Raw genomic sequence first — 55,385 nt, 5'->3', positions numbered from 1 at the left:
TATTAGTTAGTGGTTAGTAGTTGATGGTAGAAATCCTATGGATTTCATCATTAAACTACTTACTACTAACTGTTAACTACTAACTAATTTTATTTATAAAATAATTATAAGTATTAATCAGGAAATTCAAAAGATGTATCACATCTAACATGCAGGAATTATTGTTATGTGCAAATACTTCAAGTGCATTATTTAATATTTGATTGTTTTTATATAAGAATATGTATTATTGGTAATTAACAAATAATCAGTAGAAACTTATATTATATTTTTATAAGGTAAAATGAATTTTAAATTATTTGATCAAACGTTAGTGGAATTATAAGCATGAGTTGTAATAGTTTTTGCTTTAGGATTTAGATATTTTCTAAGACAATTTTGAGTATTTTTTAGATAAAGTGTATAATATAGTAAATTATAGTAATAGGGTGATATTAAATGGGACTAGCTATAGTTTTACCAGTTTATAATGAAGAACAATGTATTTATGATAATTTTTACAAGTTAAAAGAAATATTAGCTAAGGATAAAATTAAGTGCAAATATGTTTTTGTAGACGATGGATCTGTTGATAAATCTTGGAAAATAATCAATGAAATTGCATCACAAGAAGAAACGGTCTATGGCATTAAATTTTCTAGAAATTTTGGTAAGGAATTGGCAATAGTAGCTGGGTTAGAGATAATCCAATCAGATAGATATTTGATAATGGATGCTGATTTACAGCATCCTCCAACTGAAATCAAAAATATGTTAAAAATGATGGATGAAACGGGTGTCAATATTATAGATGGCATAAAAGTAAGTAGAGGAAGAGAGTCTATATTATATAGATTTTTAGCTAACAGTTTTTATAGATTGCTCAGACAATTAACTGGATTAAATTTAAAAAATTCATCAGATTTCAAATTGATTGATAAAAGTGTAGCCCAAAATATAAAAAAATTTAAAGAAAAGAGTATTTTTTTTAGAGGGGTAGTAGATTGGGTTGGTTTTACTAGGAAAGAATATTATTTTCGTGTTAACGATCGTATAGATGGTAAAAGTAGTTTTTCCATATCAAAGTTGATAAAATTTGCATTGAGTTCAATTTTATCGCATACGAGCAAACCACTTTATTTAACAATATTTTTTGGTGTAATATTTTTTGGGTTTTCAATTATTTTAGGTGTTCAAACTCTATTTAATTATTTCTCAGGCATTTCTATAGATGGGTTTACAACAGTAATTCTATTAATTTTAATAACGGGATCAGTGATAATGTTTACTCTTGGTATTGTTGGAATATATATTGCAAGAATCTATGATGAAGTAAAGCAAAGACCACAGTATATTATTTCAGAGAGAATTGAGAGGCTATAAAATGAAAATACTGATAAATATGTTAAAAGAAAATTATACAATGCAGATGTTAAGGTACTGTATTGTGGGAGGAGCTACTACAGTAGTTAGTTTTGGCACTTACTTTTTTTTGCTGTATGTTTCGAATATTAATCCTAATATAGCTAATGTAATATCAATAATAGTAGCTATTTTGTTTGCATATGTTACTAATAAGATATTTGTTTTTAAAAGTCATTGTAAAAATATAAAAGAACTTATTACAGAAATATTGAGTTTTTTCTTTGCTAGAGCCATTACAATGTTAATGGAAGTAGGCGGTGTATTTTTTTTAATAGACTTGGTGCATATTGATCCAATTTTATCAAAAATATTTATAAGTATTGTAATTTTGATATTCAACTATCTTTTGTCTAGATTTTTTGTATACAAAGAAAGAAGGGCTGAATAAATATGCTAAAAAGTTTACAAAATAAGAGAAAGTTTTTACATAATATATTAATATTATTTATTTTTGTAGGTGTATTACTTGTTAGTATGTATGTAAGATTGTATGGAGATGATTTTTTCTATTTGCGTTTTACAAGAAGGGGTATTAATTATTTCATAGAGAGGAATATAGAACATTATTTTTTGGCTAATGGAAGAGTAATCGTACATTTACTTGCAACAATATTTTTAGCTTTTCCAATTTATATATGGCAAATATTTAATTCCTTAATGGTAACTGGAGTGGCTTTTATAGCTTCAAAACTGATTTGCATAGGTGAAAAAGGAGAATATCAAAACAAAAAATTAATTACTATAGTAATATTTGGAATTATGATTATTTTTTTTGATCCTAATATGTCTAGGCAGAGTATTTATTGGATAACAGGTTCTTTTAATTATATTTATCCTTTATTGCTATTATTCTTTTATTGGTATAGTATTTTAAAGGTAGTGCATAAAAAAAATATATCAAAGTATTTACCATTGATAGCATTTTTTTCTACAGCTTCGGTAGAACAGGGCGGTATGATGGCATTTGGATTGACATTAATGATTATACTAGAGAAAAAGTATATACAGAAGACAAAGGTTGAAAGAGTTTTGTGGTATAGTCTTTTTTCTTCTATATTAGGATTAGTTTCAATCATTGCATCTCCATCTTTATTTTATAGAGCTGGAATGGAAAATTCTCCAGGTAATGGGTTATTTGATTTGATAATCTATAATATCAAAATGCAAAGTTTTACAGTGTTTTTTTCTAATGTAACTAAACCCTATATTATAGCAAGTATACTTGGTGCTATTACAATCTTAATAGAATATTACAAAATTTGTTTAGCAAGAAAGAAAAAAAATGTACTATTTATTATAGTGTTAGGAATAATGTCCATATTTTTATGGTTATATGTAATAAATAATAATGATATAGTATTTAATTATAATGGGACAAGTAATAGATTAGTAATGTTGTGTTTTTTTATTGATATCATTTATTTAATAGTTTTATTTTATTCAGCATATATTGTATATATGTATAAATTAATTAAAAACAGACTGATTCTATTGATAAGTCTTATATTAGGATTCGGTTCTCAGTTTATGATGGTAGTTTCTCCTGTTTATGGTCCTCGTAATTTAATATTTCTAAATTTTATGCTTGTTTTATTTATTAGTGCTGTATTTTCAAATTATAAAAATATTTTTAGTATTAATGCTATTGCAATTTGTTTAAGTATTATATACAAATCCAAATTTTTATTAATTGTTTTATTAATTGTTTTATTAATTTTTTTATTGTATTTATTAAAAATAAATACAATAAAAAAGATTAACAGATTAACATGGATAAAATGGATTAGTGTTGTAATAATAATATTCATAGGACTAAAGTCGGTATATTATCCAACATTTAATGGGTATTTTACTAATAGTAAAGTTTATGATAGAAATATTTCAATATGTGACAAATACAAACAAAAAGATTATACAGAACTGAAGCAAATTAAATTGCCACTTGAATTATACGGTTGGGTAATGCCTTATCATAACCTTTATTATAATCCTTATTATAAGTTGTATCTAGGCCTTGATGATGATGTAGAAATTAAATGGGAAATAGAATAGGGGTCAGGCTCACTTTTAAACTTTATAATTTATACACTATGAAAGTTATTATATAAATATAAAATAGCAAAGTTTAGATAATATATACTTCAGTAAAAGAGTAGGAAAATAAAGCTCAGTTATAATTGATTTTTGAAAAATAATCTGGTACAATACTAACAAATCTATAAATTAAAGCATGGAAGGGAAGTAGTAGTTTTCATAATTGTTTTCAGAGAGCTGTTGTTATGGTGAAAGACAGCAACTAATGAAGATGAACTCGTCCCAGAGCTATTAGGGTGAAAAGAGTAACTCTAGTCGGATAATATCCGTTATAACTAATTGAGGGGATAGCTTTATTTTGGCTATCAAATAGAGTGGTATCGCGGACCTTCGTCTCTATATTTAAGAGATGAAGGTCTTTTTAATTTTATCTAAATACTATACAAACAGAAAGGAATGTGAAAAGATGTTAAATTACAATCATAAAGAGATTGAAAGAAAGTGGCAAGATTATTGGGATAAAGATGGTACTTTTTATGCGTCAGATGACAAAAGCAGACCAAAATATTATGCACTTATAGAATTTCCATATCCATCGGGAAAGGGACTCCATGTAGGACACCCTAGACCATATACTGCACTTGATGTGGTGGCGAGGAAAAGAAGAATGCAAGGATACAATGTATTATTTCCCATGGGATGGGATGCCTTTGGTTTACCTACAGAAAACTATGCTATAAAAAATAAAATTCATCCTAGAATAGTGACAGAAAACAATATAGCCAAATTCAAATCTCAATTAAAGGCATTGGGGCTTTCATTTGATTGGTCTAGAGAGGTAAATACTACTGATCCAGAATATTATAAGTGGACCCAATGGATTTTTCTAAAATTATTTGAGAAGGGATTGGCATATAAGAAAGAGACATCTATAAATTGGTGTACTGATTGTAAGGTAGGTCTTGCAAATGAAGAGGTAGTCAATGGCAAATGTGAACGATGTGGCTCTGAAGTTGTGAGAAAGATAAAAAACCAATGGATGTTAAAGATTACAGAGTATGCAGAAAGACTAATAAAGGACTTAGATTTAGTAGACTATATAGATAGGGTTAAGATACAGCAAAAAAATTGGATAGGCAAATCTCAAGGGATGGAAGTAGACTTTAAAGTAGCTGGTGAAAATACAGTTACAGTATATACTACTCGCCCTGATACATTATTTGGTGCAACTTATATGGTATTTGCCCCAGAGCATCCGTTGATCGACAAGTTTAGGGATAAAATCACTAATTTTGATGCTATAGAGAAATATAGGGAAGAGGCCAAGAAAAAGTCTGAATTTGAACGTTCTGAGTTAGTGAAGGAGAAGACAGGTGTTGTGATAGAAGGTATAAGTGCAATAAATCCTGTTACTAATAAAGAAATCCCCATATTTATATCTGATTATGTACTTATGTCCTATGGAACTGGTGCAATCATGGCGGTGCCAGGACATGATACTAGAGACTGGGAATTTGCCAAGAAATTTGACTTGCCTATAGTGGAAGTAGTTGAAGGTGGAAATATTGAAGAGGGTGCTTATACAGATATAGAGCATGGAGTTTTAATAAACTCAGATTTTTTAAATGGATTAAATGTTGAAGAGGCTAAGAAGAAAATAAGTGACTGGCTTGCAGAAAAAGGATTGGGAAAGAGAAAGATAAATTATAAGTTAAGAGATTGGGTATTTTCTAGACAGAGATACTGGGGAGAGCCAATACCTTTGGTATATTGTGAAAAATGTGGATGGGTACCTGTACCTGAGGAAGAATTACCGTTATTATTGCCTGAAGTAGATAGTTATGAACCTGCAGATAATGGAGAATCACCACTAGCAAAAATGACTGATTGGGTAAATACTACTTGTTCTAAATGTGGAGGTCATGCCCAAAGAGAAACAGACACCATGCCTCAATGGGCAGGTTCATCATGGTATTTCTTAAGGTATACAGATCCTAATAATAGTGAAGCATTGGCCAGTGAAGAAAATCTAAACTATTGGTTACCCATAGATTGGTATAATGGTGGAATGGAACATACCACATTACATTTATTGTATTCAAGATTTTGGCATAAATTCTTATATGATTATGGGGTAGTGCCTACACCAGAACCTTATCAAAAGAGGACATCTCATGGGATGATTCTTGGGGAAAACAATGAAAAGATGTCAAAATCCAGGGGCAATGTAGTAAATCCCGATGAAATAGTAGAAGAATTTGGTGCAGATACAATGCGTCTATATGAGATGTTTATTGGAGATTTTGAAAAAAGTGTACCTTGGTCTCAAAATGGAGTAAAGGGATGTAGAAGATTTTTAGACAGGGTATGGAGACTTGTAGACATTGTAGAAGATGGTAGTGAATTCTCTAAAGAGCTTGAAGTTAACATGCATAAGACTATAAAGAAGGTTAGTGAAGACTATGAAAATATGAAATTCAATACAGCAATAGCAGCCCTTATGACTCTTTTAAATGACTTTAATAGCAATGGAAAGATAAATAATAAGGAAATGGAAGTCTTTTTAGTACTTTTAAATCCTGTAGCACCTCATATAACTGAAGAACTTTGGTCTAAAATAGGAGCTGACGGAAGAATTACTGATCAATCTTGGCCAGAATGGGATGAGGATAAGACAGTAGAGGATACTATAGAGATGGCTGTTCAAATAAATGGTAAAGTTAGAGGTACTATAAATATAGCTACTGAATCTACTAAAGAAGAAGCAAGGGCTAAGGCCATGGAAGATGAAAATATTGTAAAGTATGTGGAAGGAAAAAATATAGTTAAAGAAATATTTGTTCCCGGTAGGATATACAATATAGTTGTAAAGTAATGTAGTTGGTAGATAGGTAGGAGTTTATAGTTTTTTTAGATAGGTGATTGACATATATTTGTAGTTGTATTAGAATGTAGATGTAATATAGGAAAAGGGGGAGCTGAAGTAATTTGGCTGAGAGGAGGCTACATGTCTCGACCCACGAAACCTGAACTGGGTAATGCCAGCGGAGGGAAATATCTAATTCTGCATACGGTTGTATATAAACCCTTTATCCTAATTTCAGGATAGAGGGTTTTATTTTTTAAAATATAAAGGGAGATGAAAAAATGTCAAATATTAATGTAAGTCTTCAAATCATACCCAGCGTTAAAGAGTCCAAGATTTATGATGTGGTGGACAAGGTTATAGCATATATATCATCTACTGGGATAAAATATGAGGTTGGTCCAATGGAAACTACCATGGAGGGAGAATTAGATGAGTTACTAGATGTGGTAAAAAGGGCCCAAGATATATGTATAAATGAAGGGGCAAATAGGGTATTATCGGTTGTCAAAATTGATTACAAATCTGAAGGTGTGACTATGAATGAGAAGGTTGGTAAATACAGAAAGTAGAGCTATACCTGTTGTATTTTTTGCATTTCTATTACTAATATGGCAGTTAATAGTGGACAAGGGGATTATAGCTAGATATATATTGCCTACCCCTAAGGATATATTTATTACATTGATAGAAATATTGCCAGAAATAAAAATCCATATATTTACAACAGTATATGAAGCCTTATTGGGTTTTTTTATATCCATAGTATTTGCCATGGTTTTAGCTATAATTATGGACAATGTAAGGATTGTTAAAAGGGCACTATACCCCCTTTTAGTGATATCACAGACCATACCTATAATAGCCTTGGCTCCATTGTTTATATTGTGGTTTGGATTTGGTAAATTGCCTAAGATAATTGTAGTAGTATTAGTATGCTTTTTTCCCATAATAGTTAGTATGCTTCAAGGTTTGGAATCTGTGGATGAGGATATGATAAATTTATTAAAATCCATGGGGGCAAGTAAAATTCAAATATTTAAAATGGTAAAATTCCCAGGGGCTATAGTGAGCTTCTTTTCAGGACTTAGGATAGCTGCTACATATAGTATAATGGGCGCTGTTATAGGAGAGTGGCTAGGAGGCAAGACTGGTATAGGGGTATATATGATAAGGGTAAAAAATTCCTTTGCATTAGATAAATTTTTTGCTGCCATAGTTATAATAGTAATATTGAGTATTACTGTTTTCAAGGTTATATCATTGATAGAATATATAGCTATGCCTTGGAAACAAGAAATTAATAATAAAGGTTAGGGGAGATTGAAAATGAAAAGAGTATTGATATTATTATTGGTAGTTACATTGACAGTATTACCTACTATTGGTTGTGGTGCTACTGATCAACAGCAGGAAGATGAAGCACCAACTGGTAATAGTGAAGAGCTTACAAAGGTACAAGTGCTTTTAGATTGGTATCCTAATACTAATCATACGGGTATATACGTGGCCAAAGACAAGGGATTTTATGAAGAAGAAGGATTAGAAGTTGAAATCATACAACCTACAGGGGGAGGCAGTGCTGAGCCTATAGCTGCTGGCAAGGGTGATTTTGGAATAAGCTATCAAGAACAGGTTACATACGCGAGGACAGCAGAGAATCCATTACCTATAAAGGCTATAGCCGCTATAATTCAGCATAATACATCAGGGTTTGCATCTCCTGTTGAAAAGGGTATTGAGACCGGTAAAGATTTTGAAGGAAAAAAATATGGTGGCTGGGGTTCTCCTATGGAGGAAGCCATGATAAAGGCAGTTATGGAAAAAGAAGATGGAGATTTTTCTAAGGTAGAGACTGTCAATATAGGAGAATTAGACTTCTTTACATCAGTTAAAGACCATGTAGATTTTACTTGGATATATTATGGATGGGATGGCGTAGCTTCAGAACTTAAGGATTACCCTATTAATTTCATAAAACTTCAAGAAGTGGAACCAGATTTAGATTTTTATACACCTGTAATTATTGCTAAAGAGGACTATATACAAGAAAACCCTGAATTGACAAAGAAATTTTTGAATGCAACTAGAAAGGGATATGAATATGCAATAGAAAGCCCAGAGGATGCAGTACAATCTTTATTAAAGGCATCACCAGAAATAGATAAGGAACTTGCTGTAGCAAGTCAAAAATATTTGGCTAAGGAATACAAGGCCGATGTGGATAGATGGGGAGAAATGAGTCTAGATAGATGGGAAAATTATTCAAACTGGATGCTTGAAAGAGGTTTAATAGAAAATGAATTGGATGCAAAAGAAGCCTTTACAAATGAATATTTGCCTGAATAATAATAAAAAACTTGATATTTGTGGAATAAAAAAGGACTTTGAAGAAACTGCTGTTTTATCAGATATATCATTGAATTTAAAAGATAGGGAATTTGTGTCCATATTGGGGCCCAGTGGTAGTGGAAAGAGTACTTTGTTCAATATAATATCAGGCCTTATCTCTCCTGATACAGGTAAAGTAATGATTGAAGGAGAGGATTATACAGGAAAAACTGGTCGAGTTAGCTATATGTATCAGAAAGACCTCCTATTACCGTGGAAGAAAATAATAGATAATGTGGCAATTCCCCTTGTTATAAAGGGCATGTCTAAAGAAAAAGCCAGGGAAAAGGCAGAAAAATATTTTGAACTATTTGGAATTGATGGATTTCAACATAAATACCCATTTCAATTATCAGGAGGCATGAGGCAGAGGGCTGCACTTATGAGGACATATATGTTTTCTAGGGATATAATCCTATTAGATGAACCCTTTGGTGGGCTCGATGCCATAACTAGGTCAAAAATGCATTATTGGTTGATGGATATATTAAATACCTTAGATGTATCAATATTATTTATAACCCATGATATAGAAGAGGCCATATTACTGTCTGATAGAATATATATATTGTCTGACAGACCAGCAAAAATCAAAGAGGAGCTAGATATAAAATTGCCAAGACCAAGAAATAGAGATATAACTACTTCAGTTGAGTTTAATAATATAAAGAAACATATTATAGAAAAATTAGATTAGTCAGTAGATTGAAGGGAAGTGATTAAGTGGCCATATTTGATAAAGAAGCTAAAAACTATGACCAGTGGTATTCCACAAAGTTTGGAGATTTTGTGGATAAAGTAGAGACAGAATGTGCATTTAATCTTTTTAATGGGGATAAAGTGAAAAAGATATTAGATGTAGGATGTGGTACTGGTAATTTTAGTATAAAATTGGCTAAGATGGGATATGAAGTTGTAGGAATAGACATATCAGAAGAAATGCTAAAAGAGGCAAGGATGAAGGCGGAAAATGAAGGGTTCGATATAAAATTTTATAAGATGGATATATACGATCTAGATTTTAGCAATGAATCTTTTGATGCAGTATTTTCAATGGCAGCATTTGAATTTATACAAAAACCAGAAAAGGCTATAGACGAGCTTTTTAGAGTTACTAAAAAGGGTGGAGAAATACTTGTTGGAACAATAAATAAAGACAGTAAATGGGGAGAGCTCTATATAACTAAAGAATTTAGAGAAAATACAGTATTTAAATATGCCTATTTTAAAGACTTACAAGACCTTAAATCGTTAAAAACAAATTATCTTGTGGATACTGGCGAATGTTTATTTATACCTCCAGATGCTGATGAAAATGATATAAATTTAGATAATGAACGGGAGCTGTCTAAGACAGAAAGAGGTGGATATATATGTGCCCTATGGCAAAAATAGCATCTTGCCAAATAGCCTTTACTCCTATAAAGAGTGATAATTATATAGGGGATGTGGATAAAGTGCTCAATATAGTAGAGCAATCTGGACTAGAGTACAATGTAGATATATTGTCCACAACTATTAGGGGAGAAAGGGATAGGATTTTCACTCTTATATCAGATATATACTATACTATGGATGATATATGTAGCTTTACAATAGATATAAAGATATCAAATATATGTGGATGTAATTAAAGATGGTCATGTCTTAACCAATTATATGAAATATTTTGTATTTAGTTGATAAATAAAATAAAAGGAAATATAATAATAATTGAGGAGGTTTGATTTATGGGAAATCAAATTTTACAATTATTAATAGAAATGAAGGAAGAAATGACAGGAATAAAGACGGAAATAACAGATATGAAATCAGGAATAAAAGGAATAGATTCTAAAGTTGAAAGAGTGGAAAACAAAGTTGATAAAAATACTGTTTTAATTGAGAATGTATCTAAAAATGTTAAATATATTAAAGGTAGCATAGATGTACTTGAAGAAATAACAGGGGAACATGAAATTGCTATAAGAAAATTAAAGAAACAAGCTATATAGCGAAAAGAATAGAGATATGAAATCTCACGTACAAAAAAGTTCCCATAATTTGTTATAATGTATTTGAGGTGAATATTATGGCAGATAATATAGGTTTGGTTTTAGAAGGTGGAGGTATGAGGGGTCTTTATACTTCAGGAGTATTAGATTGTTTTTTAGAAAAAGGACTTATTTTCCCTTATGTGATAGGTGTTTCGGCAGGGGCTTGCAATGGCCTTAATTACATATCTAGGCAAAAAAGACGGAGTAAAGAAGTCAATATAAGATTTGCCAATGATTCTAGATATATAAATTTTACTAATATCTTTAAGAGGGAGGATGTATTTGGGTTAGATTTTCTTTTTGAAGATATTACTAATGAACTTAATCCCTTTGATTTTGAAACTTTTAATAATGCAAAAGAGAAATTTGTAGTATGTTGTACAGACTGTGAAAGGGGACGGGCTGTATATTATGACAATAAAAACTGTAAAAATATATTAGAGGCTACAAAGGCCTCTAGTAGCTTACCTTTTTTGAATTCTATTGTTGAATTTGATGGTAGATATTTATTAGATGGAGGTATTGCAGATTCTATTCCAATAAAGAAATCTATAGATGATGGAAATGAAAAGAATGTTATTATAATGACCCGTAATCGTGGATATAGAAAAAAACCCTTTAAATTTAGAAGGCTAGCTAAAGGTATATACAAGGATTACGAAAGTTTAGTAAATGCAATGCTTAATAGATACAAAAATTATAATGACACATTGGACTATATCGAAGAATTAGAACAGTCAGGTAAAGTTTTTGTAATACAGCCAGAATCACCTGTGAATGTTAAAAGGGCAGAGAGAGATGTAAGAAAACTTGAAGAATTATATGATCAGGGCTATAAGGATGGAGATAGGTATTTTAATGAAATAAAAGATTGGATGGAAAAATAGGACGGATACTAGTTTTGTGAGAGATAGGTATTAGTTAGTAGTTAGTAGGTATTAGTTAGTAGTTAGTAGGTAAAAGTTAGTAGTTGATGGTAGAAATCCTTATGGATTTCATAATTGGACTACGAACTACCTACTACGGACTACTAACTTTTTTTATACTTTTTAATATTTAATCTGTCTTTAGCATAGAATTAAATTATAAATAATTTAAAGAAAAATAATTTTATAAAAGGAATTTAAGCACTATTGTAGAATATTAATAATAATCAGAATAATAGTAAAAAGTTTTAATTTTAAGACTTTTTGAATTTAAGCATTAACATTTCTGTAAAAAATAAATGCTATCAAGGGGGAGTATATATGAAAAGCTATGATGTAGACAAAATAAGGAATATTGCTCTATTAGGGCATGGTGGAAGTGGTAAAACTACAATAACAGAGGCTATGTTATTTACAGCAAAGCTTTTGAAAAGAGCTGGTACAGTAGAAGATGGAAACACAGTGTCTGATTATAATAAAGAAGAAAAGGATAGACAGTTTTCCATAAATACTTCTTTAATTCCAATAGAATGGCACGATCATAAATACAATATTTTTGATACTCCTGGTTATTTTGATTTTATAGGTGAAGTAAATAGTGCACTGAGGGTAGCTAATGGTGCTGTAATATTAGTAGATGCATCTTCAGGTATAGAAGTGGGTACAGAAAAGGCTTGGAACTATACTAGAAAAAGAAATCTACCTACTTTTATCCTTGTAAATAAAATGGATAAAGAAAACGTTAACTTTGATAAATTAGTGACTGAACTTAGAGAAAAATTTGGAAAGATGGTTATTCCATTTCATATTCCCATTGGAAAAGAGGGGGATTTTAAGGGATTTGTTAATATAGTGGATATGAAAGCTAGAATATATGATGGAAAGACTTGTAAGGATGCAGAGGTATGGCCTGAAAAGGAAGTCAAGATGGGCCAATTTAGAGAAATGCTTATAGAATCTGTAGCTGAAAGTGATGAAGAGCTTTTAGAAAAATATTTTGAAGGCGAGGAATTTACAGAAGAAGAAATCCATACTGGCTTGAGGAAAGGTGTAATAGAAGGAAAGTTGATTCCTGTATTATGTGGTGCTGCTACTAAAAATGTAGGACTCCATACACTATTAGACATGCTTTGGGATTATTTGCCATCTCCCAAGGATGTAGAGACTATTATAGGAATCGATCCCGATACAGAGGAACCAATAGAAAGAAATCTAGATGAAAAAGATCCATTTTCAGCCATAGTATTTAAGACTATAGCCGACCCATATGTTGGGAAGATATCTCTGTTTAAGGTCCAATCTGGTGTAATTAAAAAGGATGACGAGGTATTAAATGTAAATAGGGATGCTAAAGAGAAGATAGGTAATTTATTTTCATTAAGGGGAAAAGAACAGATAGAAGTATCGGAAATTAAAGCTGGAGATATAGGGGCCGTTTCTAAACTTACGACTACCTTTACTGGAGATACATTATGTGATAAAGACAATCCAATAAAATATGAAGGTATAGAGTTTCCTGAACCAACACTATATATGGCTGTGGAGCCTAAGAGTAAGGCCGATGAGGAAAAAATTAGTTCGGCATTGCATAAACTTATCGATGAAGATCAGACCTTTAAAGCAGAAAGAAATAATGAAACTAAACAATTGTTGATAGGAGGTCAAGGAAAGACCCAGCTAGATGTTATAACAAGTAAACTTAAAAACGGATTTGGAGTTGAGGTTGAACTTTCAGATCCAATAATTGCATATAGAGAGACTATTAAAGATACGTCCAGTGTACAAGGTAAACATAAGAAACAATCTGGAGGTGCAGGACAGTATGGAGATGTTCATATAAGATTTGAACCTTCTACAGAGGAATTTGAGTTTGACGAAGAGATATTTGGTGGAGCTGTGCCTAAACAGTATATCCCTGCTGTAGAAAAGGGACTAAGAGAATCTATTTCTAAAGGAGTATTGGCGGGATATCCTGTGGTAAATATAAAGGCCACATTGTTTGATGGTTCATTCCACCCTGTGGATTCCAATGAGATGGCATTTAAAATAGCTGCATCATTGGCATTTAAAAAGGGGATTGAGGCTGCCAGACCTGTATTATTGGAACCTATAATGAAGGTAGAGATAAATATACCCGATGAATACATGGGAGATATTATGGGGGATATGAATAAACGAAGGGGAAGAATATTGGGCATGGAACAGCAAAAAGATGGTAGTCAATTAGTTATAGCAGAGGCTCCTCAAGCTGAAATGTTTAAATACGCAATAGATTTAAAATCTATGACCCAAGCAAGGGGAAATTTTACGATGAATTTTGCTAGGTATGAAGAAGTTCCTCCACAATTGAGTGAAAAGATTATAGCAGAGACGAAAACGAGGGAAGATAGTTAGTAGGTATTAGTTCGTAACTAGTAGTTAGTATTTTAATGATTAAATCCATAGGATTTCCACCATCAACTACTAACTGATTACTACTAACTGTATTTATACCTTTTTCATAATCATTTTGAGTCGTCAAAAGACGACTCTTTTTTTTGGAATAAAAGTAAATCCTTAAGCTAAAACTAATAAAAATGCTGTAAAGGAGTGGAATGATGGATAAATATGATAGAGATAAAAAAAATATATATACCCATAAAAAAGATGATAAGGTTGATTCTAAACTTAAGGATAAGACAGCTTATGGAGAATGGATGGCATCTACTTTTGGTTGGGTTAGTAGTGAAAAACAAGAAAAAAAAGCAGAACATATAGAAGATGTAACGGAATAGGGCAATAGAATATTCATGCAATGAAGGTTTTGAGAAAACTACAGGTTAAGAGACTAAAAAATCTTAAGACTTGTGAATTTACTATGTTTAAACGGTACAAATTTTTACGGATTTTTTAGTTTCTTTTACTTAGTTTTCTTAGCAAGTTCCCATTAGCATTCTCTTATCTATATTTACCAATATCTCAAAAGTTTAAATTGAATACCTATAGTAGTCACTAAGTATAATACATATAAAACATGAGAAAAAAAGAGATATTAACAGATATTTTGGTTTAATGACTCAAAATCAATAATAATAAAATATGAATCTGTTTGAAAAAATAGGATGGGTAGATATAAAATGTATTTAAAGGACAAAGAAAGTCAAAGTCAAATCGAGGTGATGTAATGAAAAAAATAAGTGATATTATAGAAGAATTTATAAAAGATATGCTTATAGAAGCAGAAAACGGCATGGTAGAGATAAAAAGAAATGAACTGGCCCAATATTTTAGATGTTCTCCTTCTCAAATAAACTATGTATTAGATACTAGATTTGGCAATGACAAAGGCTATTTTATAGAGAGTAAAAGGGGCGGTGGAGGGTATATAAAGATAATAAAGGTCAATATTAATAAGGATAAATATATTGAGGATATGATATTGAGCAATATTGGAGATTCCATTACAAAGTCTAGGGCATATAGTATTATTGATAATCTATACGAGGAAGGATTAATTAATACTAGAGAGATGCATCTTATGAAGGTAGCTATAGGTGATAGGGCTCTTAATATAGTGTCTCCCTATAAAAATAGAGTGAGGTCAAATATACTAAAGGATATGATCTTAGTATTGATTAGAGGATAGGAGGGTTTAGATAATGATTTGTGATGATTGTGGAAACAAAAAGGCTACTGTACATGTAACTAAAATAATAAATGGTAAAAAGACAGAAGTGCATCTTTGTGATGAGTGCGCTAAGAAAAATAAAGAAATAAATTTTAATTCTCCTTTTTCCATACATCAGTTTTTAGCAGGGCTATTGGAAGGTACTCAAGAAGAACCCTTTGAATTAAACTATTTGAATGAGATTAAATGTGCTAATTGTGGAATGACATTTGATAGATTTAAACAAATAGGAAAGTTTGGTTGTCCCAAGTGTTATCACTCCTTTAGGGATAAGTCCATACCATTAATTAAAGGTATTCACGGACATGATAGACATATAGGCAAAGTACCTAAAAGGGCAGGAGATAATATAAGAATAAAAAAGGATATAGAGAGATTGAAATTAAAATTAGATGATGCAATTGAAAGGGAAGCATTTGAACAGGCAGCAGAAATAAGAGATAAAATAAAGATGTTAGAAAGTCAATTAGAGAATTAGAAGGTGGGTGAAAAAATGGTTAGGTGGTTAGATGGAGAATCTGGAACTAATAAAGATGTAGTTATAAGTAGTAGAATAAGACTGGCTAGGAATATAGAGGGAATCAATTTTACCCATATGATGAACGATGAAGAATCTAAAAATGTAATAGATATGGTAAAAGATGCTGTGAGTAGACAAAATGTTTTATCTAAGGAATTTGAGTTTTTTAAACTCTCAGACGTAGATGAACTAAATAGAAAGGTATTAGTGGAGGAGCATCTTATAAGTCCAGCCCTGTTAAACAATACAAATAATAGTGCTTTTTTATTATCAAAGGATCAAAAGGCTACTATCATGATAAATGAAGAAGACCATATAAGGATGCAGATACTTCTACCAGGTCTCAGCTTAGAAAAGGGTTGGGATATGTGTGATAAATTGGATGATGCATTAGAGGAAAGTGTTGAATATGGGTTTGACGAGAGATTAGGTTATTTGACATCATGCCCTACTAATATAGGTACAGGTCTTAGAGCTTCAGTTATGGTGCATTTGCCATGTTTAGTCTTAACTAAGCAAGCTAACCCTATTGTTCAAACTCTAAGCCAAATAGGATTGACAGTAAGGGGATTATATGGAGAGGGAACTAATGCCATGGGAAATGTATTTCAGATATCTAATCAGACTACATTGGGTAATACTGAAGAAGGGATTATTAAAAAACTTAAAAGAATATTACTCCAAATAATAGAAAAGGAACAGGAAGCCAGAAAAATAATTTTGGAAAATAGAGAAATAGAAATAGAAGATAAAATCTGGAGGTCCTTAGGAATATTAAAGAATGCTAGGATAATGTCATCAAAAGAGGCTATGAAACTTTTATCTGATGTAAAATTAGGTATTGAAATGGGTATTATAAAAGATATGGATCATAAAAATATAAATGAATTAATGATAATAACACAACCTGCAAGTATTCAAAAAGAATTTAATAGTCTAAGCTCTAAAGAAAGAGATATCCATAGGGCTCAATTGATAAGGGATACCATAGATAATTAGGAGGTGGATTAAATGGCAATGTTTGGAAGGTTTACAGAGAGGGCACAGAAGGTAATCGTATTTTCACAAGAGGAAGCTAAGGGCCTTAAACACAATTATGTGGGAACAGAACATCTATTACTTGGTTTAATAAAAGAAGGAGAAGGCATAGCAGCTAAGGCATTAATTAATATGGGTCTAGATCTGGACAATATAAGAAATCAAGTTATCCAAAGGATAGGATATGGGAATTTTTCTCAAGAGTTGGTTGGTTTTACTCCCAGAACCAAAAGGGTCTTTGAATTGAGCTTTTTAGAAGCTAGAAGTTTAGGTCATAATTATGTGGGAACAGAACACTTACTTCTGGCATTAATAAAAGAAGGAGAGGGAGTAGCTGCAATTATACTTAAGTCATTGGGTGTAGACTTAGAGAAGGCAAAGGAAGAAGTTTTAAAGATGTTGAGTAGTAATTACAATAATTCAGCAAAACCCCAACACAATAAAGGTAGTGGAAAAACTCCAACACTAGATAAACATGGCAGAGACCTAAATAAAATGGCTTCAGAGGGGAAATTAGACCCTGTAATTGGCAGAGGAAAAGAGATCCAAAGAGTGATCCAAGTATTGAGTAGAAGGACAAAAAATAATCCGTGCTTAATAGGAGATCCTGGAGTAGGTAAAACAGCCATAGCTGAAGGTTTGGCTCAAGAAATTGTCAATGGGTCTGTACCTGAAATATTAAAGGATAAGAGGGTAGTTACATTGGATCTCGCCTCTATGGTAGCTGGAGCGAAATATAGAGGAGAATTTGAAGATAGATTGAAAAAGATGATGGAAGAATTAAGACAGTCAGGAGACGTAATACTGTTTATAGATGAAATGCATACTATAATTGGAGCAGGAGCAGCAGAGGGCGCAATAGATGCATCTAATATATTAAAGCCTGCTTTGGCTAGAGGAGAGTTGCAAGCCATAGGTGCTACCACCATAGACGAATATAGGAAGTATATAGAGAAGGATTCAGCGTTGGAGAGGAGATTCCAGCCTGTAATGGTAGAAGAGCCTACGGCAGAGGATACAGTTAAGATATTAGAGGGATTAAGGGATAAATATGAGGCTCATCACAGGGTAAAGATAAATGATGAAGCAATCAATGCTGCTGTTGAATTATCTACTAGATATATTACCGATAGATTTTTACCTGATAAGGCTATAGACCTTATAGATGAAGCGGCGTCTAAGACAAGACTTAAATCTATAACAGCTCCTCCAGAGCTAAACAAAATTGAAGAGAAATTGGAAGAATTGTCTCAAGAAAAGGAAGAGGCTATAAGCACTCAAAACTTTGAGAAGGCAGCAGAACTAAGGGACAAAGAAAAGCGACTAAAAGAAGAGTTAGAAAATAAGAAACAAAATTGGAAGGCAGATAAGAGAACTATATCTCTGGAAGTAGGATATGAAGATATAGCTCAGGTAGTGGCAGATTGGACTGGTATACCTGTGAAAAAGCTTACCATAGAAGAATCAGAGAGATTATTGAAATTAGAAGAATTATTGCATAAAAGAGTTATAGGCCAAGAACAGGCGGTGAAGGCTGTTTCTAGTGCTGTTAGAAGAGCAAGAGTGGGCCTTAAAGACCCAAATAAGCCTGTAGGTACATTTATATTTTTAGGTCCAACAGGGGTAGGTAAGACTGAACTTTCTAAGGCATTGGCAGAGGCATTATTTGGAGATGAAGATGCCATGATAAGGATAGATATGTCTGAATATATGGAAAAACATTCTGTATCTAAGTTAGTAGGATCTCCTCCAGGATATGTGGGATATGATGAAGGAGGACAACTGACAGAAAAGGTCAGAAGAAGGCCATATTCAGTTGTATTGTTTGATGAGATAGAAAAGGCCCATCCCGATGTATTTAATATATTGTTGCAGCTACTAGATGATGGTAGATTGACAGATTCAAAGGGCAAATTAGTAGATTTTAAAAATACTGTTGTAATAATGACATCTAATGTGGGAGCTAGCACTATAAAGAAACAAAAGACTTTAGGTTTTGCTGCACCAGAAGATGAAGAAAAGGCAGAATATGAAAAAATGAAAGACAATGTAATGGATGAGCTTAGAAGAAGCTTTAGACCAGAATTTTTAAATAGAATTGACGAGATAATAGTATTCCATTCATTAGGTGAAGAACACATAAAAGAGATAGTCAATCTTATGGTAGAAGGACTAGAGAAGAAGCTTAAAGACTTAAATATAAATGTAAAGATTACAGATGATGCTAGGAAATATATTGGAAAAGAAGGGTTTGACCCTGTTTATGGAGCTAGACCATTAGAAAGGGCCATTAGAAAATTAGTAGAAGACAAATTATCAGAGGAGATGTTGAAGGGCAATATATCTAAAAATGATAATGTGTTGATAGATTTAGATGAAGGAGAGTTAGTGTTCCAGAAAAAATAAATTTGTAGAAATATAGGGAAAAAGTAGCGGTTTTGTATATTTCCGCTACTTTTTATTGTGACTAAAAGGAAAATCAGAAAAGATGTAGAAATACTTATGAATAGGAAAATTGAATAATAAATAATAATATGTCAATGCTCATAATGTGGGAATCTAGGAGTGGATAATATGTCAAAATTAAAAACGAAATATATATGTCAAGAATGTGGATATGAATCTCCTAAATGGATGGGAAAATGTCCCTCTTGTGAACAGTGGAATACTTTCACTGAGGAGATATATGATAAGAATATTAAAAAGACCAATATGGGTATTAATAGATCTTTTTATACTAAACCTGAAAGAATAAGGGATATAAAAATAGATAAAGAGGATAGGATATCTACTAATATAAATGAGCTAAACAGAGTTTTGGGTGGAGGAGTAGTGAAGGGTTCTTTGATATTAGTAGGAGGAGACCCTGGAATAGGAAAGTCTACATTACTTATACAGGTGGCCAACAATATGGCATCTACAAAACTGAGGGTTCTTTATGTATCGGGTGAGGAATCTGCAAAGCAAATAAAAATAAGGTCTGATAGATTAGATATAGATTCAGAAAATCTTTACATATTACCAGAAACTAATATTGAAGTGGTTAAAAAATCAATAGAGGATTTAAAACCCAATATACTTATAGTAGATTCAATACAGACAGTATATAGTCCCCAATTGACCTCTGCTCCTGGAACAGTAAGTCAAGTTAGAGAGATTACTTCAATGCTTATGGGCATCTCAAAATCTTTAGGTATAGCCACTTTTATAGTTGGACATGTTACTAAACAAGGGGCTATAGCAGGACCTAGAGTACTTGAGCATATGGTAGACACTGTACTATATTTTGAAGGAGAAAGACATAATACATATAGGATATTGAGAGGAGTTAAAAATCGATTTGGTTCCACTAATGAGATAGGGATATTTGAAATGAGAGATATAGGTCTGGTGGAGGTAAAAAATCCATCTGAGATGTTGTTATCAGGAAGGCCTATGAATACGCCAGGTACTATTGTAGTCCCTTGTATGGAAGGGACAAGGCCTATGCTGGTAGAGATTCAGGCATTGGTTAGTTCCACGGTATTTGGTATGCCCAGAAGAGTAGCTACAGGAATAGACTATAATAGGGTAGTATTAATGATGGCAGTGTTAGAAAAACGAGTGGGTTTGCAGACTCAAAACATGGATTGCTATGTTAATATTACTGGAGGAATACAGATAAAGGAGCCAGCCATAGATGCAGGTATAATATGTGCAATAGCTTCTAGCTTTAAAGATAAAGAGATAGACCATAATACGATAGTAATGGGAGAAGTGGGATTGACTGGGGAAATAAGGAGTATAAGCTTTATAGAAAGTAGATTGAAAGAAGCGATGAAATTAGGATTTACTAAGGCTATAATTCCTAAATCAAATATGAAGGGATTAAATATAGACAATAAAAAGATGGATGTGTTTCCAGTGGGCAATATAATAGATGCACTAGATATAGTATTAGGAGGATAAACTTATGTTAGAGGATAAAAATAAGGGACTAGAAGAGATATATGATTCCATAAAGATTTTAGCTCCAGGAACAAAGCTCAGAGAGGGATTGGAAAATATAGTAAGGGCTAAAACAGGAGCAATTATAGTCATAGGAGATAATAAAGATGTATTAGATATAGTAAATGGTGGATTTCATATAAATAATGAATTTTCTCCCGCATATTTATATGAATTGGCTAAGATGGATGGCGCTATAATATTGAGTCATGATTGTAAAAAAATCTTATATGCAAATACCCAGCTAGTTCCAGACCCTTTCATTCTTTCTAAAGAGACCGGTATAAGACATAGGACTGCAGAACGAGTAGGAAAACAAACAAAGGCTTTAGTTATAGCAATATCTCAAAGGAGAAACATAATAACTCTATATAAGGGTGATTTTAAATACGTATTAAGAGATGTCAGTGAAATATTGACTAAGGCTAATCAGGCAATACAGACCCTTGAAAAATACAAAATAGTTTTAGATCAATCTATGACAAATTTAAGTGCATTGGAATTTGAGGGGTTAGTGACAGTATATGATGTGGTAAAGGTACTCCAGAGGACAGAAATGGTCGTAAGGATAGTAGATGAAATAGAAAAGTATATTTTAGAATTGGGGAACGAAGGAAGACTTATTAGTATGCAAATGGATGAACTTACCAGTGAGGTTCAAGAAGATGGAGAAAACATTATTAAGGATTATTATTTAAAGGGTAAAGGTAATACATTTGACGATATATTGGAGGGGATGGCACAATTATCGTCCGAGGAACTACTAAACCTATCTAATATAGCGGAAGTCCTTGGGTTTGATAATGGATTAGAGTCTTTAGACTACTCAGTTTTTCCAAAGGGATATAGAATTTTAAGCAAGATACCTAGGTTGCCCAATGCGGTACTGGAAAATGTAATAAATAAATTTGGTTCCTTTGGTGATATCTTAAAGGCAACTACTGCACAACTGAATGATGTAGATGGTATAGGGGAAATAAGAGCAAGAAGTATAAAGGAAGGATTGAGAAGGATTCAAGAACAGTCATTGTTAGATAGGCATATTTAAAAATATTAATAAAAACTATTTGACAGTTATCGAACCATATGGTAAAATATTTAATTTGACATTTTCTACAATATAATGTATACTTATGGTGAGAGTCTTTGTTTCTTTGTTGGGAGGGTGTGTAATGTTCAATATAGGAGATAAAATTGTTTATCCAATGCACGGAGCAGGTATAATAGAAGGTATAGAGGAAAAGGAGATATTGGGTAAAAAGAGAAAGTATTATGTAATGAAGATGCCTATGGGTGAAATGAAAGTAATGGTTCCCATAGACAATATTGAAGACATAGGTATAAGAGAGGTTATCAGTGTAGAAGAAGTTGATCATGTATTGGGAGTACTAAGTGATGATGAAACTAAAATGCCTCAAAACTGGAATAGAAGATATAGAGCTAATATGGATAAACTTAAGAGCGGAGATATATATGAAATAGCCTCTGTAGTTAGGAATCTTATAATTAGAGATAGAGAAAAGGGATTATCTACTGGAGAGAGAAAGATGCTCAATAATGCTAAACAGATATTAATTAGTGAAATAGTATTGGCCAAAAATATTGGAGAAGTAGAAGCAGAAAACTTAATTGAAGAGGTCGTTCAATAGCGTCTTTTGACGCTTTTTTTATATATTTATACTTGACAATGAAATAGATATAATATAGACTTATTTTATAAAAATGGATAAATGTGGATACAATATTATAATATGTATTTATAATATTGTAATATTATTTTAACTAATAACTATAAAAAATATGGTAAATTAAGTTATAAAGATATAAAAACATGGGAATAAATATAGTATAGGAGGTGGTGAAGTGGTCAATAAAATAATTAAAATAGTATTGACTTTAGTAGGTGTTTTATTGGGTCTTGGTATAGCAGTATTTGTTACTTCTTTGGAAATTTTGGATTTTATTAGTCCTAAAATGGAATTATTTATCTTTTCTTTCTTTAGTATATTAGGTGGAATTATATTTTTAATTTTTTCTTCTAAAATTATGGTAGCTGGAAAGAAGATTGCGGTAACAGCAGAAGGAAAGCTTCAAAGAGTTCCCGCTTGGGATATAGCCTTTGGTTCAGTAGGCCTTATAGTGGGATTATTGATAGCGTATCTGTTGAGTCAACCCTTTTATAAATTGAGTATTCCTTACCTTGGTGTTGCAGTATCCATATTATTATATCTTTTATTTGGGTATTTAGGTGCTATTATACCTACTAAAAAGAGAGAAGATTTTTCTAATCTGGTATGTCTGTTTAGAAGAGATAGTGGAAATAAGGAGAAGGTTGAAGAGATAGAAACTAAATCAAAAGTTAAACCTAAGGTATTAGATACCAGTGTTATAATAGATGGTAGAATAGCAGATATTTGTAATACTGGTTTTGTGGAAGGACCGTTAATAATACCAGAATTTGTATTGGAAGAATTACAACATATCGCTGATTCTTCAGATGCATTGAAGAGAAATAGAGGAAGAAGAGGGTTAGATATACTAAATAAAATTCAAAAAGAAATAGACATAGAAGTTATTATAGATTCTAAGGATTTTGAAGATGTGGAAGAAGTAGATAGTAAATTATTGAAATTGGCTCAATTTCTTGGAGGAAAAGTAGTAACCAATGATTTTAACTTAAATAAGGTTGCAGAATTTCATGGAGTGGACGTCCTCAATATAAATGAGTTAGCCAATGCAGTAAAGCCTGTGGTTTTACCAGGAGAAGAGATGGTTGTTCAAGTTATTAAAGATGGAAAAGAATCGGGCCAAGGGGTTGCATACCTTGATGATGGTACTATGATTGTAGTAGATGGAGGAAGAAAGCATATAGGAGAGACTGTAGGAGTAATGGTTACTAGTGTGCTTCAAACAGCAGCTGGAAGAATGATATTTGCTAAACCCAAAAGCATGATAGATAAGGCAGTATAGATGAAGATAGTTATTAGTTCGTAGCTAGTAGTTAGTAGTTGATGGTTAAAATCCTTATGGATTTCATCATTGGGCTACTAACTACTAACAAATAACTACTAACTTTTTTATACCGTTATCACAAAAATAAACACCTAGGTTATTAATAATCTGGGTGTTTATTTTTATGGTACTAAAAATGTTTTTTTATCTTGATATTTTTCTTTTCAATTTCTATAAGAGTTTCAATTCTTTTATTTACTAATTCGTTAATTTCATTTAGTGTTTTATTTTTATATTTATTAGTGAAATACTTTCTTAGATAACTACGATATTTTCCTTGTAATAGTGCACTTCTGTATTGGTCAAATGTTTTTTCATTATTCCAGAATTCTTTTTCGGTGAATCCAAAACTCTCTAGATATATATCAAATCGTTCTTTTGCATTTGCATTGTTTTCTATAAAAGATTTAAGTTCTTGCATATAATTTTTAATATCACTATCTGATACTATTATTCCATTGTCTTGGGCTATTTTATTCAGTAGAGTTCCTCTAATTATAAAATCAGCTATTTTGTTTTTATCTTTAGTTTTTAAACCTGCTCCTACCGTTTCAAATTGTTCTAATGCTATTTTTTCATCTCCTATTTCTAATATTACTTTTTCTGATATGTCTTTACTTCTAGCGTTTTTATTAATATTTCTTACTTCTGAACCTATTTTGTGTATCTCTTTTTTAAATAAATCAAGCTCACTAATATTTGAAGCACTGACTGTTATTCCTATTGTCAATAAAACTAAAAAAACAAAAAATAATTTTGATTTTATTAATTTCATATTGAATTCTCCTTTCTATCTTGTTTAACAATATATTAATACTTTATTTTTAAAAATCAACTTCTGTTTCAACATTTACAGTACTAGGAATACATTCTCCTGATGTCCACATGAAACCACCAGAAAATTGATTAGGGTAATCCATAGTAATACTATCTTTACAAGCGTTATATATAAACTTATCTTTTGGGTTCCAAGTGAAATCTAATGAAGGTGTATCATCAAAATCAGAAAAATAAAAAACTTCTAAATTTTCTCCGTCTTTAATGGCTATTGAAGATAAAAAATTAATGTCATAATTTACAGGAAAACTTTTATGATCATAAAAAAGAATAGTGTATATTTGTTCGTTAGTAGTAATTTTAAAGTTTCCATCGTATGATTTCTTAGGAGTATAGTTTATATATAAACTACAAGAGAAATTTAACCTCAATGGCACAAGGCCAATTTCATTCACCCATGTTATTATATTATCATATTCTATAGAATCATCTTTCCATTCAGGGTCACTTGGTTCAGACATAGGCTGATTTATTCCTCCTAATATAATATAGTATAAATAAATTGAAATTTCAATCATTTATAGATGTATCATTGTAAATCAAACCATAATTTTATATTTTAGAATATTTTTAGTATCAATAGGTATATTTAGTGGTATTATTTCAAATTAATAAATTTTTATCTGGGCTTCTTATATAATACATATTATTTTTCCTCCAATACAAGCTTGTCCTAAAAAAGCAAAACAAATTTTTGAAAATATATATTATAAATCTAATTCATAATATATTAAATACACTAACATATATTACCTAAATTTACAAATCAAAAAACTAACAACTAAAATTTAACAATATTATATCATAAAAATAGTAGAACTATTTTTATGATATAATAATATGCATATATTATAGATTGGAGGAAGATTATGTCGTATAATGGGAAATATATATCTGTAATTATTCCTGCTGCAGGAATGGGTAAAAGGATGGATATGGGTATTAATAAGCAGTTTATAGAGATAGAAAAAAAGCCTATTTTGGCACATACAGTTCAAGTGTTTAACAATTGTAATTATATAGACGAAATTATACTTGTGGTAAGAAAGGATGAAATACCTTATACAATAGAAAAGGTAGTAAATAGATATGGATTTGAAAAGGTAAACCAAGTAATAGCTGGAGGCGTTGAGAGGCAACATTCAGTATATAATGGTTTAGCTGCTATAGATAAATGTACAGATATTGTATTGATACATGACGGTGCAAGGCCCTGTATAACTCAGGATGGAATAAAAATGGGTATAGAAGGAGTAATGGAATTTAGGGCATGTGTGCTGGGAGTTCCTGTTAAGGACACTATAAAGCAGGTAAATGATAGTTCAGAAGTGATTAACACACCCGATAGAAATACATTATGGGCTATACAGACTCCTCAATGTTTTGAATATAATATGATAAAAAGTGCATATGATAAGGTTTTAAAAGAAAATATACCTGTTACAGATGATAGTATGGCAGTGGAGATATTGGGACAGCCAGTAAGGGTGATTATGGGTAGTTATGAAAATATAAAGGTGACTACTAAAGAGGATTTGGATGTAGTTTCTAAGACATTAAGGAGGTAGAAATTTGAGAGTAGGAATTGGATATGATGTACATAAACTTGTGGAAAACAGGCCTTTAATTATAGGGGGAGTTAGTATAGAGTACGGGCTTGGTCTATTGGGTCATTCTGATGCCGATGTATTGGTTCATGCTATCATGGACAGTATTTTAGGTGCAATGGGAGAGGGAGATATAGGTAAGCATTTCCCTGATACAGATTGTAGATATAAAGATATATCCAGTATGAAATTGTTAACAGAAGTATATGATTTGATGAATAGTAAAGGATATAAGATAAGTAATATAGATAGTGTAATAGTGGCACAGATGCCTAAAATGGCTCCCTATATAGAAGATATGAGACTAAATATATCAAAGGCATTGAAATGTGATAAGGCATGTATAAATATAAAGGCCACCACAACAGAGAGATTGGGATTTGAAGGTAGAGGACAGGGAATATCATCCCAAGCTGTATGTTTGTTGGAATACAGTTAGTAGTCCGTAGCTCGTAGTTGATGGAAGAAATCCTTAAGGATTTCTTCATTGTGCTATGAACTACAGACTACCAACTACGGACTGTTTTATATCTTTGTGAATAGGTTGAAGAATGCTATTGATAATTTAGTGAAAAATAGATTTGACAATGATTAGGATTTTTAGTATTATAAATTTAATTGAATAGAATTTATGCGTAGAAGGGAAATAGTATATATTTATGGACTATAAGAGAGAAAATCCACGGCTGAAAGATTTTCGTCCCTATGGATATAGAACCCGTCCTGGAGCTTACTGTGATTGAAGAGGACCATTTTGGTCAATAAGGGTGGTACCGCGGAGATAGACCTTCGTCCCTATTGGGGATGGAGGTTTTTTATATGTGAAATTTTAAAAGGAGATGGTAAAAATGAAGATGTCTAAATTATATATGCCTACCCTTAGGGAAGTGCCTTCGGAGGCAGAAATACCTAGTCATCAATTACTTTTAAGGGCAGGAATGATAAGAAAGTTAGTATCTGGTGTATATTCTTATTTGCCTTTGGGACATAGAGTTTTGAAAAAAATTGAAAATATAGTAAGAGAAGAAATGGACAGAGCAGGAGCTCAAGAATTACTTATGTCTGCTATTCAACCTGCTGAATTGTGGCAAGAAACAGGAAGATGGTCTGATTTTGGTCCAGAAATGTTTAGGTTGAAAGATAGAAATGAAAGACAATTTTGTTTAGGACCAACACATGAAGAAATATTTACAGATGTAATAAGGAATGAGCTTAAGTCCTATAAACAATTACCATTAAATATTTATCAGATACAGACTAAGTATAGAGATGAAAAAAGACCTAGATTTGGACTTATGAGATCTAGAGAGTTTTTAATGAAAGATGCATATAGTTTTGATAAAGATGAAGCAGGAATGGAAAATTCATATCGTGAAATGTGGGAGGCATATGAAAGGGTATTTACTAGATGTAAACTTAAATTTAAAATAGTTGAAGGAGATTCTGGTGCTATGGGAGGGAATAATTCCCATGAATTTATGGCTATGTCTGATGTAGGAGAGAGTCTTGTGGCATATTGTGATGCCTGTGATTATGCAGCGACCGATGAAAAGGCAGCTGCTGTATATGATATAAATCTATCTGGTGAAGATATACTACCTATGGAAAGGATAGATACACCAAACGTAGGTACAATAGAAGACCTTATTAATTTCTTTAATTGTGGTGGAGAGAAATTTATAAAGACATTACTTTATAAAGTAGAAGACGATGTAATAGCAGTACTAATACCTGGAGACAGGGAATTAAACGAGACTAAATTAGTTAATTTATTGGGAGTGCCTGAACATCTTGTGGAATTGGCCGATGAAGAAACTATAAAAGAAGTAACAGGAGCAAATGTAGGTTTTGCAGGTCCCATAGGATTAAAAGATGATGTTAAGATATATGTGGATTCAAGGGTTACTAAAATGAAGAATGCCATAGTTGGTGGAAATGAAACAGATATCCATATTAAAAATGTAAATTATGGAAGGGACTTTACTGGAGAAGTAGTTGAGGATCTATTATTAGTGAAACTAGGAGATAGATGTCCTAAATGTGGTGCAGAATTGAAAATGGATAGAGGTATAGAAGTAGGGAATATATTCCAATTAGGCACTAAATACAGTGAAGGATTAAATGCTACATTTTTAGATGAAAATGGAAAAGATCAGAAATTTGTTATGGGATGTTATGGAATAGGTGTTTCTAGGACATTGGCAGCTATAATTGAACAATATCATGATGATAATGGTATTATTTGGCCATTGGTTGTAGCTCCATATCATGTTGTAATTACAGTAGTGAATGTTAAAAAAGAAGACCAAGTTCAATTGGCAGAAAAATTATATAATGAACTTTCAGATATGGGTATAGAGGTACTTTTAGATGATAGAAAAGAAAGGGCAGGGGTTAAATTTAATGATGCAGAGCTTATAGGTATACCTATGAGGGTTACTGTGGGAAGAGATGCCTCTGAAGGAAAAGTTGAATTTGTGCTAAGAGATAGTGGAGAAAAGAGTACTATTGATGAAAAAGATGTTTCGGAGTGTGTAAAGAGAGAATTTGAAAGGGCAAAATTAAAAATATAAATAAAATGAGACCTTTAGACTAATTATTGTTCTAAGGGTCTTTTTATATTTTATAGAGTATAACATACAATATAATCAAGATTCATGGTTTATTTTTGTATTTTTGAGTATTTTTATAAAATATTTAATCAAATGTAATAAAAGGTAAATTATTGTGAAAATATGCTATGTTTTGATATAATTAAATTGTTCTATTAGATGCTTTGGGGATGCATCAAAAAAAATAAAATCAGGGGATAAAGGGAATGGAGGTAGTTAAATGTGAAGGAAGCAAAGTTAACGCAGTTTAAAAGCAGTATAAAGTATAGGCTTATAATATGGATTACATCATCTATATTATTATTGCTAGGGATATTGGGGTATTTATCTTATAATGAAACACATAAAGCTATGAAGAATAAATTATCACTGACATCCCAGCAGACATTAGAGGCTATAAATGAAGAGGTATCTATGTTTTTGACGGTTACTGAAAGTAAAGTAGAATCATTGTCAGAAGCAAATATAACCTTGAAAGGTGTAGATGAATTTAACAATAAACTATTGGAAAATGGAAATACAGATATGCTCATTAATCTAATGGGGGGGTTTGCCCATGAAAGACCAGAGATATTAGATTTATACGTTGGTACTAAATTGGGAGAAATTATATCGGGAGCAGGATTAGGCGTTTCTGAAGACTATGATCCTAGAGTTAGAGATTGGTATAAAGATGCATTAAATAGTCAAGATGCGATTTGGAGCGATCCTTATGTAGATGAAAGCACCAATCAAGTTACTGTTACAGTATCTAAGGTATTAAGAAATTCCAATGAAGATATATTGGGGGTTATAGCAGCTGACATAGTACTGGATGAATTTGGGGCTAGTATTGGAAATACTAAAATCGGAAAAAAGGGACAAGTATATGTAACTTCTGAACAAGGGGTAATGATAGCCAATGTAGATACTGAAATTATAGGGAAAAGAGATTATTTTGGTGAACAATTATGGAGCTCAATCGAATCGGAAAAGGAAGATGAAAATCAGTACAATATCGGGAAAGAAAAGAAGTATTTATACCATATAACCAATGAAAAAACTGGATGGAAGATATTTGCTGAGTTGGATGAAAGCGAATTATTATCTGATACCAATGGTATAAAGAGATATATTATATTTTGGAGTATCATTGGTGTAGCTATTGGAATAGTATTGGCTTTTATAATAGCTAGAAATATACATAAACCATTATTAGGATTAAAATCTGCTTTTCAACAGGCCGCCAAAGGAGATCTTAATTCCTATGTAGATATAAAGACTAAAGATGAATTTGGAGAAACTGGATATAATTTTAATATAATGATAGATAATTTAAAGAATATGATTAGTCATATAATTGATGCATCAAACACTATAAATGAATCTTCTGATGGGTTAAATACTATAACCGAGCAGACCTCTACTGCTGCTGGAGAAGTAGCTAGTACCATAGAGGACTTGGCTAAAGGTGGAGAACAACAGGCTAGAGATACAGAAAATGGTGCCATGAGAATGAGTAATTTAGCCGATATCTTAAATAAATTGAACAATGCTGTTAAGTATATGGGAGATATTTCAGATGATACAAATAAGATTAGCGATGATGGTTCCCATGTAATAAATGAACTGGAGTATAAATCTAAAGATAATGAAAAATCTATAGAAAAGATAAATAGTGTAGTGAATAAACTAAGTGATAGTTCTAAAGACATAGATAAGATAACTGTTGCCATAGGAGATATAGCGGAACAGACGAATCTATTGGCATTGAATGCAGCTATTGAGGCAGCTAGAGCTGGAGAAGCAGGAAGGGGATTTGCTGTTGTAGCTGAAGAAATAAGAAATTTAGCAGAGGAGACTACTAATTCTGTTGGAGAAATCAATAAAATAATTATGAATATGCAGCAGGGAACTGAAGAGGCAGTTAATGCTATGGAAGATGTAAAGTCATCTACAGAGGAACAAAAAGAAGCAGTGTCTAATACAGGCATTATATTTGAAAACATAAATGAATCATTAAATAATTTGATTACACGAATAAAGGACTGTCAATCAATGATTGATGATATGGATGTGGAAAAGGGAGAGGTACTTACAATAATGGAAAGTATATCTGCAGCGGCAGAGGAGACTTCAGCCTCTACACAGGAGGTTTCAGCATCCACAGAACAGCAATTGGCAGCTATGGAAGAAGTAAGTTCTTATGTGGAAAATATGCATGAATTAGCACAATATCTAAAGGAAGAAGTAAACAAATTTAAAATATAAAATTTTATAAAAGACAACCCCCCAAAGCATATGTAAGTTCACCTTGTAGATTAGGGCTATTAGAAATTATAAAAAACAAAATGGAATTGTAGACTATTATAGTTTACAATTCCATTTTTAACTTTAAGCAATATAAATTTTATGAAAATAGCAACCTATCACTCAAGCTATCTGAGGGATTTATATTATTGAATAATTTTAGTAATTTATCTATAGTTAAGTTATCCTTTTCTCTGTCCCTTATGTCTAATACTACAGCACCCCTATGGAGCATAATTAGTCTGTTTCCTATATCTATAGCGTGATTCAAATTATGTGTTACCATAAGAGTAGATATTTTCTTATCTTTAACTATATCTTTAGTAATCTTTATTATTGTTTCAGAGGTTTTAGGATCTAGTGCTGCTGTATGCTCATCTAAAAGCAATAACTTAGGCGTAGACAGTGTTGCCATAATTAATGCTAGAGATTGTCTTTGTCCCCCAGATAACATACCAACATTTGTATCTAATTTGTCTTCTAGTCCCAAAGACAATTGGGACAAAAGTTCCTTAAAGAGGGGTATGTTTTTATTGGATACACCATGAGAAAGACCGAAACTTCTTCCTTTATTATATGCCATGGACAGATTTTCTAGTATAGTCATAGAAGGAGAAGTACCTAAAGAAGGATCTTGAAATACCCTCCCTATGAATCTTGTTCTTTTAAATTCTGTCATTTTAGAGATATCTTTATCATTCAAAACTATAGTTCCATCATCTATACTTATCATTCCAGAGATTATATTTAATAAGGTTGATTTTCCTGCACCATTACTACCTATTATTGTAACGAAGTCATTTTCTTCTATATCTAAAGATAGACTTTTAAATAAGGTTACTTGATTTACAGTATTATTATTGAATGTCTTATGCAGATTTCGTATTCGTAACAGGGGAATCACCTCCAGTAAATATAAACTTTTTTAGATTAAACTTTAAAGGGTTGTTTTTGAATGCCAATGCCAATACTATTATTATTACAGTTATGAGCTTTAAATCTGTTGCAGGGAATCCCAGTTTCAATGCGAATCCAGTTCCTATCTGATATAATAATGCACCTATTACTGCCATTATTGTAGGAGAGTTTAAAGGGGTTTTCTTAAGTATTGCCTCACCCAATATAATAGATGCCAATCCCATAACTATCATACCAGCTCCCATACCTACGTCAGAAAAGCCCTGATATTGTGCCAGTATTGCTCCTGACAGAGATACAAAACCATTGGCTATCATTAATCCCAATATCTTTATAGTTCCTATATTTATCCCCAAAGATGTTACTAATTGTGGGTTATCTCCCGTAGCCTTTAATATAAAACCAAATTTAGTCTTTAATAAAAAGTCTAATACTAATTTAGTTATAATCATAAATGCAAGTATAATTATTAAGGGATTAATATTATTGCTAAACAAAGTCTCTTTATCAAAAAGGTGTACATTTGCTTTTCCCATTACCCTGAGATTAATGGAATAAAGACCTATCATTACTAATATACCGGAAAGGAGATTAGTAATTTTAAATTTAACGTGCAAAATCCCTGTGAAAAAGCCTGCTAACATACCCATTAATAGGGCTAATATACTGGTAATTATGGGATCTACTCCTCTAGTAAGCATACTAGCTGCAACAGCAGCTCCCAAAGGGAAACTGCCATCTACAGATAAGTCAGGAAAGTCTAATATTTTATATGTTATAAAGACACCAAGAACCATTATAGAAAAAATTAGTCCTTGTTCCATAGTATTAATCCAAAATGTAAACATATCTACTCCTCCCCAATCAATATTGCATTGTCTTTGATGTCTGTTGGAATATTTAAATCCAACATTTTTGCTGTTTTTAGATTTATAGCTAGTTCGGTATTTTTAAGTGTTGAAATGGGCATATCTTCAGGGGACTCTCCTTCTAATACCTTCACTGCTATTAGGCCAGTTTCAAATCCTAATTTGTAGTAATCTATTCCTTCAGTTGCCAATGCCCCTGCTTCAACATGGGCCTTTTCTGCCCCTATAACAGGGATGTTTTTCTCAGTACATCTATCTACAATTAATGGCATAGATGATGCTACAGTATTGTCAGTAGGAGTATATAATACATCTATATCGTTAGTAATAGAATCTAAGGATTGACTAATCTCATTTACATTGGTTACTCCCGATGTGATTATATTTAATCCTAAATCTGCTGCTATTTTTTTAACTTTTTCTACTTGGATTTCTGAATTAGTTTCACTTGTATTGTATATAATCCCAATATTTTTGGCATTTGGAAACAGTTCTTGGATAAGCTTAAATTGCTTATCTGCTGGAGTAGCATCGCTGGTACCAAATACATTAGTATTGGATTTATCCCAAGATTTTACTAAACCTGCTTCTACAGGATCTGTAACGGCAGTAATAGCTATTGGAATATCCTTGGTTACATTATAAGCTGCTTGAGCTGTAGGGGTAGCTATAGCTAAAATTAAATCTTTTTTAGAAGATACAAAATCATTGGCTATAGTTTGAGCCGTGGGCATATCCCCTTGGGCATTTTGATAATCCACTTCGAGATTTTCTCCATCTTTAAATCCTTTGGAATCTAAAGCGGCAATAAAACCCTCTCTAGCAGCATCCAGAGCAGGATGTTCAACAATTTGAGAAATACCTATGGAAACTTTCTGATCATCATTTGAATTAGATGAAGAGTTTTGATTTTCAGCTGTTTTATCATCAGAACAGCCTATTAAAAGAATTGAAAAAATTGACAAGATAGAAATTAGAATAGCAAATCTTTTTTTCACTACCATACTACCATCCTCCTAAAAAATATTTTTATATTTATAATAGTTTAAAAAAACAAAAAACTCTCCCATAGGAGAGTGTTATACAAAAATTATAAAGAACTCCCTACCATGCTACCATTCTACGTATTACCTACTATACTACACTACATAATCTACGAATTCTTACAACGCTTCAAATTTATATTTGAGTGTGATTATATATTATATAAATATATATGTCAAGAATAAATATTGTTAAAATTCTGGGAATATTACTTTATTATGGGTATAGACCTATGTCCCAATCCTATGGCAACTTCATCTAAGTGAAGAAGTCCTATACTTAGAAATATACATACACTTATATGTTCTCCACTTCGAGCAATACCTATCTTGCCTCCAACACTAAAGCCATGGGCCTTGTCTCCCACTTGCATGATAGCTTCTCTAGTAGCACCTACCACTGCCCCTTCATGTATATGGGATTCTTCAATAAGCCCACATCTTTTGGAAGAGACTATTGCCCTCTCTATAATTTTAGGTATTGATGCAATGAGATCTCCACCTATATCTACTGCTGTTGCAATCATTCCCTTGGATTTATATTCTTTTATGAGTCTTTCCTCTTCAGCTCTAGAGGATATAGCCATGTTTACAGATGCTTTACCCACATCGGTACTTTTAAAATTCATAAAAAGGCCTCCTAATTTATTTTAAATTTTAAACTTATCTTGTAAATAGTTTATTATATATGGCAAAAAAAATAAAGAGTATATAAATATCAAGTTTGAATAAAAGGAGAGAATTATAAAATTAATGAATAAATAAATAAATAACTTGCATTGGAAAATATTAAAAATATTTTTGAGTTCAATCGATATAATGCATAAAAACGTTTAAAAATAAAGGATTTCATATTAAAATTAAGGATGGATAAATTGTTAATAAAAAGTAATTCAAAAATTAAATTATGAAAGTTATTGACAAACACATTTCAAAAAATGTATAATTGTATACAAAGATGCAAAGAAGAAATTTTGTTAAGGGAGGAATTGGTGTGGAAAGGAAAATTAGATTGGTAGATACTACGCTTAGAGATGGAGAACAAACTGCTGGAGTTGTTTTTGCTAATGAAGAAAAAATTTATATAGCTAAACTTTTAGATGAAGTTGGGGTTGAACAGATAGAGGCAGGTATACCTGTCATGGGTGGAGATGAAAAGGAAGTTATAAGGAAAATAGTTAAAAGCAATTTAAAGGCAAGTATTATGGGTTGGAATAGAGCCGTTATTAGAGATATACAAGCGTCCATAGATTGTGGTGTAGATGCAGTTGCCATATCTATATCCACATCAGATATCCATATAAAACATAAATTGAAATCTACTAGGGCAGAGGTCTTGGAGGATATGACCAATGCTGTTTATTATGCTAAGAAAAATGGAATGTACGTCTCAGTGAATGCCGAAGATAGTTCTAGAACTGAACGACCATTCTTGTTGAAATTTGCAAAATTGGCAAAGGAAGCTGGAGCTGACAGGGTGAGATTTTGCGATACAGTGGGTATAATGAATCCTATAGATACCTATGACATTGTTAAATATATAAAGGATAATGTAGGTATAGATGTGGAAATGCATACCCATAACGATTTAGGTATGGCGACAGCAAATGCTATAGCGGGAGTTATGGCAGGGGCTAATTATGTTGGCGTTACAGTGAATGGATTGGGAGAAAGGGCAGGAAATGCTGCATTGGAAGAGGCTGCAATGGCATTGAAGAGTTCCTTGAATATAGATAATGGATATAATATAAATAAGCTCAAACCCCTATGTGAATATGTTTCTATAGCCTCTGGTAGAGACATTTCACCATGGAAGACTATAGTGGGCAAGAATATATTCTCACATGAATCAGGCATACATGCTGATGGAGCCCTTAAAAATCCATTGACATATGAAATATTTAATCCTGATGAATTGGGATTGGAAAGAAAGATTGTTATAGGAAAACACTCAGGAACTGCTGCAATTAAGAATAAATTATCTCAAAATGATATAAATATAGATAATTTTACTGCATCAAGGGTATTGGAAAAGGTTAGACATACTTCTGTATCTTTGAAGAGGGCTTTAACTGATAAAGAATTATTAAATATATATGAAGAATATCTTTTAGAAAATGGATTAGACATGAAACAGGCTTAAAGGGAGAGGATACTATGGGAAAAAATTTGACATATAAGATACTTGAAAGACATATAGTTTCAGGACAACTAAAAAAGGGAGAAGAAATAGGGATAAAAATAGACCAAACATTGACCCAAGATTCCACAGGAACCATGGTATATTTACAATTAGAGGCAATGGATATAAAGGATATAAAGACTGATTTATCTGTTGCATATATAGATCATAATACATTGCAGACAGGATTCGAAAATGCTGATGACCATGAATTTATAAAGAGTGCTGCTGCTAAATATGGAATTGTTTTTTCTAAGCCTGGTAATGGTATATGTCACCAATTACATTTAGAGAACTTTGGGAAACCAGGGGGTACATTGATAGGCTCGGATAGCCATACCCCCACAAATGGAGGCCTTGGTATGTTGTCTATTGGAGCTGGTGGGTTAGATGTGGCAGTTGCAATGGCTACAGGGAAATATTGGCTTAAGATGCCAGAGGTTTTAAATGTAAATCTTAACGGAAATCTTAAACCATGGGTTTCTGCAAAAGATATTATATTGTATATACTAGATAAATTAACAGTAAAAGGTGGGGTAGGAAAGGTTATAGAATATTCAGGTGATGGGATTAAGTACTTATCAGTAACAGATAGGGCCACTATAACCAATATGGGCGCTGAATTAGGTGCTACTACATCCATATTTCCTAGTGACAATGAAACATATGAATATCTAAGGTCTCAAAATAGAGAAGGAGATTGGATTGAATTAAAGGCAGATGAAGATGCAGTTTATGATGATGTGATAGATATAGATTTAGGAGATATAGTACCATTAGTAGCTAAACCCCATAGTCCTGATAATGTAGATACAATAGAGAATATAAAGGGGCTAAAGGTAGATCAGGTAGCTATAGGTAGCTGCACTAACTCATCATATACAGACTTAATGAAGGTTGCCAATATACTGAAAGGCAAAAAAGTTCATCCAGATGTAAGTCTCAGTATATCGCCTGGATCAAGTAAAATACTAAATATGCTAGCAGAAAATGGAGCTTTAGCCCATATGATTTCAGCTGGTGCAAGGGTATTGGAATGTGCATGTGGTCCATGTATAGGTATGGGGCAAGCACCTAAGAATGATGCCATATCTTTGAGAACTTTTAATAGGAATTTCTATGGAAGAAGCGGAACTAAGAGTGCCCATGTATATTTGGTAAGTCCAGAAGTGGCAGCTATATCAGCCATAAAGGGTTATGCTGAAGACCCAAGGGTATTGGGAGAGGCAATAGACATAGATGTACCCGAGGTATTTAAAGAAAATAATAATTTATTCATATATCCTTCAGAAAAAAGAGATGGCTTAAAGGTCAAAATGGGTCCAAATATTAAACCATTTCCTATAAATAAGAAATTGAAGGATTGTATAGAGGGTAAAGTGGTGTTGAAGGTAGATGATGACATAACTACAGATCATATAATGCCATCTAATGCCAGTTTGCTACCATATAGATCAAATATTCCCCATCTTTCTAAATATGCATTTAGCACTATAGATGATGAATTTTGGAAGAGATGTGAAGAAAATAATGGTGGGTTTATAGTTGGAGGAGAAAATTATGGTCAAGGCTCAAGCAGAGAACATGCTGCTTTAGTACCATTATATCTTGGAATAAAGGCTATTTTAGCTAAATCCTTTGCTAGAATTCATAAGGCGAATTTGATCAATGCAGGTATAATACCTTTGGAGTTCATAAATAAAGAGGATTATGAAAACATAGGTTTTGATGATGATATATATATATATAAGTTGAGAGATTTGTTGATTGAAAACAATGAAATTGAAGTTATAAATAAGACCAAAGATATAGTAATAAAGTGTCGTTTTGCAGGTTCAAAGAGAGATGTTGATATCCTTATGGCAGGTGGATATTTAAATTGGGTTAAAAAGAATTTTGGAGGAATTGACAATGACTAGAGTTACATTAATACCTGGAGATGGAATAGGACCAGAGGTTGCCTTCGCTGCCAAAGAGGTGGTGGATGCCACTGGTGTAAAGATAGAGTGGGATATAGTAAATGCTGGAGCTGACACATATAAAAAAACAGGTAGTTTTATACCTAAGACTCTGTTGGAGAGTATATCTAAAAATAGAGTAGTATTAAAGGGCCCCATAACTACTCCCATAGGAAAGGGATTCAAAAGTATAAATGTAACATTGAGACAAAAGTTTGATACCTATGCTAATATAAGGCCATTAAAATCTATGCCTGGAACCAAAGGGCGGTTTGATAATGTAGATTTAGTAGTCTTTAGGGAAAATACTGAAGGGTTATATGCAGGTATAGAGCATAAGATAAATGAAGATGTAACAGAGGCCATAAAGGTCATAACGAAAAAGGGTTCTATAAGGATTGTGGAAGAGGCATTTAAATATGCAAAGGAACAGAATAGAAAAAAGGTGACAGCGGTGCATAAAGCTAATATAATGAAGATTACCGATGGTCTATTCTTAGATTGTGCTAAATCTGTAGCTAAAAAATATCCGGATATAGAATATGAAGAGAAGATAGTAGACAATATGTGTATGCAATTGGTTATGTATCCCGAAAAATATGATATATTAGTTATGCCTAATTTATATGGTGATATATTGTCTGATTTAGCTTCTGGTCTAGTAGGGGGATTGGGATTAGTGCCAGGGGCAAATATAGGATCGGATATAGGTATATTTGAAGCGGTACATGGAAGTGCCCCTGATATTGCTGGTAAGTCGTTGGCCAATCCAATAGCATGTATAATGTCTTCTGCTATGATGTTGGACTATATTGATGAAAAACAAGCTGCAAATAGGATTAGAAAGGCTGTATGGACTGTACTGGAAGAAGGGAAATGGAAGACTAAAGATTTAGGAGGAAATGCAACTACTGAGGAAATTACCAATGCAATATGTAAGAAGCCTTAATAGATGATTTTGCTATCTTTAAGGGACTATACTCATTGACTAAAAAAATATTATAGGGTAGAATGGCATTACAGAGATATTATAGTATGGAGGAAATTCGATGACTAAAGATATTTATATAGATAAAGATGGTATGAGTTCCTTAACTTCTAGGATATTCAATATATTACGAGATGAAATATTAGAAGGCAAATATGTGGAAGGTCAAAAACTTGTGGAAAGCAAATTAGCCAGCAAGTTGGGAGTTAGCAGGACGCCAGTTAGAGAGGGTTTAAAACAGTTGGAACTAGAAGGTCTTGTGGAAAGTATACCTAATAAAGGTGTGATTGTAAAGGGGATTACTACTCAAGATATAAATGATATATTAAATATTAGATTAGCTATAGAAGATTTGGCAGTTGAATGGGCTATGGAGAGAATGAATGATGAAGAGTTGGTCCAATTAAAGGAAATTTATGATTTAATGGAGTTTTACACTGCTAAGGATGATGTGGATAAGATATTGGACTTAAATACTCAGTTTCATGAAGTTATATATAAGGCTACCAAGAGTAGATATCTAGATAATATGCTTAGAGACTTTCAGCAGTATATAAAGGTCATAAGGGAAAAATCTATTAGAACTCCTGGGAGGTTGGAGACTGCACTGGAGGAACACAGAATTATAGTAGAATCTTTTGTGGAGAAGGATGTGCAAAAGGGAAAATCTGCATTGAAGAAGCATATAACTACCTTAAGAAATAATAGTTTAAATAGAATTAGGGATATATACGAGTAACTCGTATATATCCTTTTTTACTGTTAGCATCTATAGCCACCAAAGCCACATCCAAAAAGGATTACTAATAACAAGAAGAAAAATAATAAACTGGAATCATCTCCATAGCAGCCAAGGATTCCACCTTTACCATCAGCCATGAGATTCACCTCCTTAATGAAAATTTTTAAGTAATATTTGTTAATGGGATACTACATTATATGAAGAGCATAATTATTTGTGATAGTATTGGATAAATATATTCCACAAGTGATAAAATATTTATAATAGAAATCAGTTCATTTCTTGATAGGGATGAGAATCTATTATATAATATATCTTTGAAAAGAGAAAATTGGAGGGAATACGAATGTCTGATATAAGAGTGAGGTTTGCCCCTAGTCCTACAGGGTATTTACATATCGGAGGATTGAGAACTGCTTTATATAATTATTTATTCGCTAAAAAAAATAATGGTAAATTTGTGTTGAGAATTGAAGATACAGATAGAACTAGATATGTTGAAGGGGCTATTGAGAATCTAATAAATGCATTGGAATGGTCAGGGATACAACATGATGAAGGCGTAGTTACGAAAGACAGTAAAATAACACAAATAGGAGAATATGGACCATATATACAGTCAGAGAGGTTACAGATATATAAGAAATATATAGATGAACTTATTGAAAGTGGTCATGCATATTATTGTTTTTGTACCAAGGAAAGATTAGATGAAGTTAGGGAATACCAAAAGGCACAAGGTAAGATACCAAGATATGATGGATACTGTAGAAGTATAGATATAGATGAAGCTAAGAAAAGGATAGCTAACGGTGAAGAGTATACAGTACGATTAAAATTACCCCATAGCAGAGATATAGAATTTCAAGATTTAGTAAGGGGTAAGGTTACTATAAATACCAGTGATATGGATGATCAGGTATTATTGAAATCTGATGGATTTCCCACATATCACTTTGCTGTGGTTGTTGATGATCATTTGATGAATATAACCCATATAGTTAGAGGAGAGGAATGGCTTCCTTCTACACCTAAACATGTATATCTGTATGAAGCATTTGGTTGGGATGCACCACAGTATGTACATCTTCCCACTGTATTAAACAAAGATAAGAAAAAATTAAGTAAAAGACAGGGCGATGTGTCGGTAGAAGATTTCAGAAAGAGGGGATACCTACCTGAGGCATTAGTGAACTATTTGGCCCTTGTTGGATGGAGTCCTGAATCTAATAAGGAAATATTTAGTATGGATGAATTGATAGATGAGTTTTCATTTGAAAGAGTTTCTAAGACTGGTGGAGTATTTGATAAAGATAAGCTAAACTGGATAAATGGACAATATATAAGAAAAAGTGATTTAGATAGGATAACTAGATTATGTATACCATATCTTTTAGAATCAGGATATATAGATGAATCCCATGTAAAGGAACAGTACGATTGGATAAAAACTATGGTGTCTACAGTACAAGAAAGCCTATCTTATTTATCAGAGATACCAGAAAAAGTAAAGATATATTTTGAAGATGAAATACACCCTGAAGATCAAAAGGCAGAGGATATATTAAAAAATGAAGGAGTACAGTCATTGTTCGATGCCTTCAAGGAAGAATTAGATAGTATTGAGTCTATTGATCATGAATTCGCTAAAACCATATTTAAAAAAATCCAAAAGAAAACAGGAATAAAGGGAAAAAATCTTTATATGCCTATAAGAGTAATGTTGACTGGACAGGTACATGGACCAGAGATGGTTAATATAATACTAGTATTAGGTAAAGATAAGATACTTAATAGAATAAAGTATGTAGAAGAAAATTTACTGTAAAAAAATTGATTTAATTATTATATTGTGTTACAATTTAAAAAAGCATATATAAAGGTTATGATAAGGTAGAGTAGGTTGGATAAACTTTACAGAGAGGAATCTTTATCAGCTGAGAGAGATTTCGGGTCAATGTCTTACTGAAGTGCACCTTTGAACTGGTACTTGAATTATAGTAGGGTATTCCGGTGGGGTGACCATCGTTATATAAAATGAGTGGGGTATAAATTTGTACCTAATTAGAGTGGAACCGCGGGATAAAACCGTCTCTTTGTATTACAAAGAGACGGTTTTTTTATTTTATATAAGAAAGGGTTGAAAGTATTGTGTTTAAAGAGATGAAAGAAGATATAGAAGCTATCTTTGAAAGAGATCCTGCTGCCAGAGGATTGCTAGAAGTGCTGGTATGTTATCCAGGTCTACATGCTATCATAATGCATAGAATAGCCCACTGGTTTTATAATAGAAAACTATTTTTTATAGCTAGAGTTGTATCTCAAATATCTAGATTTTTCACAGGGATTGAAATACATCCTGGAGCTAAAATAGGGAAGGGTCTATTTATAGATCATGGAATGGGAATAGTTATTGGAGAAACAACAGAGATAGGAGATAATGTAACAATATACCAAGGAGCAACATTGGGAGGTACAGGAAAGGAAAAGGGAAAAAGACATCCTACTATAGGGAACAATGTAGTTATAAGTTCAGGTGCTAAAGTATTAGGACCATTCAAGGTAGGAGATAATTCCAAGATAGGGGCAGGTGCTGTTGTATTGAAGGAGGTACCGCCAGATTGTACAGTTGTAGGCATTCCTGGAAGAATAGTAGTAAGGGGAGATAAGAAAGTAATTTCAATGCATAAAGAAGTAGATTTGGATCAAGTATCTTTACCTGATCCCATAGCCCAAGAGCTTAAATGTTTGCAAAAAAGAATAATAAGTATGGAAAAAACTATTTATGATGGAAGGAGAGATTTAAAGAATGAGAGTGTATAATACATTGACAAGAAAGAAAGAGGAATTTAATCCCATTGACCCCAAAAGAGTTACTATATATGTTTGTGGTCCTACAGTGTATAACTATATACATGTGGGCAATGCTAGACCTATGGTTGTATTTGATGTCCTTAGAAGGTATCTAAAGTATAGGGGGCATGGAGTGGAGTATGTAGTTAATTTTACTGATGTAGATGATAAAATAATAAATAAAGCAAATGAAAAAAGCATTACATCGAAAGAAGTGGCAGAAAAGTTTATTAATGAATATTTAATAGATTCAAAGGGATTATTAATTGATGAACCTGATACAAAGCATCCCAAAGCTACAGAGCATATAGATGATATAGTTAATTTTGTAAAAACATTGATAGATAAAGGATATGCCTATGCTGTAGATGGAAATGTATATTTTGATATAAATAAGATTGAGAATTATGGTAAATTGTCTAAAAAGAATATAGAAGAATTAATGTCTGGAGCCAGAATAGAAGTAAACAGTGATAAGAAAAATCCTATGGATTTTGTATTGTGGAAAAAAGAAAAGCCTGGAGAGCCTTCATGGGATAGTCCATGGGGAAAGGGCAGACCTGGTTGGCATATAGAATGCTCTGTTATGGCTAGAAAATATTTAGGAGATACTATAGATATTCATGCTGGTGGTCATGATTTAGAGTTTCCGCATCATGAAAATGAAATAGCTCAGAGTGAAAGTTTAACTGGGAAACCATTTGCCAACTACTGGATGCACAATGCAATGATAAACGTTGAAAATCAAAAGATGTCTAAATCTAAAATGAATTTTTTCACTGTAAGGGATATTGGCAAAGAATTTGATTTAGAGGTGTTGAGGTATTTCATATTATCATCCCACTATAGGAGCCCAATAAACTTTAGCAAGGATATTTTAGAGCAATATAAAAATGGATTGGATAGATTATACAATGGAAAAAATAATCTGGAATATCTTTTAGATATATGTAGTGAAAATGGAGAGGTACCTGGTGATTATAAAGAAGAATTACAGAAATTTAAAGATAAATTTATAAACAGCATGGAAGATGATTTGAATACAGCTGATGCATTGGCAGCCATATTTGAGTTAGTAAAATATGCAAATTCTACTCTGGATGATAAGACTGATAAAGCAGTAGTAAAAAATATATATGATTTATTGATAGAGCTTACTGGAGTATTGGGATTATTGGTAAAAAAAGACGAGATATTGGATGAAGAGATATTAGAGTTGATAGAAAAAAGGAATACAGCAAGAAAAGAAAAGGATTATAAATTGGCAGATGAGATAAGAGATCATCTAAAGGAAAAGGGAATAGTCTTGGAAGATACTCCTCAAGGAGTAAAATGGAAGAGGATTTAAATATGTGTAGTGAAAAGAATATTAAACGAACTTGGGAGAGTAGAGAAGCTAAGATGCTTTCTCCTTTACAATTGGCATATATTGGAGATGCTGTATACGAAGTATTAATTAGAACGTATCTAATAGAAAATATGAATGTGTCAGTAAAGGAATTACATGTGGAGGCTATAAAGTTTGTAAAGGCTAAGGCTCAAGCGGATATAATTCACAGTTTAGAAGACTATTTGACAGAAGAAGAATGGAGTATAGTAAAGAGGGGAAGAAATGCCAAGTCCAACACTGTTCCTAAAAATGCAAATATATCTGATTATAGATATGCCACAGGGTTTGAGGCATTAATAGGGTATTTGTATCTGATAGATAATAAAGAACGCATATATGAATTGTTTGAAAGGATAATATCAAGGTAGAAATGTAGATAACTAACCTCTGTATTAAAGGTAAAATATTAATAAAATAGAACGTTCATGCAATGAAGTGTTGTAGGTAAGGGACTCAATTTAGATGGATTTTTCAAATTCATCTAAATTGAGTCTTAGTTTGTACTAATTTATCGTATATTAATTGTTTTGGAGGTAAAGAGTGAAAAAACATAATAAACTACTTACTATATTTGTTTTAATTTTCATAATTATAGCTTTTTTTATTACCCTATTTATTGAGATAGTTTATGATACAAGCTTAGTAGATTATTTTAAGAGTTCTAAACCTTTAACTAAGGAAGAAAAGGATTGGCTTAAAAATCATGGCAATATAATTTATTGTGCCGATCAGAATGCACCACCATTGAGATACGTAGATGAGCAAGATGGACAATACAAAGGCATAGTAATAGACTATATAAATGCCCTTTCCATTGAGTTAGGTACAGAAATAGAGATTAAACCAATGGTGTGGGAAAACGCTCTCTCAAGTCTGGCCAAGGGTGAAACAGATATCTGTGACATGTTTAAAAGTCAAAATAGACAGAAAAAATACTTGTTTTCAGAGCCTATTTTATATAATTTGAGGGGAGTTATCTTAACATCAGATTCACACAATGATATAAATACATATGATGATTTGCAAGGGGGAAGAGTTGCTGCTCCCAAAGGCGAATATGCTGTTGAGTACTTACAGTCCAAAGTAGATGATATAGATTATCATTTTACTAAAGATATATATAATGCTATTTTACTTTTAGAAGAGGGAAAGGTAGATGCAGTTATAGGAGATGAGTCTGTTATAAGTTATTTTATATCCAATATGGATTTATCTTCTGAAATGTTGATAATAGATCCTCCCATGTATGTGAGGCAATGTGTTTTTGGAGTCCCTAAGGACAACCCTATTTTGTTAAAGATATTAAATAAGGGTATCTTTAATCTAAGAAAGAAAAGAATTACAGAAAAAATACAGCAAAAGTGGTTTGGTATATCTGACCAGCTTTCTGAGCCTAAAAAAAGGATTGGGACCCAGTTCATAATAATAATTCTTATTATTGTTGTTATATATGCAGTAATAACATATTTGTTCTATTCTTGGAATATGACATTGAAAAAAGAGGTCAAGAAGAGGACAGAAGAGTTATATATGAGTAAAAAGGATCTTCAAACCACATTTGATGCACTAACCCATTATATGGTTCTAGTTGATAAAGATAAAAAGATAGTTAATACAAATAAGGTCTTTTGTGAATTGGTGAATAGAAATAAAGAAGATATAATTGGTGTTGAATTTGTAAAGTTAAATGAGAGATTTAAAAAACAAAATATAAAAGATATCATAGATGATACTTTTAGATATAAAAAAGAGCAAAAAAGTGAATTTGAACATGAAGATAGAATATATGATGTAGCCACATTTCCATTAAAAGATAATGAGAAAAATATTATAAAGGTTCTATTGATGATTAAAGATATAACTGAAAATAGGATTGGTGAGAAACAACTATTGCAGACTAATAAAATGGTTGCTATAGGACAATTGGCAGCAGGTGTGGCCCATGAAATAAGAAATCCCTTAGGATTAATTAGGAATTATATCTATGTGTTGAAGATGAAACTTAATATGGATGACACAAATATAAAAAAAGCCATAGAAAAAATAGAAACTTCGGTCAATAGGGCGAGTAATATCATAAATAATTTGTTGAATTTTTCTAGAATATCAGGAAATAGAAAAGAATCAATCAATATTAAGAGATTTATAAAAAATGTATTAGAATTGGAACGAAAGATAATGGAGAAAAATAAAATTGAATTTCGATTACGATGTGAAGATATGATAGTAAATATAAATCAAGAATCACTAAAGCATATAATAATAAATTTAGTAACTAATGCAATAGATGCCATGCCTCAAGGGGGAAAATTAGATGTAAAATGTGAAAAAACAAAGGATAATCTCTATATATGGTGTAGAGACACAGGTATAGGAATTGAAAAGAAAGATTTGGATAATATATTTAATCCCTTTTTTACAACGAAGGGAGTTGGAAAAGGGACGGGGTTAGGTCTTTATATATTATACACTGAAGTTGAAAAATTTGGAGGTGATATACAGGTTTTCAGTGAGGTGCTAAAGGGTACTACATTTAAAGTACATTTACCATTGAAGGAGTGATTCCCTGTGACAAATAATTATAATTTCAAAATACTTATTGTAGATGATGAGGTAGAGTACCAAGAGGTTTTAAAAATAATATTAGAAGAAAAGGGATATAATGTAGAAGTTGCAAGCTCTGGCAAAGAGGCATTAAAGATATTACATAAAGAGAGCTTTAATCTGGTATTGACAGATCTGATTATGGATAATATGAATGGTATGGAGTTACTTGAAGAAGTTAAAAAGCAGAATTTAGACATTGAGGTTATACTAGTTACTGGATATGGGACTATAGAGAATGCAGTAGATGCTATGAAAAAGGGTGCCTATAGCTATTTTGTAAAGGGTCATTCTCCTGAGGAACTGCTATTAGAAATTGAAAAGGTAAAAAAGCTTACAAAACTTAAAAGTGATAATGAATTTTATAAGAAAAAGGAAATCTGTTCAAATGCATTACTGGAAAGCAATAGTAAAAGAGTAAATAGGATATTGGAGATATGTGAAAAGGTGGCGAGGAGCAATGTAAATGTACTCATAATAGGAGAGTCTGGAGTTGGTAAGGAGGTATTGGCAAAATACATTCATATGTGTAGTGATAGAAAAAAGGAACGTTTTGTACCTGTGAATTGTCAAGCATTATCAGAAAATTTATTGGAATCAGAACTGTTTGGACATGAAAAAGGTGCATTTACTGGGGCTTTAGAAAAAAGAATAGGTAGATTTGAGGAAGCCAATGGGGGTACGCTGTTTTTAGATGAAATAGGAGAAATACCCATAGGTACACAGACTAAATTATTAAGGGCTATTGAGACCAAAAGTATAGAACGAGTAGGAAACAATAAGAATATTAAAATTGATATAAAACTTATCTGTGCAACCAATAGAAATATCCATCAAGAAATAGAAAGGGGAAAATTTAGAACAGATTTATTTTATAGAATAAATACTATACTGTTAGAATTACCTCCTTTAAGGGAAAGAACAGAAGATTTACATATGTTTATAAAGTTTTTCATAGATAAATGTAGTAGAGAGATGAAAAAGAAGATAAATAAAATAGAAAATGGAGTAATAGACTTTTTATTAAATTATGATTATCCTGGAAATATTAGAGAGTTGAAAAATATTATAGAGAGACTTGTAGTATTATCTGATAGAGGTATTATAAAGGCCAAAGATCTTCCTGATTATAATTATGGTAAAAAATATTGTGAACAAGATAATATCAAATCATTGAAGGATATAAGAAAAGAAGCTGAATTAGAATATATAAAGGTAGTCTTAAATCGATGCAAGGGTAATTTGACAAATACAGCTAAATACTTAGATATTAGTAGAAGGCAACTATATAATAAATTAGTAGAATATAATTTGAATTAATAAGAATGGGAAATAGATTTCATGAATTTGTGAAATTTATTTCCCATTCTTATTTTGATATCTATGTAAAGGATCAATGGTATGGATGGAATAAGTGGATATTTCACAAAGTTCTGTAAATAAGCCTTATTTTGGTACAGTTATTGCTTATTTATATTATTGTAATGCATATTAATTAGTACAAATACAATGATGAGGAGGAATGTATATGGATGACAAGAAGAAAATTGACTTAATAGGTGGTGGCTGGATGTCTTTTATGCCATTTGGTGTGTTTATTTTTGTAGCAATATACATATCAGTATTGAAGGCTCCAGATGTTAGAGGTATGTGGGTAGGTGCTGTAAGTGGTATTATGCTTACATTCTTTTTTGCGAAGGATAAACAAAAATATGCAGATACTGTAATTGAAGGTATGGCGGATAAGACAGCAATAATACCAGTGGCATGTTGGATCTTTGCAGGTGTATTTGCATCTGTATTAAGGGCATCAGGTCTAGTGGAAGGAATAATATGGGCTGCGTATCATATTGGGGCAAAGGGTGCTTTCTTTGTAATAATAACATTTTTAGCAAGTGCACTATTTGCTACAGCTGCAGGAACAGGATTTGGAACCATAGTGGCAGGTATGGCCGTATTATATCCCGCTGGAGTGCTTCTGGGAGCCAATCCTTTAGTGTTGACAGGTGCAATAGTAAGTGGGGGAATATTTGGTGATAATTTGGCACCATTATCAGACACCACAATATGTTCTGCAGCAAGTCAAGGGACAGATGTTGGTGGTGTTGTTAAATCGAGATTGCAGTATTCTATAGTGGCAGGAATAATTTCCATAATCATTTTTGCTGTATTTGGGTCAGGAAATACTACACATCAAGTGCCTTATGAAACACTGTTACAATATATGAATCCCAAGGGATTAATTATGTTAATACCAGCTTTTTTGACAATATTTATAGCTATTAAAGGTGGCCATATAATATCTGCTACTACTGTAGGGACTGTTGTTGCTGCCATATTGGGACAGATATTTGGATTAAACAATATAAAAAATTTATTGTATGTAGAAGATGGAGTAGCAAAGGGATTACTGCTTGATGGTATTGCAGGTATGGCTGATATATGTATATTGGCACTATTGATATTGGCATGTGTCAATATTATGGAAAAGGGAGGAGGCGATAAGACATTAATAGATTTTGCTAATAAGTTTGTAAAAACTCCAAGGGGTGTTGAGATTTCTATGAGTATATTGGTTATTGCTATGTCCTGTGTTATGGGATTGAATGCACCACCTATTTTGGCGTTGGGCACATTCTATGCTAGACCTCTTGGAGAAAAATATAAAATACACCCATATAGAAGGGCAAATATATTGGATGCCACATCATGTACCATAGCCTATGCCCTGCCATGGACCCCATCTTTGTTACTTACTAAGTCATTGGCAGAAAAAGCCAGTGAACAATTTGGAAGTTTGATACCAGTATTTGAAACAACAGAGATTTCTCCATGGATTGCATATGCGTGGGTTATGCTAGGAGTTATGACTTTTGCAATTATTAGTGGATGGGGTAGGAGATTTGTTGGCTCCAATGGAGAACCTGTAAAAAAATTAGAAAAGGAGATGGCTTAAATGAACAAAGCTAAAAGAGGAGATTGGGTTGAGATAGAGCAGATTTTATTAGAGGCAAATAAAAGAGCAGATAATTTGCCTGAAGAGACGAAAAAGGTCCCATTGATTCAATGGTTTAAAGGGTATCTATTAAATGATAGAGCTGAATTAAACGATGAAGTTGAAATAGAGACGCTTATAGGTAGGAAAGTAAAAGGAAAATTGTCAGAGATCAATCCTAAGCATGTTCATAATTTTGGTGAATCTATTAAAGAACTTATGGATGTGGGAATAGAATTGAGAAAAGAAATTGAAGAACTAAATTAATCTCTTAGTATCTGGGATAATAACATTTAATATATAAAGGAGATGTTACTGGTGAAAGATATGTCTTATAATGCTGTAATGGGAAGAAAAAATGAAATAATGAAGAAGGCAATTGGTGTGGATTATGATGTATTCAGTTATGGGAAATTAGGATTTGATTATGAGAAAATGATGAAAAAAGTGGGATATTCCATAGAAGAGGTTGAAAAGATTCAACGAGAAGGTAAAGTAGGAAATACACCTTTATACGAATTAAAAAATATTAATGCATTGGTAAAGAAATATGCATCTAAAGGTAAGGGGGCAAGAATATTCCTCAAAGATGAGGCTATGAATGCATCGGGGTCATTTAAAGCTAGAAGGGCAGCAGTATCTGTGTATCATGCTAAAAAGCATGGATATAAAGGCGTTATTGCAGCAACCAGTGGGAACTATGGCGCAGCAGTTGCTGCTCAAGCATTGCAGAGGGGACTTAAGTGTATAATCGTCCAAGAAGTTTATGATTCTAGAAAGGTTGGACAACCAGAGATACTTGAAAAAACTAGGAAATGTGAGGCTTATGGTGCTGAGGTTATTAGGTTATCTGTAGGTCCAGAATTATTTTATACATTGCTTTGTTTATTGGAAGAAACAGGATATTTCAATGCATCCTTATATACTCCCTTTGCCATAGCAGGAATAGAGACATTGGGATATGAAATAGCTAATCAAATGAAAGAAATAGAAGGAAGATATCCAGATGCAGTAATAGCAACAAATGCTGGAGGAGGAAACTTAGTTGGAACAGCTAGGGGATTAATAAAAGCAGGGGCTAAAGATACGAAGATAATAGGGGCATCGGTAGATCTGTCAGGATTACATATGGCATCAGATATAGATTTCAATAAGAAGTCCTTTACGACAGGTCATACTGGCTTTGCAATTCCCTTTGCCACTTGGCCAGATAGGACAGATGTTCCTAGAAATGCTGCTAGGGTATTGAGGTATATTGATAGATATGCTAAAGTGACACAAGGGGAGGTATTTTATGTAACTGAAGCTTTGGCCCAATTGGAAGGTTTAGAGAGGGGACCTGCAGGCAATACTTCGCTATCGGCTGCTATAGCTATAGCTAGAGAAATGGATGAAGATCAGATAGTAGTAGTTCAAGAAACTGAATATACAGGAGCAGGCAAGCATCCAAATCCTCAGTTAACCTTTGCTAGAGAAAATGGCATAGTTGTAAAAAGGGGAAAGCCAGTGGACAGTAAACCAGGTGAAAGTATAATGATACCTGAGACCTTTGAACAATTATCAGTAACTGATATAGATGTAGAAGAATTGAAATTTAACTTGATTAGAAATGCAATTGAAAAAAGTGGATTAAATTCCATAGGAGACGAAGATTTTAGCTTTTTAGTTGAAGATACAAATGCTACAGAGGAATTTGTCGAAAAAGCATTAAAAAAATTGAATGTAGTTTATCAATAATCTGAAAAAAGGCCTATGCCTTTTTTCTTGTTTTTTTGTATGCTATAATAACTAATAAAGAAAGTTAGAGATAGGAGAGTGGACTAGTGGAATTGAAATTAAAAGTAAAGTTATTAAGATATACACCAGAGCCTGAAAAATTAGTGGCTGCAGCTGCAAAACTTTGTTATTCAGCAGTAGGTATAGATGCTATAGAGGAAAAGTTAGACGACAAAGGCGTTGAGAGATTTATAAATATGCTGATGGGATTAGGTCATGAATCCCCAGTGGAACATGTGTCTTTTACCTTTGGAATAGAGGGAGTAAGTAGAGTTCTTACTCATCAACTAGTTAGACATAGAATAGGTGTTTCTTATTCTCAACAGTCTCAGAGATATGTAAAACTAGACCAATTTGAATATATAGTACCTCATGCCATAGCAAATCTGCCTGAGGCCAGAAATAAATTTATTGAGGCTATGGAAAAAGATCAAGAGTATTATAACCAATTAACAGAGATACTATATAAAGAACATGTCGATAATTTTATTAAAGAGGGAAAAAGTGATAGGGAAGCAAAAAGGATGGCAGAGAAAAAGGCAATAGAAGATGCTAGATATGTATTTCCCAATGCCTGTGAAACTAAAATTGTAGTAACAATGAATGCTAGGGCTTTATTCAATTTTTTTGCCCTTAGATGTTGCAATAGGGCTCAATGGGAAATAAGGGAATTAGCAATAGGTATGTTAAAAGAAGCGAAAAAAGTAGCTCCATCACTTTTTAAATATTGTGGTCCTAAATGTGTATGGGGAGAATGTCCTGAAGGGAATATGACTTGTGGAAAAATAGATGAGGTTAGAGAAAAATTTAAAGGCTTGTAGGGGATGAGGAGTGAAAAAATGAGTAATCAACAGTACATTGAAGGTAGAAATCCTGTATTAGAAGGAATAAAGGGACAAAGAGAAATAGAAAAGATATTGATAGCAGAAGGTGCTAATCAAGGTTCTATAAAGAAAATAAAGGGCATGGCTAAAGATAATAATATAATGATTCAGTATGTCCATAGAAATAAGCTAGATAGTTTATCGGAAACTGGAAACCATCAAGGGGTAATGGCACTAGTAACTTCTTATGAGTATAAAGATATAGAGGATATATTTGCATTGGCAGAAGAAAGAGATGAACATCCATTTGTGATAATTTTAGATGAAATAGAAGATCCACATAATTTGGGTTCCATAATAAGAACAGCGGAGTGTGCAGGTGCCCATGGAATAATAATTCCTAAAAGAAGGTCTGCTTCCGTTACTGCTGTAGTATCAAAGACCTCTGCAGGAGCAGTTGAATATATGCCAGTAGTAAAAGTATCTAATATAGCATATACAATGGATCAACTAAAAGATAAAGGACTATGGATCTATGGAGCAGATATGGATGGAAAAGAAGATTATTTTGATGTAGATATAAAAGGACCAGTAGGTATTGTTGTAGGTAATGAGGGAAAAGGGATAGGTAGATTGGTCAAGGAGAAATGTGATTTTTTGATTAAGATACCTATGAAGGGTAAAGTTACATCTTTGAATGCATCAGTTTCAGCATCTATTATTATGTATGAAGTATTAAGGCAGCGGAGTCTGAGGTAGATATGGCTAAAAGTAAAAAAGAGTATTTATTTGTAGATGGTTACAATATAATAAATGCTTGGAAGGAATTAAAGGATATTAGTACTATAAGCCTTGAAGTGGCGAGAAACAGGCTGATAGAAATAATGGCGGAGTATCAAGCATATACTAATATTCGAGTAATAATAGTATTTGATGCGCATCTTGTGAAGGGAAGTATAGAGAAGAAAGAAAAGATATATGAGATTGAAGTAGTTTATACAAAAGAAAATGAAACAGCAGATGGATATATAGAGAAGGTTTTAGATTCTATTGGAAGGCATAAAAAAGTGAGAGTGGCAACATCAGATTGGGCAGAACAACAAATAGTATTAGGGAGAGGTGGGACTAGGGTTTCCGCTAGAGAGCTTAAAATTGAAATTGAAAATATAAAGGCTTATATAGAACGAAAATCTAAGACGAAAAAGAAGGAAGAAGAAATAAAAAATAAATTAATGAACAGACTAGATAAAGATATAATAAAAAAACTAGAAAAAATTAGAAAAAACTAGAAGAAATGTGTGATTTTCTTGACTATGCCGTTTCTATTAATATATAATATACTTATCTGGTAGCTTTAATGTAGAGCTCTAGACTTTGAAGATTCAATGGAGGCGATGCTTGTGGGGTTAACTATACATAAAAAGCTTTCTGAGATTTATATAAACGATTACCATCTTATGACAGATGAAGAAATAGTTGGAGATGCTAGGGGTGGAGATAATGAGGCTCTTGAGTATTTAATAAGAAAGTACAAAAATTTTGTCAGGGCTAAAGCTAGATCCTATTTTCTTATAGGGGCAGATAAAGAAGATATAATACAAGAAGGTATGATTGGTCTTTATAAAGCTATAAGAGATTACAAAGATGATAAATTGGCATCCTTTAGAGCCTTTGCAGAATTATGTATAACTCGTCAAATCATAACTGCTATAAAGACAGCTACTAGGCAGAAACATATTCCGTTGAATTCTTATGTATCTTTGAACAAGCCCATATATGATGAAGAATCTGATAGAACTCTTATGGATGTATTATCTGGGGTTAAAATTACTGACCCAGAGGAACTGTTAATAAGTCAGGAAGAATTGAAAAATATAGAGAGCAAAATAGGTGAGATATTAAGTGATTTAGAATGGGAAGTATTGATGTCTTATCTACAGGGCAAATCATATCAAGAGATTGCTGTGGATTTAGACAGGCATGTAAAATCCATAGATAATGCCCTTCAAAGGGTAAAAAGAAAATTAGAAAGATATTTAGAAGTAAAGGATAAGTAGAATCTATTGACAATACTTTTTTAAAATAGTAAAATAAATATCAGTGAAAAAGTGATGCCCATGTAGCTCAGCAGGTAGAGCACTTGCATGGTAAGCAAGAGGTCACCAGTTCAAGTCTGGTCATGGGCTCCACTTTACATATAGATATAAAAAGAAACACCTGGATAAGTTTTCTTATCTATATTACTTAGATAATACTATAGGACATAAATGAAATTGACATATATGAGTATCGAATCTTTGGATTATTAATGCGACTAAAGGTTATGCTTTGTATGGAAAGGGATATGTTTATTTAAAATATATCTTGAATGATTATGGGAGCCGAGAGGTTTCTTTAAAAAAGAAAAAGTTTGGGAAAATGAAGGAGGAAAAGAATAATGGGAAAAGCTAAGTTTGAAAGAACAAAGCCACATATTAACATTGGAACAATAGGACACGTAGACCATGGAAAGACAACATTGACAGCAGCAATAACATATGTATTAAACAAGAGAAAAGGAACAGGATCAGCAGTAGCGTTTGATAATATAGATAAGGCACCAGAAGAAAGAGAAAGAGGAATAACAATATCAACAGCACATGTTGAGTATGAGACAGACAATAGACACTATGCCCATGTGGACTGCCCAGGCCATGCTGACTATGTAAAGAACATGATAACAGGAGCAGCACAAATGGATGGAGCGATACTAGTAGTATCAGCAGCAGACGGACCAATGCCACAAACAAGAGAGCATATATTGTTATCAAGACAGGTAGGGGTACCACAAATAATAGTATTCTTAAACAAAGCAGATATGGTAGATGACGAAGAACTAATAGAATTAGTAGAAATGGAAGTAAGAGAATTATTATCAGAATATGAATTTGATGGAGACGAAACACCAATAGTAGTAGGATCAGCATTAAAGGCATTAGAAGAGCCAGACGGAGAATGGGGAGAAAAGATACTAGAAT

General features: G+C 32.4%; 50 protein-coding genes, 1 tRNA gene, 1 pseudogene, 1 riboswitch and 2 other annotated features. Of the genes and pseudogenes, 45 read left to right on the top strand and 7 right to left on the bottom strand.

The window, feature by feature from the left end; translation table 11 throughout:
• Positions 1-438 precede the first annotated feature (438 nt).
• The 15 genes from Q326_RS0108405 (at position 439) to Q326_RS0108330 (ending at position 15,282) form a co-directional block, all read left to right on the top strand.
• The gene (locus tag Q326_RS0108405) at positions 439-1,362 is read left to right on the top strand and encodes a glycosyltransferase family 2 protein (protein ID WP_026894981.1); all 924 of its coding nucleotides are present in this window, start codon (positions 439-441) and stop codon (positions 1,360-1,362) included.
• Between the two features lies 1 nt (position 1,363).
• On the top strand, positions 1,364-1,792 hold the full coding sequence (locus Q326_RS0108400) for a GtrA family protein (RefSeq protein WP_034601634.1): 429 nt from the start codon (positions 1,364-1,366) through the stop codon (positions 1,790-1,792).
• A 2-nt stretch (positions 1,793-1,794) separates the two neighbouring features.
• Positions 1,795-3,456 (top strand): DUF6056 family protein, encoded by a 1,662-nt coding sequence (locus Q326_RS0108395; RefSeq protein WP_026894979.1) that lies wholly within the window; start codon positions 1,795-1,797, stop codon positions 3,454-3,456.
• Positions 3,457-3,626: 170 nt separating this feature from the next.
• Positions 3,627-3,839, top strand: a binding site (T-box leader).
• 65 nt (positions 3,840-3,904) lie between these two features.
• A complete protein-coding gene (leuS, locus tag Q326_RS0108390) occupies positions 3,905-6,313 on the top strand; it encodes a leucine--tRNA ligase (RefSeq protein WP_026894978.1) in 2,409 nt (802 codons plus the stop codon).
• A gap of 86 nt (positions 6,314-6,399) precedes the next feature.
• Positions 6,400-6,509: riboswitch (TPP riboswitch) on the top strand.
• Positions 6,510-6,585: 76 nt separating this feature from the next.
• Entirely contained in the window at positions 6,586-6,876 is a 291-nt protein-coding gene (locus Q326_RS0108380; RefSeq protein ID WP_026894977.1) for a thiamine-binding protein, read from the top strand.
• Positions 6,848-7,621, top strand: a complete 774-nt coding sequence (locus Q326_RS0108375) for an ABC transporter permease (RefSeq protein ID WP_026894976.1) — start codon at positions 6,848-6,850, stop codon at positions 7,619-7,621. The genes Q326_RS0108380 and Q326_RS0108375 overlap by 29 nt, the downstream gene beginning before the upstream one ends.
• 12 nt (positions 7,622-7,633) lie before the next feature.
• Positions 7,634-8,653 (top strand): ABC transporter substrate-binding protein, encoded by a 1,020-nt coding sequence (locus Q326_RS0108370; RefSeq protein ID WP_026894975.1) that lies wholly within the window; start codon positions 7,634-7,636, stop codon positions 8,651-8,653.
• Positions 8,604-9,392 carry an ABC transporter ATP-binding protein gene (locus tag Q326_RS0108365; protein WP_245592075.1) on the top strand — a complete coding sequence of 263 codons (789 nt, stop codon included), beginning with the start codon at positions 8,604-8,606 and terminating at the stop codon, positions 9,390-9,392. The genes Q326_RS0108370 and Q326_RS0108365 overlap by 50 nt, the downstream gene beginning before the upstream one ends.
• Before the next feature lie 26 nt (positions 9,393-9,418).
• On the top strand, positions 9,419-10,090 hold the full coding sequence (locus tag Q326_RS0108360) for a class I SAM-dependent methyltransferase (protein WP_026894973.1): 672 nt from the start codon (positions 9,419-9,421) through the stop codon (positions 10,088-10,090).
• Positions 10,078-10,329, top strand: coding sequence for a YkoF family thiamine/hydroxymethylpyrimidine-binding protein (locus Q326_RS0108355; protein WP_169733581.1), 252 nt, complete (start codon positions 10,078-10,080; stop codon positions 10,327-10,329). Before Q326_RS0108360 ends, Q326_RS0108355 begins: the two co-directional genes overlap by 13 nt.
• Before the next feature lie 96 nt (positions 10,330-10,425).
• Positions 10,426-10,689: a hypothetical protein gene (locus Q326_RS0108350; RefSeq protein WP_026894971.1), complete on the top strand. Its 264-nt coding sequence runs from the start codon at positions 10,426-10,428 to the stop codon at positions 10,687-10,689.
• 77 nt (positions 10,690-10,766) lie between these two features.
• A complete protein-coding gene (locus tag Q326_RS0108345) occupies positions 10,767-11,618 on the top strand; it encodes a patatin-like phospholipase family protein (protein ID WP_026894970.1) in 852 nt (283 codons plus the stop codon).
• Positions 11,619-11,978: 360 nt separating this feature from the next.
• On the top strand, positions 11,979-14,051 hold the full coding sequence (gene fusA / locus Q326_RS0108340) for an elongation factor G (RefSeq protein ID WP_026894969.1): 2,073 nt from the start codon (positions 11,979-11,981) through the stop codon (positions 14,049-14,051).
• A gap of 203 nt (positions 14,052-14,254) precedes the next feature.
• Complete coding sequence (locus Q326_RS18480; RefSeq protein WP_156936278.1) at positions 14,255-14,431, top strand: hypothetical protein; 177 nt, start codon at positions 14,255-14,257, stop codon at positions 14,429-14,431.
• Between the two features lie 389 nt (positions 14,432-14,820).
• A complete protein-coding gene (locus Q326_RS0108330) occupies positions 14,821-15,282 on the top strand; it encodes a CtsR family transcriptional regulator (protein ID WP_026894968.1) in 462 nt (153 codons plus the stop codon).
• A 6-nt stretch (positions 15,283-15,288) separates the two neighbouring features.
• Here the strand turns inward: Q326_RS0108330 and Q326_RS19185 are convergent.
• Positions 15,289-15,366, bottom strand: a pseudogene (locus Q326_RS19185) (hypothetical protein); the annotation flags it as partial.
• Here Q326_RS19185 and Q326_RS0108325 point away from each other — a divergent pair.
• The 7 genes from Q326_RS0108325 (at position 15,347) to Q326_RS0108295 (ending at position 23,839) form a co-directional block, all read left to right on the top strand.
• The gene (locus Q326_RS0108325; RefSeq protein WP_431188266.1) at positions 15,347-15,802 is read left to right on the top strand and encodes a UvrB/UvrC motif-containing protein; all 456 of its coding nucleotides are present in this window, start codon (positions 15,347-15,349) and stop codon (positions 15,800-15,802) included. The pseudogene Q326_RS19185 and the gene Q326_RS0108325 sit on opposite strands and share 20 nt — an antisense overlap.
• A gap of 15 nt (positions 15,803-15,817) precedes the next feature.
• Complete coding sequence (locus Q326_RS0108320) at positions 15,818-16,843, top strand: protein arginine kinase (RefSeq protein ID WP_026894966.1); 1,026 nt, start codon at positions 15,818-15,820, stop codon at positions 16,841-16,843.
• 12 nt (positions 16,844-16,855) lie between these two features.
• A complete protein-coding gene (locus Q326_RS0108315; RefSeq protein ID WP_026894965.1) occupies positions 16,856-19,288 on the top strand; it encodes an ATP-dependent Clp protease ATP-binding subunit in 2,433 nt (810 codons plus the stop codon).
• 168 nt (positions 19,289-19,456) lie between these two features.
• Complete coding sequence (radA, locus tag Q326_RS0108310) at positions 19,457-20,830, top strand: DNA repair protein RadA (protein ID WP_026894964.1); 1,374 nt, start codon at positions 19,457-19,459, stop codon at positions 20,828-20,830.
• Between the two features lie 4 nt (positions 20,831-20,834).
• Positions 20,835-21,917 (top strand): DNA integrity scanning diadenylate cyclase DisA, encoded by a 1,083-nt coding sequence (gene disA, locus Q326_RS0108305; RefSeq protein ID WP_026894963.1) that lies wholly within the window; start codon positions 20,835-20,837, stop codon positions 21,915-21,917.
• A gap of 124 nt (positions 21,918-22,041) precedes the next feature.
• On the top strand, positions 22,042-22,518 hold the full coding sequence (locus tag Q326_RS0108300; RefSeq protein WP_026894962.1) for a CarD family transcriptional regulator: 477 nt from the start codon (positions 22,042-22,044) through the stop codon (positions 22,516-22,518).
• A gap of 214 nt (positions 22,519-22,732) precedes the next feature.
• A complete protein-coding gene (locus Q326_RS0108295; protein ID WP_026894961.1) occupies positions 22,733-23,839 on the top strand; it encodes a PIN/TRAM domain-containing protein in 1,107 nt (368 codons plus the stop codon).
• Between the two features lie 172 nt (positions 23,840-24,011).
• Here the strand turns inward: Q326_RS0108295 and Q326_RS0108290 are convergent, their stop codons facing one another.
• Both Q326_RS0108290 and Q326_RS0108285 read right to left on the bottom strand, forming a co-directional pair.
• A complete protein-coding gene (locus tag Q326_RS0108290; protein ID WP_026894960.1) occupies positions 24,012-24,656 on the bottom strand; it encodes a SurA N-terminal domain-containing protein in 645 nt (214 codons plus the stop codon).
• A gap of 49 nt (positions 24,657-24,705) precedes the next feature.
• Entirely contained in the window at positions 24,706-25,179 is a 474-nt protein-coding gene (locus tag Q326_RS0108285; protein WP_026894959.1) for a hypothetical protein, read from the bottom strand.
• A gap of 408 nt (positions 25,180-25,587) precedes the next feature.
• Here Q326_RS0108285 and ispD point away from each other — a divergent pair, with 408 nt between their 5' ends.
• The 4 genes from ispD (at position 25,588) to Q326_RS0108260 (ending at position 31,187) form a co-directional block, all read left to right on the top strand.
• Positions 25,588-26,286, top strand: a complete 699-nt coding sequence (ispD, locus tag Q326_RS0108280) for a 2-C-methyl-D-erythritol 4-phosphate cytidylyltransferase (protein ID WP_026894958.1) — start codon at positions 25,588-25,590, stop codon at positions 26,284-26,286.
• Between the two features lie 4 nt (positions 26,287-26,290).
• On the top strand, positions 26,291-26,764 hold the full coding sequence (gene ispF, locus Q326_RS0108275) for a 2-C-methyl-D-erythritol 2,4-cyclodiphosphate synthase (RefSeq protein ID WP_026894957.1): 474 nt from the start codon (positions 26,291-26,293) through the stop codon (positions 26,762-26,764).
• A 409-nt stretch (positions 26,765-27,173) separates the two neighbouring features.
• Positions 27,174-28,898 (top strand): proline--tRNA ligase, encoded by a 1,725-nt coding sequence (locus Q326_RS0108265; RefSeq protein ID WP_026894956.1) that lies wholly within the window; start codon positions 27,174-27,176, stop codon positions 28,896-28,898.
• 261 nt (positions 28,899-29,159) lie between these two features.
• Positions 29,160-31,187, top strand: a complete 2,028-nt coding sequence (locus tag Q326_RS0108260) for a methyl-accepting chemotaxis protein (protein ID WP_026894955.1) — start codon at positions 29,160-29,162, stop codon at positions 31,185-31,187.
• Between the two features lie 139 nt (positions 31,188-31,326).
• Here the strand turns inward: Q326_RS0108260 and Q326_RS0108255 are convergent, their stop codons facing one another.
• From Q326_RS0108255 to Q326_RS0108240, 4 genes are all read right to left on the bottom strand, one after another.
• Positions 31,327-32,130 (bottom strand): ABC transporter ATP-binding protein, encoded by an 804-nt coding sequence (locus Q326_RS0108255; RefSeq protein WP_431188265.1) that lies wholly within the window; start codon positions 32,128-32,130, stop codon positions 31,327-31,329.
• Positions 32,096-32,992 carry an ABC transporter permease gene (locus tag Q326_RS0108250; protein WP_026894953.1) on the bottom strand — a complete coding sequence of 299 codons (897 nt, stop codon included), beginning with the start codon at positions 32,990-32,992 and terminating at the stop codon, positions 32,096-32,098. Before Q326_RS0108250 ends, Q326_RS0108255 begins: the two co-directional genes overlap by 35 nt.
• Positions 32,993-32,994: 2 nt before the next feature.
• The gene (locus Q326_RS0108245) at positions 32,995-34,017 is read right to left on the bottom strand and encodes an ABC transporter substrate-binding protein (protein ID WP_026894952.1); all 1,023 of its coding nucleotides are present in this window, start codon (positions 34,015-34,017) and stop codon (positions 32,995-32,997) included.
• Between the two features lie 248 nt (positions 34,018-34,265).
• Positions 34,266-34,685 carry a HutP family protein gene (locus Q326_RS0108240; protein WP_026894951.1) on the bottom strand — a complete coding sequence of 140 codons (420 nt, stop codon included), beginning with the start codon at positions 34,683-34,685 and terminating at the stop codon, positions 34,266-34,268.
• A gap of 365 nt (positions 34,686-35,050) precedes the next feature.
• Between Q326_RS0108240 and nifV the strand changes: the two genes are divergently transcribed.
• The 19 genes from nifV to Q326_RS0108140 form a co-directional block, all read left to right on the top strand.
• On the top strand, positions 35,051-36,199 hold the full coding sequence (nifV, locus tag Q326_RS0108235) for a homocitrate synthase (RefSeq protein WP_026894950.1): 1,149 nt from the start codon (positions 35,051-35,053) through the stop codon (positions 36,197-36,199).
• 14 nt (positions 36,200-36,213) lie between these two features.
• Positions 36,214-38,157, top strand: coding sequence for an aconitate hydratase (locus Q326_RS0108230; RefSeq protein ID WP_026894949.1), 1,944 nt, complete (start codon positions 36,214-36,216; stop codon positions 38,155-38,157).
• The gene (locus Q326_RS0108225) at positions 38,150-39,145 is read left to right on the top strand and encodes an isocitrate/isopropylmalate dehydrogenase family protein (RefSeq protein ID WP_026894948.1); all 996 of its coding nucleotides are present in this window, start codon (positions 38,150-38,152) and stop codon (positions 39,143-39,145) included. The genes Q326_RS0108230 and Q326_RS0108225 overlap by 8 nt, the downstream gene beginning before the upstream one ends.
• Before the next feature lie 100 nt (positions 39,146-39,245).
• Complete coding sequence (locus tag Q326_RS0108220; protein WP_026894947.1) at positions 39,246-39,923, top strand: GntR family transcriptional regulator; 678 nt, start codon at positions 39,246-39,248, stop codon at positions 39,921-39,923.
• Positions 39,924-40,272: 349 nt separating this feature from the next.
• The gene (gene gltX / locus Q326_RS0108210) at positions 40,273-41,754 is read left to right on the top strand and encodes a glutamate--tRNA ligase (RefSeq protein ID WP_026894946.1); all 1,482 of its coding nucleotides are present in this window, start codon (positions 40,273-40,275) and stop codon (positions 41,752-41,754) included.
• A 48-nt stretch (positions 41,755-41,802) separates the two neighbouring features.
• Positions 41,803-42,025: a binding site (T-box leader), on the top strand.
• Positions 42,026-42,077: 52 nt separating this feature from the next.
• Positions 42,078-42,749 (top strand): serine O-acetyltransferase EpsC, encoded by a 672-nt coding sequence (epsC, locus tag Q326_RS0108205; RefSeq protein WP_026894945.1) that lies wholly within the window; start codon positions 42,078-42,080, stop codon positions 42,747-42,749.
• On the top strand, positions 42,736-44,127 hold the full coding sequence (gene cysS, locus Q326_RS0108200) for a cysteine--tRNA ligase (protein WP_026894944.1): 1,392 nt from the start codon (positions 42,736-42,738) through the stop codon (positions 44,125-44,127). The genes epsC and cysS overlap by 14 nt, the downstream gene beginning before the upstream one ends.
• 2 nt (positions 44,128-44,129) lie before the next feature.
• On the top strand, positions 44,130-44,537 hold the full coding sequence (locus Q326_RS0108195) for a Mini-ribonuclease 3 (RefSeq protein WP_156936277.1): 408 nt from the start codon (positions 44,130-44,132) through the stop codon (positions 44,535-44,537).
• A 172-nt stretch (positions 44,538-44,709) separates the two neighbouring features.
• Positions 44,710-46,731 (top strand): transporter substrate-binding domain-containing protein, encoded by a 2,022-nt coding sequence (locus tag Q326_RS0108190; protein ID WP_026894942.1) that lies wholly within the window; start codon positions 44,710-44,712, stop codon positions 46,729-46,731.
• 6 nt (positions 46,732-46,737) lie between these two features.
• Positions 46,738-48,093 (top strand): sigma-54-dependent transcriptional regulator, encoded by a 1,356-nt coding sequence (locus Q326_RS0108185; RefSeq protein WP_026894941.1) that lies wholly within the window; start codon positions 46,738-46,740, stop codon positions 48,091-48,093.
• A 208-nt stretch (positions 48,094-48,301) separates the two neighbouring features.
• Positions 48,302-49,729, top strand: coding sequence for a Na+/H+ antiporter NhaC family protein (locus Q326_RS0108180; protein WP_026894940.1), 1,428 nt, complete (start codon positions 48,302-48,304; stop codon positions 49,727-49,729).
• Positions 49,730-50,035 carry a 2-amino-4-oxopentanoate thiolase subunit OrtA gene (gene ortA, locus Q326_RS0108175; protein WP_026894939.1) on the top strand — a complete coding sequence of 102 codons (306 nt, stop codon included), beginning with the start codon at positions 49,730-49,732 and terminating at the stop codon, positions 50,033-50,035.
• A 42-nt stretch (positions 50,036-50,077) separates the two neighbouring features.
• A complete protein-coding gene (gene ortB, locus Q326_RS0108170; RefSeq protein WP_205687663.1) occupies positions 50,078-51,505 on the top strand; it encodes a 2-amino-4-oxopentanoate thiolase subunit OrtB in 1,428 nt (475 codons plus the stop codon).
• A gap of 86 nt (positions 51,506-51,591) precedes the next feature.
• Entirely contained in the window at positions 51,592-52,365 is a 774-nt protein-coding gene (gene thyX / locus Q326_RS0108165; RefSeq protein ID WP_026894937.1) for an FAD-dependent thymidylate synthase, read from the top strand.
• Positions 52,366-52,383: 18 nt separating this feature from the next.
• Positions 52,384-53,127 carry a 23S rRNA (guanosine(2251)-2'-O)-methyltransferase RlmB gene (gene rlmB / locus Q326_RS0108160; protein WP_026894936.1) on the top strand — a complete coding sequence of 248 codons (744 nt, stop codon included), beginning with the start codon at positions 52,384-52,386 and terminating at the stop codon, positions 53,125-53,127.
• Between the two features lie 2 nt (positions 53,128-53,129).
• Positions 53,130-53,657, top strand: a complete 528-nt coding sequence (locus Q326_RS0108155; protein ID WP_026894935.1) for an NYN domain-containing protein — start codon at positions 53,130-53,132, stop codon at positions 53,655-53,657.
• 111 nt (positions 53,658-53,768) lie between these two features.
• Positions 53,769-54,425 carry an RNA polymerase sporulation sigma factor SigH gene (gene sigH, locus Q326_RS0108150; protein ID WP_250160326.1) on the top strand — a complete coding sequence of 219 codons (657 nt, stop codon included), beginning with the start codon at positions 53,769-53,771 and terminating at the stop codon, positions 54,423-54,425.
• 56 nt (positions 54,426-54,481) lie between these two features.
• Positions 54,482-54,557 (top strand) — tRNA-Thr (locus Q326_RS0108145).
• A 248-nt stretch (positions 54,558-54,805) separates the two neighbouring features.
• The coding region (locus Q326_RS0108140; protein WP_026894933.1) for a GTP-binding protein at positions 54,806-55,385 on the top strand (580 nt) is incomplete at its 3' end.

It is taken from the genome of Clostridiisalibacter paucivorans DSM 22131 (assembly GCF_000620125.1).
Lineage (GTDB): Bacteria > Bacillota > Clostridia > Tissierellales > Clostridiisalibacteraceae > Clostridiisalibacter > Clostridiisalibacter paucivorans.
The sequence above is the reverse complement of the archived record's forward strand: the minus strand, read 5'-3'. Positions and strand labels throughout refer to the sequence as shown.

Bases quoted from the DNA above. Each gene is read 5' to 3' on its own strand.
- Q326_RS0108405 (WP_026894981.1), top strand. From the start codon at position 439: ATGGGACTAGCTATAGTTTTACCAGTTTATAATGAAGAACAATGTATT.
- Q326_RS0108400 (WP_034601634.1), top strand. From the start codon at position 1,364: ATGAAAATACTGATAAATATGTTAAAAGAAAATTATACAATGCAGATG.
- Q326_RS0108395 (WP_026894979.1), top strand. From the start codon at position 1,795: ATGCTAAAAAGTTTACAAAATAAGAGAAAGTTTTTACATAATATATTA.
- leuS (WP_026894978.1), top strand. From the start codon at position 3,905: ATGTTAAATTACAATCATAAAGAGATTGAAAGAAAGTGGCAAGATTAT.
- Q326_RS0108380 (WP_026894977.1), top strand. From the start codon at position 6,586: ATGTCAAATATTAATGTAAGTCTTCAAATCATACCCAGCGTTAAAGAG.
- Q326_RS0108375 (WP_026894976.1), top strand. From the start codon at position 6,848: ATGAGAAGGTTGGTAAATACAGAAAGTAGAGCTATACCTGTTGTATTT.
- Q326_RS0108370 (WP_026894975.1), top strand. From the start codon at position 7,634: ATGAAAAGAGTATTGATATTATTATTGGTAGTTACATTGACAGTATTA.
- Q326_RS0108365 (WP_245592075.1), top strand. From the start codon at position 8,604: ATGAATTGGATGCAAAAGAAGCCTTTACAAATGAATATTTGCCTGAAT.
- Q326_RS0108355 (WP_169733581.1), top strand. From the start codon at position 10,078: ATGGCAAAAATAGCATCTTGCCAAATAGCCTTTACTCCTATAAAGAGT.
- Q326_RS0108350 (WP_026894971.1), top strand. From the start codon at position 10,426: ATGGGAAATCAAATTTTACAATTATTAATAGAAATGAAGGAAGAAATG.
- Q326_RS0108345 (WP_026894970.1), top strand. From the start codon at position 10,767: ATGGCAGATAATATAGGTTTGGTTTTAGAAGGTGGAGGTATGAGGGGT.
- fusA (WP_026894969.1), top strand. From the start codon at position 11,979: ATGAAAAGCTATGATGTAGACAAAATAAGGAATATTGCTCTATTAGGG.
- Q326_RS18480 (WP_156936278.1), top strand. From the start codon at position 14,255: ATGGATAAATATGATAGAGATAAAAAAAATATATATACCCATAAAAAA.
- Q326_RS0108330 (WP_026894968.1), top strand. From the start codon at position 14,821: ATGAAAAAAATAAGTGATATTATAGAAGAATTTATAAAAGATATGCTT.
- Q326_RS0108320 (WP_026894966.1), top strand. From the start codon at position 15,818: ATGGTTAGGTGGTTAGATGGAGAATCTGGAACTAATAAAGATGTAGTT.
- Q326_RS0108315 (WP_026894965.1), top strand. From the start codon at position 16,856: ATGGCAATGTTTGGAAGGTTTACAGAGAGGGCACAGAAGGTAATCGTA.
- radA (WP_026894964.1), top strand. From the start codon at position 19,457: ATGTCAAAATTAAAAACGAAATATATATGTCAAGAATGTGGATATGAA.
- disA (WP_026894963.1), top strand. From the start codon at position 20,835: ATGTTAGAGGATAAAAATAAGGGACTAGAAGAGATATATGATTCCATA.
- Q326_RS0108300 (WP_026894962.1), top strand. From the start codon at position 22,042: ATGTTCAATATAGGAGATAAAATTGTTTATCCAATGCACGGAGCAGGT.
- Q326_RS0108290 (WP_026894960.1), bottom strand. From the start codon at position 24,656: ATGAAATTAATAAAATCAAAATTATTTTTTGTTTTTTTAGTTTTATTG.
- Q326_RS0108285 (WP_026894959.1), bottom strand. From the start codon at position 25,179: ATGTCTGAACCAAGTGACCCTGAATGGAAAGATGATTCTATAGAATAT.
- ispD (WP_026894958.1), top strand. From the start codon at position 25,588: ATGTCGTATAATGGGAAATATATATCTGTAATTATTCCTGCTGCAGGA.
- Q326_RS0108265 (WP_026894956.1), top strand. From the start codon at position 27,174: ATGAAGATGTCTAAATTATATATGCCTACCCTTAGGGAAGTGCCTTCG.
- Q326_RS0108250 (WP_026894953.1), bottom strand. From the start codon at position 32,992: ATGTTTACATTTTGGATTAATACTATGGAACAAGGACTAATTTTTTCT.
- Q326_RS0108245 (WP_026894952.1), bottom strand. From the start codon at position 34,017: ATGGTAGTGAAAAAAAGATTTGCTATTCTAATTTCTATCTTGTCAATT.
- Q326_RS0108240 (WP_026894951.1), bottom strand. From the start codon at position 34,685: ATGAATTTTAAAAGTACCGATGTGGGTAAAGCATCTGTAAACATGGCT.
- Q326_RS0108230 (WP_026894949.1), top strand. From the start codon at position 36,214: ATGGGAAAAAATTTGACATATAAGATACTTGAAAGACATATAGTTTCA.
- Q326_RS0108225 (WP_026894948.1), top strand. From the start codon at position 38,150: ATGACTAGAGTTACATTAATACCTGGAGATGGAATAGGACCAGAGGTT.
- Q326_RS0108220 (WP_026894947.1), top strand. From the start codon at position 39,246: ATGACTAAAGATATTTATATAGATAAAGATGGTATGAGTTCCTTAACT.
- gltX (WP_026894946.1), top strand. From the start codon at position 40,273: ATGTCTGATATAAGAGTGAGGTTTGCCCCTAGTCCTACAGGGTATTTA.
- cysS (WP_026894944.1), top strand. From the start codon at position 42,736: ATGAGAGTGTATAATACATTGACAAGAAAGAAAGAGGAATTTAATCCC.
- Q326_RS0108195 (WP_156936277.1), top strand. From the start codon at position 44,130: ATGTGTAGTGAAAAGAATATTAAACGAACTTGGGAGAGTAGAGAAGCT.
- Q326_RS0108180 (WP_026894940.1), top strand. From the start codon at position 48,302: ATGGATGACAAGAAGAAAATTGACTTAATAGGTGGTGGCTGGATGTCT.
- ortA (WP_026894939.1), top strand. From the start codon at position 49,730: ATGAACAAAGCTAAAAGAGGAGATTGGGTTGAGATAGAGCAGATTTTA.
- ortB (WP_205687663.1), top strand. From the start codon at position 50,078: ATGTTACTGGTGAAAGATATGTCTTATAATGCTGTAATGGGAAGAAAA.
- rlmB (WP_026894936.1), top strand. From the start codon at position 52,384: ATGAGTAATCAACAGTACATTGAAGGTAGAAATCCTGTATTAGAAGGA.
- Q326_RS0108155 (WP_026894935.1), top strand. From the start codon at position 53,130: ATGGCTAAAAGTAAAAAAGAGTATTTATTTGTAGATGGTTACAATATA.